Genomic DNA, 57187 nt, shown 5'->3' with positions numbered 1-57187 from the left:
CAAGTGTTCGCGCGTTTGCAATGCAGATGCGGGGAAGAAGGATGATCGTGCGGCCAAATTGCTCGGTCGGGGCGATCTTAAAGGCGGAAAGTCAGCGAGAATCCGCTAGAAAAACTACAAACTTAAGACTAATCGGCGGGCGGGGTCTACGGCGTCAGGCCGTCTCGCATTGCTATTTGTGGTTGTCCCGCACCGCCATTAGTTACGCATTACAGACGAACGCCGAAAGCGGTACCGCGTGACTTGCGTTGACGCTCGGATTCACGGAAACGCGCTTGATACGAGTAGTCGCTGTCCATCGGCAGGTGCGGCGATTCGAACAGCGAGGCGAATTTTTGCAGCAAGGCGAAGAGGTAGCTCATGTCAAACTCCGGTTGGTGATAAGAGGGTTTTCCCTTAGGACCGATTATAGGGTTTGCACTTAGCCATTCCTAGTGCAATGCAACATTTACAGCCGAACAATTTGGTAGTTTTTCTACATTCTTCCGTGTAACTGTTCCTCGCGAAAACGGGGACAGCTCGGAGGCGGCCTTCCAGCAAGCACGCAGAGAGTGGCGGAAAAAATTACGCGACAGTCCGTCTTGAGACCGAATGTCGCGTCAAAGTAACAGTTTTTGGCGGGAATCAGCGCGTGTGACGTTGCGAGTGGACCGTAGGCGCCATCGTTCTATTCGTAGGGCCGTTAATGGCGGCGGTTTCGGAATGCGCATCGAAGAGAGAAGCAAGTGTCGCCTGCTGATTGAGCATGAGTTGCTCCATGCGCTCCTGCTGCAACGTGGTGTCGCGACCCATACGCATCAGCACGACCGTTTGCACGACGCCGGTCGCCACCGTCAGCAGCGTGACGCACACGATGATCGTCAGCAGCGTCTTCATGCGGCGGGCGTGCGCGGCAGTCGATCCGCGCTGCTCCGAGATCACGGCGCGTAACGCGTCGATGGTGTCGGTGAACGCCGTCACGCGTGCGCGATCCAGCACCGGGTCGAAGGACGCGTCCTCGTGCGCAATGCGTGCATCAACGAGCGCGGCGCTCAATGAGCCTGCGACGATATCCGCGGAATGCGAGTCGATCGATGCGGCAAGTTCGCCTGGCGCATGAGTTGGCGGCGCGGCGTCGGTTTCATCGCCTTCGGCCACGACGAGAAGCTCGTCCTGAACCGATGCCGGATGCGGCGCGGCTTCCGAACGCGGCGCCGTCCGCTTGTTCACGGCCAATGCGCCATTCGATTGCACCGCCGCCAAAAACACGTCCGGCAGTTCGAAGCCTTCGAACGTGCCCTGGCGAATGTCGGTGTTCAGCGCCTGAAGGTTGGCGCGCTCGGCGTCTTCGGCGAAGAGATCGAGCGTCTCGCCCGCGCAGCGCTGCGTTGCGCTCAACTGGGCAAGACGCTGCGCCGAACGCACGGCGCGCGCGAGTTTCTTTTCGGTGTCGGCGCTGTCGGCCGAAGACGCCTCGGCGGTACGGCCACGGCGCGGTCGCGTGAGAGGAGCGACGGCGTCGGCGGGTGTATCGAAGGTATTGCGGTGACGCTTAACAGCAGGATCTGGCATAGGTCGAAAGGCGGTGACCGGGACAACCGGCGCGAAACGCGCACATGCGGTTCGGCAATGATTTTCGAGAGGCGGCATTGTCGCACGGCGCGGCGGCTTATCCCACATCGTGTTCGTGCATCTCTTGCGTCGCGCGGGCGATGCCGTCAGCTTCCATCCTCTTCGTGGAATTCCCGCACCACGCTCAGATGCTTGAGCCGCTCGCAAATCGACCGATATTCCTGCGTCGAAAGCCGTGAAAGCACGACCTGCACTTCATCGAGTTCCGGCGATTCGTCGCTTTGCTGCACGACGAACTGCTTCACGCGCACGCTGCCTGGCCCGAGCGCTTCGTGCAGGCCGTGAAAGGACAGCGAGCCGCGATCGACCAGCATCGTCAATTGCCGCTGCTGCTTGACGCTGATGAAGCGCCGCTCCAGCGGTTTGAGTCCCGCCAGAATGACGAGGATGATGGCCGTCGCCGCGATCGATGCCGTGTACAGCCCGCCGCCTACCGCCAGCCCGATGGCGGCGACCGACCACAAGCTCGCGGCGGTGGTCAGCCCGCGCACGATCTCGCCGCGCAGCAGAATGGATCCCGCGCCGAGAAAGCCGATGCCGGACACGACCTGCGCCGCGATCCGCGATGGATCGAGCACGACGTGGTCCGCCTTGAGCGCCTCTTCGAAACCGTAGGCAGACACGATCATGATGAGCGCAGAGCCAACGCACACCAGCATGTGCGTGCGCAAGCCCGCCGCCCATGAAAGCCGTTCGCGCTCGAAACCGATCACGCTGCCGAGCGCCGCGGCCATGATGAGTCGTGAAACGAGTTCTACGTTGCCCAACATCTTTGACCTCCTGTCGTCGTGGCCGGTCTCCTGCCGGAGCGCTTTTGCTATGCTTATCCGGCTGTGCCGAGCCGTTTTCAAAGGGCTCATCTCTTCCGAACCATCAGGCTGGAACTTGTCTTATGCAGCAACAGCACTCAAACGGCACTTCATTGCGCGAACACTACACGAGCATCGTGCTGCCCATTTGGCGCGGTCCCGGCTTCAACACAGCGCTTCACCTGCCATTCGAAGCCGTTACGCCCGACGATCACGCGCCGTTGCCACCCAAGCGTTATCGCGCGATGGCATGCGCCCGTCAGTTGTTCGCTTTCACGGATGCAGGCGATCTCGCGCACGCGTCGGTGCTGTTCGAATCGTTGCGACACTATTTTCAGGACAAGCAAAACGGCGGATGGTTCTATAGCGTCGATGCAAACGGCGCGCCCCACGAGCGCCAGAAGGACCTTTATACGCACGCGTTCGTGGTTTATGCGTGCGCGCATTTCGCGCAAAAGAGCGGATCGGCGGACGCATTCGCCTTGCTCGATGAAACCGCGCGGCTTATCGAAACGAAGTTCGCGGGTAGCGATGGCGGCTTGCTGAACGCCGCGTACAGCGAAGACTTCGGCGCGATGCTCGAAGGTCCGCTGCAAAATCCGCTCATGCATTTGAGCGAAGCGTGGCTCGCCGCGCGCGATGCCACGGGCAACATCGCTTTCGACGAGCGGCTCGCCGTGCTGGCGCAATCGGTCGCGCGCACGTTCGTGCACGAGGCGACCGGCAGTATCGCCGAATTGCCGATTGGCGCGCCGGGCAATCGCCTAGAGCCGGGACATCAATTCGAGTGGTATTTCCTGGCAATCGGCAGCGGCCATCCCGCATTCGAGGCGGCGGGACTGAACGCGCGGCTCGAACAGGCGTTCGACTTCGCGCGGAAACATGGCGTCGACAAGTCGACTGGCGGCGTGAGCGCCGCGCTGGACGAAGCGGGACGCGTGATCGATGGCACGCAGCGCATCTGGGCGCAAACCGAATATCTACGCGCGCTGGCAACGCGCGGCGAAGCCGTCGGCGAACAGATCGAACGCTTCGGCGCGCGGTTCCTACATGCGCGCGGGTGGATCGAGTGCCGCTCGGCTGACGGCGCGATCACAAGGTCGGAGATGCCTTCGACCACGCCGTATCATTTGGCGACGGCATACGCGGCGTTGCCGGATTGAGCGGTTGGATCGCCTTCGCATCACGGCATTGCTTACGGCTGCAATCGATAGCCGCCCTGCGCATTCGACGAGCGAAAGCGTCAGGGCCGTGAAAATTCAGGCGCCCGACAGACGCCGAAGTCATCCACTCGTCAAGCCACCTGAAACACCGAAACCGCATCCTTCAACTGCCGCGTCTGTTCATGGAGCGACTGCGCGGCAGCCGCGGCCTGCTCCACGAGCGCGGCGTTCTGCTGTGTCATCTCGTCCATTTGCGTCACGGCCTGGTTCACCTGCTCGATTCCCACGCTCTGCTCCAGCGACGACGCGCTGATTTCCGCCATCATCTGCGTGACGCGTGAAATCGAGGTCGATACCTCGCGCATCGCCGTGCCCGCGCGTTCGACCAGCGTCGAGCCGTCGCTGACCTGCGCGACCGATTCGCCGATCAGTTCCTTGATTTCCTTCGCCGATTGCGCCGAGCGTTGCGCGAGGCCGCGCACTTCGCCCGCGACGACTGCAAACCCGCGCCCTTGCTCACCGGCGCGCGCCGCTTCGACGGCCGCGTTCAGCGCGAGGATGTTGGTCTGAAACGCGATGCCGTCGATGACCGAGATGATTTCCGCGATCTTGTCCGAGCTTTTCGCGATGCCGCGCATCTTCTCCACGACGTCATCCACCACGCCGGAACCGCGCGAAGTCGCTTCGAGCGCCACGCCCGCCAGCGTGTTGGCCTCGCGCGCGTGCTCGGCGTTCTGACGCACCGTCGCCGTCAATTCTTCCATGCTCGACGCCGTTTCCTCGAGCGATGCCGCCTGATTCTCCGTGCGCGCGGACAGATCGGCGTTGCCGCTCGCGATTTCATCGGCGCCCAAGTTGATCGAATCGGACGTCTCGCGCACCGTCTTTACCGTCGTGGCGACGCTTGCCTGCATCATCGCGAGTCCCGCGAAGAGCCTGCCGATTTCATTGCTGCCGCGTTCCGCGATACGTTCGTCGAGGCGGCCTTGCGCAATGCGCTCGAAATGGCGTCCCGCTTCTTCCAGCGGCGCGATCACGCCACGGCGCAGCGCAAAATGCACCGCCGCGACACCCGCGACCAGCGCCACGAAGATGGCGATGCCGACCGCGCGGAACCAGGCGTAGCGCGTATCGATCGATTCGAGATACGCACTGCTCGCCGCATTGCCGAAGTTGACGAAGTTCTGCTGTTCGGCGAGATAGCGATCCTGAAAGCCCTGTGTCGGCTGATCGAGGAACGCCTGAATGTTGCCCGCATCCAGATACTGGACGAGCTCGCCGAGCGCCTTCGAATACTCTGCGTATTTGGCCTGAAGCGCGGCCATGCGCTCCTTGTTCTCATCGCCGGTCTTCGGCGCGTCGAGGAAGGCCGCGAACGACTTGTCCGCCTGCGCGATCTGCTCACGCGCGTGCTGCACGATCTCGACCGGCTCCGTGCCGCCGCGCACCATGCGCGTGCCGGCGCGAGACAGGTTGATGCGCGCATCCATCAGATGCTGCGTGGTCTTATTGACCGCGTTGACTTGCTTGAGCGCGATATCGGACAGGTTGCCCACATCGTCATGCGTGCGCGAAAGCGACCAGAAGCCAAGCCCTTCGGTGACCAGTTGGAATAGGCAAAACACCACCAGCACGGCGAGCAAACCGGATGAAACCTTGATCTTTGCAAACATTTCTCAAGAACCCGAACTAACGAATGAGCCGTATGACTACGGCGGAAGTCCGGGTTTACGGCAATGAAGCGCGCCAGCTTGAATTGTTTTGCGTCGATGCCGCTTTGCGCGAGCGGGATGATCGGCGCGCTTGCCGAAACGGCGGGCGCGCGCATGCTGCGTTCGCACGATTTTTGTCGAACGTCCTTGCAGTGCGAAGAAACCCTACCTATTGTCTTTGCAGGACGGCGCCGAACCCACCCCAAGGAGTGTCCGAATGGCCGAATTAGTCGATATCGCGCGCGGTGCGCTGAATGCGCAACCGTTTAGCGCCTTGCTCGGAACGAAACTGATGCAGGTCGATGCAGCGAGTCTCACGCTGTGTCTGCAGATCCGCGATGAGCTGAGGCAACAACACGGTTTCGTGCACGGCGGGGTGGTGAGTTATCTCGTGGACAACGCGCTGACGTTCGCAGGCGCGCTGAGGCTCGGTCCGAAGGTCGTCACCGGCGAATACAAGATCAACTATCTGCGCCCGGCGGTTTCCGGCACGCTAATGGCGCGGGCGCGCGTGGTGCATGCCGGCATGACGCAGGCAACCTGCCAGTGCGATGTCTTCGTCACCGACGGCAACGCCGAAACGCTCGTCGCGGTGGCGCAAGGCACGATCACGCGCATCAGCGAAAGCGCGGCCGAAGCGCTCTATAACGCCTGAATTCAACCTTCCGTCCTGAAGACGAAAAACCTCGCCGCAGCGAGGTTTTTTGCTTTCACGGCGCGAAGCTATTACGCGTCGACCGTCTTCTGCTGCTGCTCGCCGAGACCTTCGATACCAAGGCGAATGGTCTGCCCAGACTTCAGGTACACCGCGCTGGGCTTCACGCCCATGCCGACGCCCGGCGGCGTGCCGGTCGAGATGACATCGCCGGGCTGCAGGCTCATCGTCTTCGACAGATATGCGACCAGTTGCGCGACGGTGAAGACCATGGTCTTCGTGTTGCCGTTCTGGTAACGATGACCGTCCACTTCGAGCCAGAGATCGAGCTTCTGCGGATCGGCGACTTCGTCTTTCGTCACGAGCCACGGGCCGAGCGGCCCGAACGTGTCGAAGCCCTTGCCCTTGTCCCATTGCGTGCCGTGTTCGAGCTGCCATTCGCGCTCGGAGACGTCGTTGATCACGCAGTAACCGGCCACGTAGTCGAGCGCGTTGGCTTCATCGACATACTTGGCTTCCTTGCCGATCACCACGCCGAGTTCGACTTCCCAGTCGGTCTTCTTCGAATTGCGCGGAATTTCCACGTCGTCGTTCGGGCCGCAAATGGCACTCGTCCACTTGCCGAAAATGACCGGCTCGGTCGGCACGGGCAGATTCGATTCGGCAGCGTGATCCGCGTAGTTGAGGCCAATACACACGAACTTGCCCACACGTCCGACACACGGCCCGATACGCGGATTGCCATCCACCACCGGCAGCGACGCCGGGTCGGTCGCGCGCAGCTTGGCCAGGCCCGCATCGGTCAGCGTAGCGCCGGAGATGTCGTCCACGACCTTCGACAGATCGCGAATCTTGCCTTCGGCATCCAGCAAACCCGGTTTTTCCTGACCCTTGGGGCCGTAACGAAGCAGCTTCATCTGAATAGATCCTCGTGTTTCGAAATTCAAAGGTTGAAAACGCAGCGGCCGGTCCTAGTTGGACCAGCCGCCATCGATGACGTGAGCCTGACCCGTCGTGAACGACGACTCGTCCGAGGCGAGATACAGCGCGAGCGCCGCGATTTCTTCCGTACGGCCGACGCGGCCCATTGGTTGACGCGAAACGAAAGCCGCCTGAATCTGGTCGATCGTCGCGCCCTGCGCCTTGGCTTGCTCGGCGATGCGGTCCTTCAGCGACGGCGACTCCACCGTGCCCGGACAAATTGCGTTGCAGCGGATGCCGCGCGTGACGAAATCCGCCGCGACGGATTTCGTGAGCCCGATGACCGCCGCCTTCGACGCACCATACACGAAGCGATTCGGCACGCCCTTCACGCTCGACGCCGCCGACGACATATTGACGATCGAGCCGCCGCCCTTTTCCAGCATCTTCGGCAGGAACGCGCGGATCGTCCGATACATGGCCTTCGCGTTCAGATTGAAGGCGAGGTCCCAGTCCGCTTCGCTCGCTTCGAGAATCGAACCGGGATGCACATAGCCCGCGCAGTTGAAGAGCACGTCGATGGCGCCGACTTCCTTCGCGAGCGCCTCGATGGCTTGGGGGTCGAGCACGTCGAGCTTGTGAGCTTCGACCGGCTTGCCTTCGAGCCCTTCGATACGAATGTCGGTTGCGATCACGCGCGCGCCTTCCGCCGCGAAAAGCTCGGCCGTCGCGAGCCCGATTCCTTGTCCCGCCGCGGTGATCAGCGCCGTCTTGCCTGCCAGTCTTTGTACCATCTACTGCTCCAGTGGAAGTTGATTTTAAGACATGCCGGGTATATCAGCGGCTTCAGAGGCGATAGAACGCACGGGCGTTTCCGCCGAAAATCGCGTCTTCCTCGGCTTTTTCGAGATGCGAGACCAAGCGCCTCGCGGCGGCGTGCCAATCAGTGTAGCAACCGTTTAAGTTCAGTACCGGCCAATCGCTGCCCCACATGAGGCGCTCGTGTCCGAATTGGTCGATGAGATGCGCGACGTAAGGCGCGAGCGTGTCGGCGGTCCAGCTAGGCGACGCTTCTGTCGCGAGCCCCGATAGCTTGCAATAGAGGCGCTGCGGCAAGGCAGCGAGTTGCGCGATGCCATCGGCCCACGGTTGCCAGCCCGCTTCGCCATCGCGGATGGGCGGCTTCGCGCCGTGATCCACGACGATACGCAACGCCGGATAACGCCCCGCGAACTCGACGAGCGATGGCACGTGGCGCGCGAAGATGAGCGCGTCGAAAGCAAGATCGAGCTCGATCAGACGCTGGATGGCTTCCGGGCGCGGCGCGTGGTCTATCCACGTATCGTCGGGCAGGTCTTGCAGCATCGGCCGCACGGCTTTGAATTTTTTGTCGCGCGCGAATTCGTCGATGATTTCTACCGCGTCGACGGAATCGAGCGGAACCCAGCCGACGACACCCGCAATGGATTCGTCATCGCGCGCTAGATCGAGCAGATAACGCGTTTCATCGACGGTCGCCGCCGCTTGCACGACGACCGTTTGCTTGACATTCGTGATCTTGCGGAGCGGCGCCAGATCATCGGAACCGAAGACGCGATAGAGCGGCTTGAGATCGGGCGTGAGCCAACCGTAATCGCCACGCGCCGGGTCCCAATAATGTTGATGAGCGTCGATGTTCATTGCGGTGTCGGCGCCTTCTCATGCAGCAAGCCAGCCGCACGCAAAGCGTCCCACAACGCCGAAGGAACCGGTGTAGCGAATGACGCCGCATTCTCACGCACTTCCTCGGGCTTGCGCGCGCCCATCAACACCGTGGCGACGACTTTATGCGCATAAGGAAACTGCAGGGCGGCTGTCGACAGCGCGACGCCATACTCGCGACAGATGCGTTCCAGCCTCGCCACACGATCGACGATCTCTTTGGGCGCATCGCCGTAGTTGAACTTGAGATCGCCTTGCGCGTCGGCATCGAGACCGCGCGCGAGAATGCCCGAATTGAACGCGCCGCCAAGCAGGATGCTCACACCGCGCTGTTCGCACTCGGGCAAGAGATCGTCGAGCGTGTTCTGTTCGAGCAGCGTGTAGCGGCCAGCGAGCAACGCGCAGTCGATGTCGTATTCGGCCATTGCCTCGCGCACCGCCGCGCCTTCGTTCACGCCGAGGCCGACTGCTTTCACGCCGCGCGACTGCTTGAGTTCATCGAGCGCACGAAAGCCGCCTTCATCGGTGAGCTGACGCCAATAATGCGTGTTTTTTTCGCCGTGCGTGACACGGCCGATGTCGTGTATCAGTACGATATCGATGTCGATCATGCCGAGCCGCTGCTGGCTGTCTTCGAACGAGCGCAGGATGCCGTCGTAGGTGTAGTCGTAGATGGCCTGGAACGGTAGCGGCGCGGCCCAGCCTTCGCTGCCGTCGTCGGGCGCGGTGCGCGGCACGAAGCGGCGGCCCACTTTGGTCGAGAGCACGTAGTCACTTCGCGCGTGGCGTCGCAGGGCATCGCCGAGACGGTGTTCTGCCTTCGTGTGTCCGTAATGCGGTGCGGTATCGAAGAAACGGATGCCCGCTTGCCACGCCGCATCGACTGTAGCGCGCGCCTCGTCTTCCGTCAGTTCGTGATAAAGCCCGCCTAGCGGCGCCGTGCCGAGCGAAAGTGCCGTCACCTCCAGATCCGTCCGCCCGATCTTGCGTCGGCGCGTGACGGCCTCCTGCGTGTCTCCGTTCATTGTGCAACCCTCAGTCGATTGTTCAGTTCGAAACGACTTCTGCGGTGCCGCGAGACGCAACACTAACGCGTTGCGCGCCGCCAGGTAAACACGCGGGGCCGACGGGCTCGAAGGTTTTGTAAGTCAGGATGAATTCCTGATGCCCCAGCGACTCCGATTTCGACGCAGCGCCCGCCGCCACCGCCACGGTGACATCGAACACTTCGCGCCCTACTTCGTCGAGCGTCGCCCGGCCTTCCAGGATGCGGCCGGCATCCACGTCCATGTCGCCGGACAGGTTGCGATACGTCGCCGGATTTGCGCAGACCTTGATGACGGGCGATATCGCCGAGCCGACCACCGAGCCGCGCCCCGTCGTAAAGAGGATTACGTGTGAGCCGCACGCGATGAGTTCGCCGATTTCCGCGTTGTCGCTGATGTTCGGAAAGCCGAAGCGCGGCTCGCCGTCGGGCACGACATCGAGCAGATAAAGGCCGCCGGTCGGCGGGACATCGCCCGGCTTGATGATGCCGACGATAGGCGACGCGCCGCTCTTCGCATACGCGCCGAGCGACTTCTCTTCCTGCGTCGTGAGCCCGCCGTCCGCGTTGCCGACCGCGAAGGAACCGTGGCCCATCGTCGTGTAATAGCGCGCGGCTTTTTCCACGCACGCGACGATTTCATCGCCGAGTTCGGGACGCGCCGCGCGTGTCTTCATATGAAATTCGCAGCCGACGAGTTCGCCGGTTTCCTCGAAGATGCACGCCGCGCCTTCGTCGATGAAGGTGTCGAAGGCGCGGCCCACGGCCGGATTCGCCGTGATGCCGCTCGTGCCGTCCGAGCCGCCGCAGATCGTGCCGATGACGAGTTCATCGAGCGCCATCGGCACTTTCTCTTGCGCGGCGAGCGTCGCGCGCGCTTCGCGTACCCAGTCGAGACCGTGCTGAATCGTGCTGCGCGTGCCGCCGTTTTCCTGGATCGTCACGACGGCGGCGGGGCGGCCGCTCGCGCGCACGACATCGGCGAGATAGTGCTTGTTCATGCTTTCGCAGCCAAGCGACACGAACAGCACCGCGCCCACGTTCGGATGCGTGCAGATGCGCTCCAGCATCTTTTCGGCGTAGCTATTCGGATAGCAGCCGGGGAAGCCGATCAGGTGCACGGGCGGCGCTTCGTTTTGCGCGGCGTCGAATGCGTCGAACGATGGGCGGAAGTGCGTGACGATCTCGCGGGCAACGTGATGCGCGCACTCGACCATGTACGCCACCGCGACGATGTTGCGGATGCCCTTGCGGCCATCGGCTCTTGGGAAGCCCAGCAATGTTGATGTGTTCATGGCTCTCAATGCTGCACGTAGGCATGGCCGGCGTCGTGCGTGTAGGTGGGGATGTAGTCGCTCTCCAGATTGTGAGTGTGGAGATGCGCGCCGCGGGGAACGTCTGTGCTCACGTGGCCGATGATCGCGCCGTAGCGCAGGACTTTGTCGTCCTTCTTCAACGCGCGGCGGGCTATTTTGTGAGCCAGTTCTATCGTCGTTTCCAGCTTGACTGGCTCGCCTTCTATCTGAAGCGTTTCGCCTGCGATTAGGCGGGCTGCTGCTATCAGACAGTTGTCTTCTTTGCTCAAGAGGATCAGGCGGGGGTCGGTGGTTTCTGTCTCTGTGTCGGGCATCTCGTTCCTTCTGAAATCCGTGTCGTCGTGGACATTGAGCCGTATGCTCGCGGCATCTTCAGCAGCCGCCTGCTGACGTTCGTCGTCCGGGCGCTGGACGCGTCAGCCGATTTCGCGAGACGCGTGCGGCTGCGCTCCCGCTTCAGTTCTGCGCATCTCCACCCGCCAGTCTCGCCACCATCAGCGAACCCAGGATGATCGCGCCGTAAATCGCCTGAATCCAGAACGATGGCACCTGCGCCAAGGTCAGCAAGTTCTGCACGACGCCCAGCAGCAACACGCCCGATAACGCGCCGAGCATCGTGCCCTTGCCGCCATCCAACGAAATGCCGCCGATCACTGCCGCCGCGAACACCGTGAAGATCATTCCATTGCCCTGGTTCGCGTTGATCGCGCCGACGTAGCCTGTGACGATCAAACCGCCAATCGATGCCAGTACGCTGCCGAGCACGAACACGCCCCACGTGATGCGCTCCACGCGAATGCCTGCCGCGCGCGCCGCTTCGGGATTGCCGCCGATCGCGTAAAGCGCGCGGCCGAGGCGGTGGTAACGCAGCATGAACGCGGCAACGGCGAACGCGGCCGCCGCGAGCCATACCGAGATCGGCAGACCGAGCACGAGTGTCGTGGCCAGCGTGAAGAACGAAGGCGGCATGTCGAACAACGTGCCGCCCTTGGTCGCGCCGACGAGCATGCCGCGCAGCACGATCAGCATTGCGAGCGTGACGATGAACGCGTTCAGCCGCAGCCGCACGACCAGAAAGCCGTTGAAGAAGCCGATCAGCGCACCGACCACGACGATCGCCGCAAGTCCCGCTGCCGCCGGCCACTCGAAACCGAAGCCCGCCGATACCGCCGGCATCACGAGCATCGCGCCGACAGCGGGAGCAATGCCGACCGTCGATTCGAGCGATAAATCGAATTTGCCTGTCAGAACGATCAGCGATTCGGCCAGCACGACAAGCGCAAGCGCCGCCGATGCCCCAAGGATGCTGATGAGATTCGCCTGCGTGAGAAAGCTCGGGCTGACGAACGCGCCGATGGCAAGCAAGAGCGCCAGCGCGGGCAGCAATGCGAGGTCGCGAAAACGCGCCAGTTCGATGCGCGGGCGCGCCACGGCCATGCTCGCGCCGTTCATCGCCGGGTTGGGTACGTCATGCTTCATGGAGATTCACCCCTTCGACGGATGCGATGAGTTCATGGTCCTGCCATCCGGCAGGGAATTCGGCGACGATGGCGCCGCGAAACATCACCAGGACGCGGTCGCACGTGCGCAAGTCGTCCAGCTCGCCCGATACGACGAGCACCGCCTTTCCTTCCTCGCGCACGCGTTCGACGACGCCGAGCAGCGCTTCCTTCGACTTCACATCGACGCCAGCGGTGGGATCGATCAGAACGAGCACGTCCGGATCAGTGGCGAGCGCGCGCGCCATCACCACTTTTTGCTGATTGCCGCCCGACAAGCCCGACACGATATGTTCCGGGCCCTGCGTCTTGATGCCGAGCGCGGCAATCATGCGGCGTCCGAAGGCGTTCTTTTTCGCGGGCGTCGCAATACCGAAGCGGCCGAGCAATCGCGCGATCGTCATGGACGCGTTTTCCGCGACGGATTGCGACAGCACCAAGCCTTCGCGATGCCGGTCTTTCGGCACGCAGCCGACACCATGCGCCAGCGCGGCCGGCACGTCGCCCGGCGGCAGCACGCGGCCATCGACGCTGATCGTGCCCGCGCGTTGCGCCTTCAATCCGGCGATGGCTTCGGCGACGCTCGTCCGGCCGCTCGTCGTCGCGCCGGTCAGGCCGATCACTTCGCCCTTGCGAACGCTCAACGTGACGTTCTCGTAGTCGTCGCCGCGTAACGCTTCGACACGCAGCGCTTGCGGCGCACCAGCGGGCAGGGGCGCGCGCGCGGCGGCATCCGCGACGGCAAGGCCTCCCTGCTCGCCCGTCATCGCTTCGATGAGCCGGTCGCGCGGCAATGCCGAAACCGGCGCGCTGACGATATGCCGAGCGTCGCGCAGAACTGTCACTGCCTGACAGATTTCGTACACCTCTTGCAAGTGATGCGAAATGAACAGGAAAGTGACGCCTTCGCGCTGTAACTCTTCAATACGCTTGAAGAGACGCTTGATCTCCTCGCCGTCCAACTGTGCAGTCGGTTCATCGAGAATGATGAAGCGCGCACCGTACGACAACGCCCGCGCAATCTCCACCAACTGCCGCGCTTCCACTGTCAGATCGCCCGCGCGTGCGTCTTCGCGCACGTCGATCTTCCAGTGGTCGAGCAGCGCGCGGGCATCACGGCGCATGGCGCGCCAGTCGATCACGCCGCCCTTCTGATGCTGCCGATTGATGTACAGATTCTCGGCCACCGACAACTCGCGGATGATCGTCGAATGCTGATAGACGCAGGCGACGCGCTCGCGCCATGCATCGCGGTCGGCGAGCGGCGGCGCGGGCGCGTCGTTGAAGCGGATCTCGCCAGCGTCCGGCTTCTTCAGGCCGGTGATCATCGACACGAGCGTCGATTTGCCCGCGCCGTTGCGTCCGACTAGCGCATGCGACTCGCCGGGCAGCACGCGCATGCTCACATCTGCGAGTGCGGGCGTCCAGCCATAGCGCTTCGTCAGGCCAACTGTCTCAACGACGGGCGCGCTCATTTGACGGTGTTGCCCCAAAGTGTTTTGTCATCGACATTGGCTTTCGTCACGAGCGGCGCGGGCAATTGATCTTCGAGAATGCCTGGACCGCGCTGAACGATCGTGCTGCCGTGATCCGTCGGGCCCGGTTTGAAGGTTTGTCCCGCCAGAGCCGCCTTGATATAGAAGAGGCCATACTTTGCGTAGAGATCGGCGGGTTGCGAGATGGTCGCGTCGATATCGCCACGGCGGATCGCATCATATTCCTGCGGAATGCCGTCATTGCTCACGATCACGATGTGCTTCGGATCGCCCGCCTTCACCAGCAACTGCTTGCGGCGCAAGGTCTGCAACGTCGGCGACAGATAGACGCCGCCCGCCTGCATATAGATCGCCTTCACGTCGAGGTTCGCGGTGAGCAGGCTGTCGAGCGCGGTCGCGGCGGCCTCGCCCTTCCATGCGGCGGGAATCTCGAGCAGGCTCAGCGACGGGAATTTCTTCAGGCACTCGCGAAACGCTTCCGAACGATCGCGGCCATTGACCGATGCCAGATCGCCCATGATCTGCACGACCTTGCCCGACTTCACGTGCTCGCCAATGTACTCGCACGACTTCGAACCATACGCGCGGTTGTCGGCGCGCACGACCATCGCGACCTTGCCTTGCGTCGGCGCGACATCGACGGCGACGACCGGCACGTTCTTCGCCGCCGAGGCGTCGAGCGCGCGGCTGATTGCGGCCGAATCCAGCGGGCCGACCACGATGCCCTTCGCGCCCAGGTTCAGCAGGTTGTTCATGTCGGTGATCTGCTGCGCGGGATCGCCGTTCGAGTTGACGGGCGCAAGGATGTCTATGCCCATGTCCTTCGCGTACTTCGGCAGATAGTTGTTGTACGACTGCCAGAACGGCGAAGTCAGAAGCGGGAGACCGAGGCCGACCTTGCCGGCCTCGGCGGCTTGCGCGAGGCCAACTGCACCGGTGGTCGAAAGTACGGCGAGCGCCACGCCGGCTTTTACGGCCAGGCGGCGAAAGGAAGTTGAGGACGTCATGCTTGTCTCCTGATCTTGTGTTTTTTGCGACTACGGCCGTGTGGGTGACTACGGGAAACTGTCGATACGAATATTTATCAGTGAACGTATTATTCATATACGGACAATCAGAAGTCAGTTGGTGCTTTCCCTAGCGCGGGCAACGCTATTGCTGACGAAAGGCTTAAACTCGGCGCCAATTCATGAATCGACGCATACCTAACATGGACGTTGAAGTAACCGACACCGATGGCGACGCGGATCGCTATCGCGCGCCCGCGCTTGACAAGGGACTGGACATTCTCGAATTACTCTCGGAACAGAAATCGGGACTGACGCGCGCCGAGATCACGAAGATGCTCGGGCGCAATGCAAGCGAGATGTATCGGATGCTGGAACGGCTGGTCGCGCGACAATACGTCGTGCGCTCGCCCGAGGGCGACCGCTATTCGCTGAGCCTGAAGTTGTACGCGCTTGCGCACCGGCATCCGCCGATGAACCGGCTAATTGCCGAGGCTCTGCCCGTGATGCAACGTTTCGCCGATGCCGCCGAGCAGTCGGTTCACCTGGTCGTCTACGATCGCGGCAACCTGCTGGTGATCGCGCAAGTGGACGGTCCCGGCACGTGGGGAATTTCGGTCCGGTTGGGGTCACGCGTCGGCCTTATCGACACCGGCTCCGGTCGCGTGGTGCTCGCGTTTCAAACCGAGGAGCAGCGCGAGCACATGCTGGCGGAACATACAAAGGTGAAAGGCGAAGTGGCGCTCGATCGCGCAGTACTCGATGCCGACTACGAAAAGATCGGCGAGCTCGGCTATTCACAAAAGGACAGCCAGCAGACCTTCGGCGTCACCGATGTGACTTTTCCGTTGCTTGGGCCATCGGGCCAAGCCATCGCGGCGCTGACCTGCCCTTTCATGCGGCGTATCGACGAATACGTCGCGCCTTCCATCGAAGAAGTAACGGCGCTTTTGCGCGGCGCCGCGAGCGAGCTTTCGATGACGCGGGACTGAATCAAGGCTGATACACGCGTTAGAATGGCGGCCCTCCTAAAAAGCGGCAGCCGGTTCACGCGCACGCCGCGCTCTATCTTCACGGTTCATGGCAAAACTCCTTTCCGATTCAGAATTCCAGCGTTTTTCCGAACTTCAACAGAAACAGGCGAGCTTTACGATCACGCCTGACGAGGCCGACGAATTGCGCGATATCGTCGCGCGCGCACAGAAGAAGCGCGACGATCGCGCCGCTGCAATGCAAGCGCTCGAAGCGCATATCGCGCAGTTCGACATCACGCCGGACGAGCTTTTTTCCGCCGAGCAGATCGCGGAAGCGGCGCGCAATTTCGGCCTTATTCCGGCCGCGAAGAAGGAACGCACACTGCCGCCGCAACTGACGCATAACGGCAAGCCTTATCAATGGACTTCGCGTGCGCTGCCGGAAGAGATTCGTGTACCGCTCTTCGAAGCATTCTCGGCGGGACATTCCGTGAAGTCGTTCATCGCGACGCCGAAAGACTCGGCGCGCTCGGCGCTGACGATCGCGAGACTCGAAAAGGAAACGGGAAGTTCGTATCCCGATGCTTTGCTCGAAGAGTTGGCGATAACGAGAGCGCAGATCGACGAGGCGTCCGGGCGACTGGCCGGCTAATCGCGAACGGCCGGCTAGGTCGGTTTTTCACCGAGTCGCATCCGAAAACCAACGACGCTCGGATCTTCGGTTCTGATCAATTCGAAACCGGCTTTGCGCGCGAGCGCGATCATCCCCGTGTTCTCGCGCAAAGCCTCGCCCACCAGCCAGCGTGTTCCACGCTCTCGCGCATAGTCGATGATTCGCGTGAGCAGCAGCGAGCCCAAGCCCTTCCCTTTCATGTCCGAGCGCGCGGCGACGGCAAACTCCGCAGTCTCGTTGTCCGGATCGGAAATGGCGCGTGCGACGCCCAGCGTTTCCGTGGCGCCCTCCGCAATGCTCCGTGTCACGATCAACGCCATTTCGCGGTCGTAGTCGATTTGGGTCATCCGCGCGAGTTGCGAATGATCGAAACTGCGCACGGCACCGAAAAAGCGCAAGCGCAAATCTTCGGCCGTGTTCGCCGATACGAACGCGCGATGCGCATCTTCATCCTCGGGACGAATGGGCCGCACGGTAATACGCATGCCGCGCCAGTCGAGCGTCTCATCCATGCATCGCGGATACGGCACGATCGCTAGCTGCTTGCGATACGCGCCTAAGGTCAATTGCGGCTCGTGCACCGCAACCGAATCGCGCGTGACACGCAACGTCAGCCGCAGTGCGACGATCTCCTCTATATAACAAACCATTTGCGACAGCGCGGTCAGCGCGTTCAACAGCATGTCGGTGGGCAATTCGCGCGAGCGCGGCGAACGCATGACGAGATCGCGCGCAAGGACAGGGTTGAGCGGAGGCAACGCAAATTCATGAAGCGCATCGGCAAGTCCGAGCGCGCCTTCGGCCTTGAATTCGAACACCGGTCCAAAGACGCGATGGTTGAGCAGGCGCGTCTGTATCTCGACTGCATCGGCGGAAAAGGAATCGGGCGGTCCCGGCTTCACCGTGATGCCGAAGCGGGCGAGGATGCGCGCCGCACGTTCACCATTCAATTCCGCAATGCCGTTTTCCAATGCGATTCGAATTTCGTTTTGCGCGATATCGATTTCTTCTGGAATTTCCGTTGGAAGTCCGTCGGGTGTTTGCATCAACAATTCGCGTCCCTGACGAAAATCGACGAGGCGTGCAAAGCCACGCGCGAGACGCTGCGGGGTGGTGTGAACCGGGATGCCATTTGCGTGGAGTGCGTCGCGGGTGGCGGCATCCACGCAACCGAAGAAACACGCGAGCAATCCGCGATGAGCATGGCGGCGCGCGGCGATCAATGTGCGAGCGACGTCCGCGACGGGCGCGCTATGCGTCGGCGCGTGTACGACGAAGATGGTGCCGGTGTCGCGATGCGGAGCCAGCGTTTCCACCGCAATGCCGAAATCGGCGGGCGACGCATCGTCGCCGAGCAAGAGGGGATTACCGGATTCGGCTCGGGGTAACGCGAGCGAGACGGCGTCGCGTGCGGCGAGTGGCCATTGCGCCAGATCATCGCCGGCTTTGCTGAACGCATCTCTTGCCAAAGTGGCGACGCCGCGATCGCTGGTGATGACGGTTGCCACGTCGCCGGCTGCGACGCTTCCCACGCCCAGGGTTTCGATTTCGTCGAGCAGATCGTCGAGCGAATCCACGCGTACAAGTCCGGCACGGCGGAAGGCTGCACCGTATAGGCGATCGAATGGGTCGTCGTGTCCGGTTCGTAGAACGAGTACCGGCTTATTCCTCGCGGCGGCGCGCGCGGCGGAGATAAATTTGCGTGCGGCGCGGACGGTTTCGATCGCAAGAAGAATCGCTTTGGTCGATGCGTCGGTAGCGAGGAAGTCGAGGATATCGCCGGAATCGACGTCAGCTTCATCGCCCAACGCGACGATGCGTGAGAAGCCGAGGCCCCGCGCGCGGGCCCAGCCGAGCACGCCATTGGTTAGCGCATTCGAGCCGGATACCCAAGCGACGCCGCCCGATTTGACACTGCACGCTGGCGCCCCGAGGCATGCGCCGACGGCGGGAGACACTACGCCGAGACTTGCCGGTCCTACCACGCGCAGCAGGAAGGGACGCGCGGCGGCAAGGGTGCGGGCAGTCCATTCGTGGGACTCTGCATTGGAGATGAATTCGGCTCTCGCGGGGTGTCGTCTCGCTGCCTCTCCAATAACGACGACAGCTTTGGTCCCACGGTCTACGAGTTGTTCAACTAGTTGAGGCCAGGTTTTAGGGGGCGTGCATAGCACCGCAACGCTCGGCGCTTCGGGGAGGTGAGCTATGTCGGCGAAGCTCGGATGTTCGCCTATGGTTTGGTGCTTTGGATTTACTGGCCAGATTGGGCCTTTGAATCCAGCGCTGTTGGCGCGGGCCCATACCATTTCGCCGATGCTGCCCGGCCGCGTTGATGCGCCGATCACAGCAATTGACTTCGGCGCGAACAGGATGTCCAGGTTGCGAACGGTCATTACGGAGCTCCGGACTCGGTCGGCGATTGGCGGTTGAGGCAGGGTTAGGATAGGCGATTTTGGGGGTGGGGGGTGGGGGGTGCGGTGTCGTTGCGGGCTGTGCGCTTCGGGCTGTGGGCTTCGGGCTGTGGGCTTCGGGCTGTGGGCTTCGGGCTTCGGGCTTCGGGCTTCGGGCTTCGGGCTTCGGGCTTCGGGCTTCGGGCTTCGGGCTTCGGGCTTCGGGGCTTCGGGGCTTCGGGGCTTCGGGGCTTCGGGGCTTCGGGGCTTCGAGGTTGCCGTGACTTTATGCGCATAAAGCTGGTCCGGGAGCGCGGCACCGCTTAACAATTTCCAAGACACCTAAAGCCGTGACGGGGAGATATTGGTCTTACGCCTCAGCTTATTGCTGTAGAGCATGATGTGCGATTTGAAACTGCATCCATCAGGCCCACGTCCGCGCTTTCACAAAATCAACTAAAGCTCACCCCTATGCCTAATGGCTAACGACACATTTAATGTCGAATTAAAGTTGAAATTACTAAACCTCAATGTAAAATTCAACCGCCTGCAAAAACTGGAGCATTAAAGTGGCGGCGGAAATCATAGCGATCACGCAGCAGAAGGGCGGCGTTGGCAAGAGCACGATTGCAATGCATCTCGGCGCAGCTTTTCACGAAAAGAAGAAGCGCGTGCTCGTCGTCGATGCAGACGGTCAAAACACGTTAATCCACTGGTCGAGCGCTGCGTCAGACGAAGCGAGCGGCATCCCCTTTCCTGTCGTGAATCTTTCGGAAGCGGGCGGACAAATCCATCGTGAAATCAGGAAGTTCGTGAATGACTACGACATCATCGTGGTGGATTGCCCTCCGTCAATTACAGAGAAGGTGTCAGGCGTCGTTCTGCTAGCCGCGAGCGTGGCAGTGATTCCGACTTCATCATCGCCAGCCGATTATTGGTCGAGCGTTGGCCTCGTCAAATTGGTTCAGCAAGCGCAGGTGATGAACGAAGATCTGCGCGCGGTGTTTCTGCTGAACAAGACGGAAGAGAAGCGGATGCTCACGCGCGAGCTGAAGGTCGCTCTTGAAGAACTGGGCTTTCCGCTACTAAAAACCCAGATCCCAACCCGAGAGTGCTACAAGCAGGCCATGGCGCTAGGACAAACCGTTTTGCAAATGTCCGACCGCGGCTCGCGCCTCGCTGCTGCCGAGATTCGCGCGTGCGCCGATGAAATCCTCGGCATGCTCTCCTGACTTTATGCGCATAAAGGACCCTGAATGAAACCGTCCCAACTGGCAAAAGGCTTCAAGGCCCGCCCCGACACGACAAGCAGCGAGAAGCGAACCGCTCTAGATCGCCTGAACGCCATCGATGGAATCGTCGATATACAAAGCGTCGGACAGGCCGCGAATGGACGCGCGAGCACTTTCGCATCCGACGAGCAGCCCGACGCAGAGGTCAGCACCGAATCCGAGCAGTTTCGCGCCTGGCGACGTGCGAATCGCTACACGCCCGGGCAGGTCATCGAGTTGTCGCTAAAGGCGATCAAAGCGAGCCCGTTTAATCCGCGCCATTTCTACCTCAAGGCATCGATCGCCGAATTAGCCGTCAACCTTGCGAGGCAGGGACAGCAGCAGGCCATCCACGTCATCCCCGACTACGATAACGCTGGGACCTTCTTCGTAAGCGACGGTGGCCGTCGCGTCCGTGCGCTCAAGGAAGCCAACAAGGAAACCGTCAAAGCGATCGTCGTCGACCTGCCTATTGGAATTCAAAGCTACAAGCTTGGCTACGATCTAAACGTTCAGCGGGATTCGCAAACCGTCTTCGATAATGCCGTCGTCTGGCGACGCTTTCTGGACGAGCAACATTTCCAGAGCCAACGAGAATTGGCCGACCATCTTGGGCTAGACGAATCTACTATCGCAGTCGCGCTATCGGTTGCGAAGCTTCCTGAAAACGTCATGCAGGAAATGGTCGCTCGGCCTGATCGATTCGGGTCGAACATGGCCTATCAAATCACGCGCTACCACTCGGCGCGTGGCAGCGATGCCACGCTGCGCCTCATCAACAAGATCACGTCGGATGATCTGAGCACTCGACAAGTCGCGGATATCGTGAAGGGACGCGCAAGCGGACAAGAAGTGCCCAAGCCGCCCGGCCGTCAACGCTATGCCCAACGAATGGAGATTAAACTGGACGGCGTCGCGGTCGGCGATCTCAAGTCATATGGCGAGGATCGCCTTGAGTTGCGGTTGCGCGGCTTGTCACGGGATCGACGAGATGAACTGCTGCGTCAGATCGAAACCATGCTTCAGTTCAACGAAGAGAAGAAATAACAGCGTCCGCCCTCTGCCAGACGCGTTCAATTAGCGCGTGTCTGGCTAAGTGTGAAGGCGAGCAAATCCCCATCGGTCGGCTCGCCCCACGTCTTCCTAGCCAGCCAGTCGAAAAATGACGTTTCCGCCAGCTTCGAATCGAGGCCGCGCTTACGCCAATCGTCGCGCATATGCGTACCGAGTTCCGGCAACACGTCGTCTTCAAAACTCTGCCGCGCCAGCTCCCGTTCCCGCTCACCTTGCTCGTCGTAGAGCGCACGCGCTTCCTTCCTTCTATATGCCGAAAACTCGCCAAGCAGGCGTGCCTTGAGATCATCGGCGCCGGATGCCGATCCCGCTGTCGACCGCGGCGCGCCGTTGGCCGTTGCCGGCGGTAGCGCTTCGAGCGGCGGCGCGTAGCCCTTCTTGAGCGCGTCCTTGAACAGCGCTGCCGCGCTTCTGATAGGCGGAAGCGTCGTGCTGCGCAACCGTTGCTCGGTCATCTGCAACGCCGCCCGGATGCGATTTTCCTCGCTGTCGGCGTACAGCGTCTGCGCCTCTTTCAACGGAATGCCGATCTTTACCATCCTGTCGACCAGCGTGCTATCGAAGACGTTCGGATGTTCGTCGAGCGCCAGCATCGGCTGCTTGCGCTCCGTGACGCGGAACTGAATCTCGGCGACGCGCCGACCCTCTCGATGTTCCACCAGTTCAACGAAAATGTTGGTGACGGCGTTGACTTCCGCGATTGCGGGACGAAGATAGTCGCGCTTGAAATACTTGTACTCTCGCTTGGCCTCGTCTCCAGCCTCGGTATCTGGCGTGCCGGATAGAATCGGCCGCCACCACTCCCACGTTTCGCGCATCGTCAGATGGCTGGGATTGGTCAGATAACGCACGCATATTTCATAAAGCGCAAGACCCGCGCTGCTGCGCAACTGGCTTTGGAACTGCAGGCTCAGACGCGCATACTGCACCGGATCGAGCAGCTTCTTTTTGATTTTTGGAGCGAAGGAAAATTCGACCCAAACGCGGCGCGTCGTCGGGTCCTCGAGAATTTCCGCGTCGGCGATGAGCGTCGAGATGCCCCACTTGCGGCCGGGCTTTTGGCTCGACGTGCCCGTGCTCCACTCGACCTGCACCGACACCATGCGACGCAGATGCTCCTTGACCAGCGCTGTATCGTTTGAATCGAATGCGGAATTCGCGACAATGTCGGACAGCAACGCGCGGTAGGTGTCGCCAGATTCGTCCGCCTGCTGCGCCACGGCGAGCAGAACGTTGAAGAGCTTGCGAGTAAGCAGCGTGATCTTGCCGCTCTTCGGTTGAATCGCGATGGCTTCGACCGCCTTGCGTAACTCAGCCGAGCTCGGGCTGACAACATCGGTTTTCTTTGCGCGTTTGGTTGCCATGCGTCGGACAGTAACGGGATTGCCAGCAGCATACCGAGTGCGGTGATCAACGTCTACGGGGTGGCCTTCACCGTTTGGGGTGAACTACGAGAACAAACGGAAGCTCACTGCGGTGCGGTCCCGAAAACTCTCACCACTCACCTTTGAGCGTCAGGCGCCATCCCTAGAAGCCACGCGGGTAAACGGGAGCGGCGAGCGCCAGGGGGCATCACGGCATCGCGGCACAGGTCCCGAAAAATCTCACCGAAAAAAATTTTCCCCAAAAATGGCGTGTCGCGCACGCACGACGCGTTCATTTGGGATGACGATCGTCGCCAAAAGCAACAGAAAAAGGGCATATGTGGATCTCCTTAACTCGACGAACTTCAAAACGCTCCTGTAATACCTCACCTTAAGCGGAATATAGGACAAACGTGAGCAAAGCCGTCTCTAGACGCCGTCTTGGTTCATGCGTGTTGGCATCCCGAAAGGGCTCACCTTGAAGGAAAATTCGGGGCGCGTTCGGTCCTGCAAAGGCTCACTTGAAGCTCCTGAGAAAGCTCACCTTTGCGGTCTATGTCTGCTGGGGACTCGCCCTATAAGGCTCCGAAGACGGCTGGAAAGGCTTACGTGACGAATGCCCGATCCTGAATATTCTCACCCTAGAAGATATTCCTTGAGCGCTGCCTTATCGTGTCAAGGTCCCGAATACTCTCACCCTAACGCCGGCATAAACCATGCGCTTGCGCTAACTCATTGTTTAAAGAAGGTATTCTGAAGATGAGGTGTTTCAACCGAGTTCAGCGATGTCACGCTATTTCGGAGTAGGACAAAGGAAGTGTCTTCCGTCGAGCAAGCCAATGCGGGAATGAGGCTGGATTTGCCACGAATAGGCCCCCGTAAAAGCTCACCTCTCCTATTTTGGCCCGCTTCAAGGGAAGCATTGCACAAAACGTAGCGGTCTCTCTGGCCTCACATCTCCCCGTAAAACCTCACCTCCAAGGCTGCGGAGGTCCGATTTCGCTCGTTTTATGGCTGTTGGTCCTGCAAAGTCTCACCGGACAAACACTTTGGCGCCTGAAATAGCTCACCTATCGGTAAAATCGACCCGTTTTATCCGGTGACGGACACAAATCGGCCAATCCCGATAAGCCTCACCTCGGTTGATCGAGGATTTCGACCACAATCCAACCATGGCGGGAGAACTGAGGCACTAAGCCCCCGGAAAATCTCACCTACATCAAAAACGGGCTCCCTGAATCCGCTCACCAAGCCTCCCGCGAGTCCTCACGTACGGCCCTGAAGGACATCACCAGAGTGTCCCGAACAGCTTCACCTTCTATCCTGAAACATCTCACCCGACGGCCTGGAAAGCCTTATGCACTAAGGCTTTGCCAAGGCGTTAACAGGGTCAACAAGGTTTCAAAGGTGTTTACTTTTATTACTCTCAAACGAGCCCCGCGAGCATCTGGCTCTAAACAAAACGATCCGTCCCGGCTCTGTACGACGTGAAACCTCGCAAAAACCAGTCGCAGCAGAAATTAGTCAAGGATATCAACATGATAGATGGAAAAGCTAAGGATGTTTCACGCTCTGATGTCCAAAGCACTAAGATTTGCAGTACTCAGTCGGTGTCACCGCACATCGGCAACTCTTGACGCGAGCAGATCTGCTGCCGTATAACGCTCAAAACGTAAAACGTACCGTTCGATACAAATGCGCTGGAAATTGATATGAAAATGGCGACTCGCGAGTCCTTGCGCGAAGAAATAGAACAGATGAGGGCGTCAGGCGCACGCAGGCAGGACTTGTCCATGCACGTGTGTAAGCGCCTGTTTTTTGATCTTGGCGTTCGTCCGTCAGTTACGACGGTCCGAGAGTTCACGCAGACGGGTAGCGCTGGCGACATTCCCAAAGACATTGAAGCGTTCTGGTCCACCGTGCGCTCGTCGATGCGCGTACGAATCGATGCCGGCGGGCTGCCTGCAGCCTTACAGGAGCGCGCTGGCGAGCTGCTCACAGAACTATTCGTACATGCGCAAGAAGAAGCCCGCTCGAAGCTGAATGCCGAGCGCACGCAAGTCGATGCCACTGTCAGCGCGGCTCAAATGCAAGCGCGCGAGGCCGAAATCCGGAGGGAAGCGATCGAGCTAGCGCATCAGCAAGCAAAAGCGCATCTCGACACGGCGATGGCGCAAATCGCAAATCTTGAAGCCGACTTGAGAGTGGCCCGCGAGCAGCAGATCGATGCGCAGACAGGCCTGCGTGAAGTCATCGCGCGATTGGAAAAGGAAAACTCGTCCTTTTCTGATCGTCTTTCGCAAGAGCAAGCACATGGCGCGCGGCTGCGCGAACGAATCGATGCGCTTCAGGACGAATCGCGTCGAAATAGCGAGCACTACGCGCAGCAGATCAAGGATGCAGTCAAGGAAGCGGAGCGCCGGGTCAAGCCCATGCTCGTCGAACTGGATGCGTTACGCGGCATGGCGGCGACGTATCAGGCCGGCACGCGAGAGGCAGGTCAGAAAGAATTCGAATTCATTCAACAACTTAGCGCCGCGAGGGGCCGCGCGGATCGGCTGGAATCGCAGGTCCGCACACAGTCGGACGAGATCGATGCCCTGGTTCGCGAGCGAGACGCGCATCGCGTCAGAGCGGGCATGAGTGCCGAGATTGGCAAACTGCTGGCGTCGATGGCCCAGGACGGCCGACTGAACCCCGAAGAGTTGGCGGCGCTCGGCACCCAGGTCGATGCGTATTTCGTGACCCCCACCGCGTGCCCGGCCTGCGAAATCGGCGAGCCAGAACTGCAGCGTCACGAAGACGAGTTCGAGCTCTCTTGTCCGAATTGCGAGCGCACTTCGGGCGCAGCCGCGTCGAAGCTGGCCGCAATCGAAGGTTTCATCGAAGCCCCGCGATTGAAGGCTGATAGCCCGCACGCGGGTATCGAAGGTCAAAGGTGAGAGTTTTCGGGATCGATGAACCGATCTTCCATCCCGTCTTGCCCGCAAGCCTCGGCCATATCGCGCTCCCGTATTTGCTCACCCATCCAGTCCTGCCACGCCCGATGCAGGCGATGAACCGAGATCATCTGCTGGAATCCGAGCCATTGTCCAACGCGTTCAGGGTCCGTGCCGTTCTCGAAAAGTTCGGCCGCATAGGTATTGCGCAGCGTTTGCGGGCTCGCGCGCGCGGCGCGTGATTCGGCGATTCCCGCCGCTGCGACCACCGCATCGATGGCGCGCAGCATGGTCGCTTTGTGCATCGGCCGACCGGCGGGCGCGGCCGGGAAGAGCAGCGCGCCCGAGAGTCCGGCGACCTTTCGTTCGTCGATCCACCGATCCAGCACATCGACGGCAAAAGGCGCGAGCCGGGCCTGCCGGATCAGCATGGGATTCGAGGCGTCGACGGTGACATACGGCGCGCCGCGCGCATAGCAATCGATAGTGAGTTGCGCCGCCTCACCGGTCTTCACCCCTGCGCCTAGAAACACCGCGACGAGCGCTCGATCGCGAAGCTCGCGCCACCGCTGCACACTCGACAAGGCGCCAAGCGGCGCATCGAGTCGCGCGATCAGCAAGCCGCGTTCGTCATGCGTGAGAAAGCCGGTCGGCTCGTTGTCGCGTGCCTTGCGCCACGCCGCCTCGCCGTCCTGCGCGATGAATCGAGCCGGATTCGTCGACGCCGATTCGATCTCGCGCACGTGATCCAGCACGCGTTCGATCAAGCGTAGATAGCGCATGCGCTGTGGCCGCCGAATCTCGAGTTGAGAGACGAACTGCTCGATGACCGGTCGCTGCACCGTATGAAGCGTTGTGCGCCTGGCCGCGAGCCATTCAAGAAAGTTGCCCCATTGCGCCCGATAGACATCAGCCGACGATGCCCGGAACTGCTGTTGCGCGAGCCACGCATCGAAAGCAGCATGCGGGTCCGCTTGCCAGTCAGCGCGCTGTTGGTCGAAGAGATCGGTAGTGTTCGGCATGGTGTTCAAAGTGCGCTTCTAAGCGTCATGTTGCGTTGCGAACAGCGTCGGACTTCGGACTGATTCCGTCAAGGGCACTCTTCAGGATAAGTGTAGTGAAGTGTCTTGTAGCGGTGTTTGCAATCGTCGACTACTGTTTTCGATGTGACGTACTTCGAATAATAACGAGAGGTGATCCATGGGCGAAGGCTTCGCATCAGACTCGGGGCAATCGACGTCGACGTGGCAGGAACGCCGGGCTAGCGGACGTGCCGCGCGTCAGCGAACACCACGAGGCACGCAAGAGGCTGTCGGCGACATCGATCGCGATCCCATCGAGTTGCTGCTAATAAGCAGCATGGGTCGCGTCCCTGCGCTGATTCCGCTGCGATACGGCCGCATGTTGGCATCGCCCTTTGCTTTTTTTCGTGGCAGCGCGATTGTTCAGGCGCACGATCTGGCTAGTACACCTTCGAGTGGCTTGACCGTTCAAATCTGCGGTGACTGCCACCTGTCAAACTTCGGCGGGTTCGCGACGCCCGAGCGTGCGCTCGTATTCGATCTGAACGATTTCGACGAAACCGCACAAGGTCCATGGGAATGGGACGTCAAGCGACTCGTCGCGAGCGTGGCGGTCGCGGGCAGGCATCTGGGCCACGGCCGTGCGGGCTCTGAAGCACTCTGCTTCGAAGCGGCCCAGAGCTATCAGCAGCACATGCGCGAGTATGCCGAGATGGGCGTGCTGGATCTTTGGTACGAACGAATTACGTTCGACAGGATGTACGACGACGTGCAAAATGAAGACGTGAAACGTCGGATCAAGCGCGGTAGCGAACGCGCGAGCCGGCGCACGCATGAAAAGCTGCTGCCGAAGCTCGCCGATCGATCGGGCGATGCCTGGCGAATTCGCGACGCGCCGCCCGCGATCTTTCATATTCGCGGCGCAAGCACGCTCGTCGACGAAGACGACGAGTGGATGAAGCTCGAAGGCGATTCGCACACGATCCTGACTCCGCTCATACGCGATTACGTTTCGACGCTGACATCCGAGCGCGCCGCGCTTTTGTCGCAATTCGCACTTCAGGACATCGCTTTCAAAGTGGTTGGAGTGGGAAGTGTCGGAACGCGATGCTTCGTGTTGTTGCTTACCGATCATCTTGGTAAGGCGCTCTTCCTGCAGTTGAAAGAGGCATCGACGTCCGTGGTGGCGCGCTACGTCGGCGCGACGAAACATACGCACGACGGGCATCGCATCGTTCACGGGCAACGCCTGATGCAGGCGGCGAGCGATCCTTTTCTAGGCTGGGCGTCGGGCCCGGTTGGACGCCCGCTTTATGTTCGCCAACTGCGCGACATGAAAATATCCGCCGACCTCGAAACATTCAGCGGCGAGGCCTTTCGCGGATACGCGTCGCTATGCGGCTGGGCGCTCGCGCGCGCGCATGCCAAGGCAAGCGGCTGCGCGCTTGAGATATCCGGCTATCTGGGTTCGGGTGATCGCATGGCGGAAGTGCTCGTCCGATACGCGAGCTCCTATGCAGATCAAGTCGAAAAAGATTACGACGCGTTCCGCTTGGCCTGCCGCAGCGGCAGACTTATGGCGCGCACGGATGCGGACATGGCGGCGGACTTTGCCGCCTGATGACTAGCGATGTGCGGCGTGCATCGTTCCCATGTCAGTGTGCGGCGATGGCCAGTTGCGGTCGGCCTTGTCGTGCAGCGCATTCGTAGGCGTCGACGGCGAATGCGAATACTGCCGGCAAAGCGTCGGAAGAGGCGATATCGACCACGTCGTCGGTTTCGGGGAAATGGAAGTCGTCGGGGCGGGCAAAAAGTTCGCGCAACGCAGCCTCGTGCCGGCCAGCGAAGCCCAGGTCCGCCACGGCTTCCGCTTCGATGGCGTGCAGCAAACGCCAGGTCAGCGGCACGCCCAGATCGATGTATCGGCCCGCAATCTGCCGCGTAATGCGTTCCAGATCTTGTACCGCACGTGCAAACTGCTTCCTGCTGAGATGCTCGCCGTTCGACTCCATGATTCGCCCCTTCCGACTGGTCTTTGTACTGTATAAATATACAGTACTTGCCGCCATGAAAGTAGGGTCTCGCCAGTCGCCTTGCGTGTATGTGCGGTTTCGCTTATCGGCGGTTCAGTCCTGCGTGGGAGTGCGCGGCGAGTAACGTAAGGCGGCCGCGCGACGCAGACGGATGCTACGTCTTCCCAGGACACGCCAAAAATTTATGCGCATAAAGAAGTGCCATGCCACCGCCGCTGTGAGCGGAGGGAAGAGGCGGAGCATCTGCTTGCGGAAAACCGCAGACTCGCGAGTCGGGCCATTACCCATGTATAACCACGAGCAAAGCCTTTGCTTCGCCTCGCCCGACATTCCTAATGACATGACCGTCGTCGGCAGCGTAACGTGCGGTTTCCCCCGCCTTCAGTCGCTTCGCAGCACCTGATGCTTCGATTTCGATCGCGCCATTTAACACGGTCAAATGCTCCCGCGTGCCTGGCTCATGCGCGTCCGAGATGAGCGCCGCACCCGCGTGCAACGTGAGCTCGTACCATTCGAATTTTCCAGCCAGCTCAATCGGTCCCCACACGCGAAGCTGATAGCCGCCGTTATCACCATTCAATGTAGGAATCTCATGCGGACCTGCAACGCGTATTACGTCACCGGCCTTTTGCTGCGCGAATAGCTGATCGAGGCTAATGCCCAGTGCGTTCGTTAGCCGCCACGCCACGGCAATAGTTGGATTGGCCTTGTCCCGCTCGATCTCCGATAGCATCGATTTCGAAACGCCAGCGGCCCTGGATAAGTCATCGAGTGTCAATTTCCTTTCATTGCGTAGACGCTGAATCTGCTCGCCAACGCGTGGTGGCGCAGTTCCGCTGGCTGAGGAATCACCGGCCTTGCCGCTTGTGACAGAACTTGTCATGAACGCTGCATTCCTTTAGAGTGTTCGATATATTGGAAATTTGTTCGAAATACCGAACCTGTCCAATGCAATGAATGAACTATAACAGGGCTAAAGGTGTGGCCGAGCTTGGCTGGTCTGCATCTACTCTCGAACAGCCGGATACTTGAAAGATGCCGATGAAAGACCGATACCTCTCCCATTTGCAAACTACGCTTAACGAGATTCGCGCCGCCGGGTTTTACAAAAGCGAGCGGGTCATCGCTAGCCCGCAGTCCTCGGAGATCCGCCTTGCCAACGGGAGCACCGTCCTCAATTTTTGCGCGAACAATTATCTCGGTCTTGCGAACGACGCTCGCTTGGTCGATGCCGCAAAAGCCGGACTTGAAGCAGATGGCTTTGGCATGGCATCCGTTCGCTTTATTTGCGGAACACAAACGGTACACAAAGCGCTGGAACAACAAGTCGCGAAGTTCCTCCACTCCGACGACGCCATTCTTTACTCAAGCTGTTTTGACGCGAACGGCGGGCTCTTCGAGACGTTGCTGACCGAGGATGATGCAATCATCAGCGATGAGTTGAACCACGCGAGCATCATCGATGGCGTGCGTCTTTCCAAGGCAAAGCGCTTGCGCTACAAGAACAACGATCTTGCAGACCTCGAAGCGCGCTTGAAGGAAGCCGATGCAGCCGGCGCCCGCTTCAAATTGATCGCAACTGACGGCGTGTTCTCGATGGACGGCATCTTCGCCAATCTTGCTGGCATCTGCGATCTGGCTGAGCGCTATGGCGCGCTGGTGATGGTCGACGACTCGCATGCCGTTGGATTCATCGGGGAGAACGGACGCGGGACGCCCGAGTATTGCGGCGTGCTCGATCGAATCGACATCATCACGGGTACGCTCGGCAAGGCGCTCGGTGGTGCGTCAGGCGGATATGTGGCTGCGCATCAGGAGATTATTGACTTGTTGCGGCAGCGCAGCCGGCCGTATCTGTTCTCGAACACGCTTGCGCCGAGCATTGCGGCTGCGTCGCTGAAAGTGCTTGAGTTGCTGGATAGCGATGAAGGCGCCGCGCTCCGGCGACGCGTTCGCGAAAACGGCGCGCGGTTTCGGCAAGCGATGACCGCTTTAGGTTTCGATCTAGTGCCCGGCGAGCATCCGATCATTCCCGTCATGCTTGGCGATGCCCAACTTGCTTCGAAGATGGCCGACGCGCTTCTCGACGAAGGCGTTTATGTGATCGGATTTTCATACCCTGTCGTGCCAAAGGGCCGCGCGCGCATCCGCACGCAGATGAGCGCCGCCCACACCGCCGAACACATCGACCGCGCAGTCGATGCATTCGCGCGCGTGGGCCGCTCGCTTGGTGTGATCCGTTAGGACCCACGCTTCGCAGGGTCCTTTATGCGCATAAAGTCAGGACACGTCACGCGACCTTTAGATGCACGGCGCGGTCACAAGCAGCGCCGCGACACAACCGCCCGGAACACCAACAATGAAAGCACTCGCCAAACTCGAACGCGCCCCCGGTCTTACCTTGACTCACGTCAAGCGGCCGGAAGTCGGACATAACGATGTCCTCATCCGCATCCGTAAGACTGCAATCTGCGGTACGGATATCCACATCTGGAAGTGGGATGACTGGGCGCAGAGGACGATACCGGTGCCGATGCACGTCGGCCATGAATATGTCGGTGAGATCGTCGAGATGGGACAGGAAGTCCGCGGCTTTGCCCTCGGCGATCGCGTTTCCGGCGAAGGTCACATCACATGCGGATTCTGCCGCAATTGCCGCGCAGGTCGACGTCACTTGTGTCGCAACACCGTTGGCGTCGGCGTGAATCGCGAAGGCGCGTTTGCCGAATACCTCGTGATCCCTGCCTTCAACGCGTTTAAAATTCCGCCCGATATATCCGACGACCTCGCCGCGATCTTCGACCCCTTCGGCAATGCGACGCACACTGCCCTTTCGTTCAACCTTGTCGGCGAAGACGTGCTGATTACCGGCGCCGGACCCATCGGTGTAATGGCGGCCGCCATTGCGCAGCACGTCGGAGCGCGTAATGTCGTCATTACGGACGTCAACGAATATCGTCTCGAACTTGCCCGCAAGATGGGTGCAACGCGAGCGGTCAACGTTTCCAACGAAAATTTGCGCGATGTCATGCAAGAACTCGGCATGACCGAGGGGTTTGACGTCGGCCTGGAAATGTCCGGCGTACCGAGCGCTTTCACCGCCATGCTGGAAGCGATGAACCACGGCGGCAAAGTCGCTCTGCTCGGCATTCCACCCGCGCAAACTGCGATCGACTGGAATCAGGTTATCTTCAAAGGTCTTGAGCTCAAAGGCATTTACGGGCGCGAAATGTTCGAGACTTGGTACAAGATGGTCGCGATGCTGCAAAGTGGTCTGGATCTTTCGCCGATCCTCACGCACACATTCCCCGTCGACGACTACCAGCGCGCGTTTGACACCATGCTTTCGGGGAACAGCGGCAAGGTCGTGCTCGACTGGACCGCGGCGTAAGTGTCAACGCTTCACTGCTTCTCTTTTGCGAACTCGGCCTGAATGGCGACGTGAACATCGTCGCCGACTGCCGGATACCACGTCGTCAGTCCGAACTGCGCGCGGCTGAAATGACCGTCGGCCGAGAAGCCTAACGTTTCCAGCTTGGTCAGTGGATCGACCGAATGCCCGTTGAACGTGACATCGAGAGTGACGGGTCGTGTCGTTCCGCGAATCGTGAGATTGCCTGCCAATGTGCCCTTGTCGTTGCCCGTACGCGTGAAGCCGGTGCTGACGAATTCGATGTTCGGATAATGCGCGACATCGAACATGTCGGGGCCCTTCACCATCCGGTCGAGCAACGGCACATTCGTATTGACGCTCGCGGCGTCGATAGTCACATGTACCGTGCTCCCCGTCATGCCATCCGCGCTCCAGTCGAGCTGTCCGGCCGTCTTGTCGAAACGCATGACAAAGCGCGAATAATGAAGATGATCGACGTCGAAGCTCACATTCCAGTGATGCGCATCCAACTGATACATCCCGGGCGGCACGCTCGATTCATTCGCGGACACACTGTGCGTGACGACCGCAAGCGGCGTGCATCCACTCGTTGCGATCAACGCGAATAGCGCGACGCTTTGCAAGATTTTCCAAACTTTCATCGATCTGTATCTCCTCGACGCGAAAAACGAGTTTCCTCCGAAAAAGGAAAGTGCGCATTCGTCACGTGCGTGTCAGTTCATCACACGAAAATGGCACGATCAGGTAGAGTTCGCGACGACCTTCATCTCGAAAATAAGACGCCTAAATCATGCGCTCATGGCCACTCTGTTTCCGATTCGCTCGCGCCGCGTGTGCGGCGGTGCTCGCTGCCATCACGGTATCTTGGACGCCGTCGGCGCACGCCGCGCTGTGCTCTGACGGCGTTTGGATCGATGCGATGATCGGTTCGCATCACGTTCATCCCGATAAGCACTTCGAGCAGTTCAATCCCGGCATTGGCGTGGAATGCTGGGTCTCGCCGCAATGGGCAGTAACCGGCGGCTATTTCCGCAACTCGCTCTCGAAGCCTTCGTTTTACGGCGGCGGCGTCTGGGCGCCCGAGTTCCTTCACTGGGGCTTCGTGCGGCTCGCAGCCATGGGTGGCTTGATCTCCGGTTATGACTACGGCCGCTGGGGTATTGGCCACAATCACACGCTTGGCCCCGTCGCCGCGCCGCTCATCATGGTGGACTATAAGCGCGTGGGCGCGAACATCATCCTCATTCCGCCCATTCCTTCGAGCGACTTGCCGTTCACGCTCGGCTTTCAGATCAAGGTCAAGTTTTGACCGTCAAACTCGATTTTATACGGTATCCGAACTAATCAACGGCACGCTGGATTAAAGACTCGTTTCGTCGATGCCGGGTTCTTCTCCAGTTTCTCCGCCGGTCGTCGCGGACGCTTCACCAGTTCACCGCCGCAGTTCGGACACGTGCCCTTTAGCACTTGCTCGGTACAATCGCTGCAAAATGTGCATTCGAACGAGCAGATGAATGCCTCCGATGAAGCGGGCGACAAGTCCTTGTCGCAACATTCGCAACCGGGCCTTAATTCAAGCATTTTTTGCTCCTTTCTCCTCAGTGCTGCATTCATGGTCTCGAACCTGAGATCGTACCAATCCCCGCGCGTGCAGTGGACATTTACGCCAAATCCCGCTCATGCAGGCACAATACGTTGCGATGCCATCGCACATCGCCACCCGCTTCCCGACGCCTCCATGCCATCCGACATTCCCAGCCGCACCAGTACCGTCGCGCGCGTATCGAATTCGCCGCGCTATCTCTTGTTTCTCGTATGCCTGTTCGCTTCGGCAGGGCAGCTCGCAATCGACATCTATGTTCCCGCGCTGCCCGCGATGGCGCGCTTCTTCGATACCTCGCCGCAAGCGATCCAGTCGAGCGTATCCAGTTACATGGCCGCTTATGCGCTAGGCCAACTCGTTTTTGGTCCGATAGCGGACGCATACGGCCGCAAGCCGGTGCTGGCCTTCGGACTCGTCGTCTATACGGTCGGCTGTCTGCTGTCACTCGTCGCGCCGAGCCTCGAAACATTCCTGTTGGCGCGCTGTCTGCAGGGCTTCGGCATTGCGGCCACCAATCTGCTCGCCAAGGCGATCATCACCGATTCATTCAAAGGCCAGGCGCTGCTGCACGCATTCACCTACATGTCGATTGCTTGGGGACTCGCGCCGATCATTGCGCCCGTGATCGGTGCGCACTTGCAGGAGTGGTTCGGCTGGAAGGCCTGTCTCGTGTTTCTGCTCGTGTATTCGATCGTCATGTGGGTGCTCGTGTGGCGTTATCGCGAGACATTACCCAAGCCTGTTCGACTCGAATTGCGTACGCTCGTCGCGAACACGGGCAAGGTCTTGTCGAGCCCGGTTTTTCAGAGCTGCTTTCTTGCGCAAGGACTGTGCTACAGCATTCTGCTCGTGTTCAACATCGTCGGGCCTTTCATGGTGCAGAACACGTTGCATAAGCCGCCGACTTACTTCGGTTACCTCGCGCTTGGCATCGGCTTGATGTACTTTCTCGGCGGCCTGTCCAACCGTATTCATAGCCTGCGTCTGCCGACAGCAGAACAACGGCTCAAGTATGGCTCGCGGATCATGGCGGGCGCATCCATCGTGATGCTATTGCTTTCGTTGACGATAGGTCTGCACGTGTGGACGCTTGCGCTACCGGTCCTCGTAATGGGCTTCTGCGCAGGCGCCATGTATCCGACATTGATGGCCAAGGGCAACTCGCTGTTTCCCCACATTGCTGGATTGACGAGCGCGATACTCGGTTGCGCATTGCTGCTCGTATCGGCGGTGATGATGGGACTCGCGGGCTTCGTATCGGTCCATATCCTCGCGCCCCTTGCAGCGTTCTTCGTGTTGCTTGGACTTACCGTCGTGTGGATGGTGACGAAGCTGCTCGCGCATCTCGAACAGATGAACGCCTGAAGCGACTTGTCCATGCCGCGCGCATCGGCGACACTTGATGCATTCCCTTGACTGCCAAGCTTCGCATATGAAGCATGGTCATATCCATCGAAGATAAACGCATGACACATCGTCCCGCTCCAACCGATATCGACATTCATCCGCTGCTTGCAGGGCGCTGGAGTCCGCGCGCGTATGCAGAGCAGCCCGTAGCGCATGAACAGGTAGTCGCGGTTCTGGAAGCCGCACGCTGGGCGCCGTCCGCTTATAACGTTCAACCGTGGCGTTTCATGGTGTTCGAGAAGGGGCAAGATGCAGCGGCGTTCGAGCGCGCATTCGCCACGCTCGTGCCGTTCAATCAGTCGTGGAACGCGCATGCGCAGGTGCTCATCGCCGTTCTTGCGGACACGCTCACGGCCAAAGGCACCATCAATCCGAGCGCGAGTTACGACGCGGGCGCCGCGGGTCTTGCCGTATTGTTGCAGGCGCATGCACTCGGCCTCGCCGCGCATGCGATGGGCGGCTTCGATGCAGCGAAATTGCGCGATACCTTCGCCATTCCCGAGCGCTATCAGGCTTTGAGCATGATCTCCATCGCGCATCATGGCGAGGCAGAGGCGTTGCCCGAAGCGCTTGCCGAACGTGAGCAGGCGCCACGTGCACGCCTTGCGCTGGACGAGATCGCCAAGTTCGGTGGATGGCCCGAATCGGCTTAGTGATAGTGATAGTGATCGCGAACAAGCCGTAGCGCCCATGAAAAAAAGCCTTCGCCACTCATGGCGAAGGCTTTTTCGTTAAAGCGAGGTCGTTTAACTCTGCGCGACGGCCACGCGTCGTTCGACATCGTGATAAGCGTCGCTATCGTGTGCGGCGAATGCGAGCGCAAAGCTCGATGCTTGACGGCCCACGGTGCGCAGCTGCTCGACGACCTTCGGGTCGGAGCATGTATCGGCGCTTTCGAAACGCGTTTCAAGCGTGTTGACGGTCGCACCGAAGGGCGTCGGCCAGCCGCGCAACGCGTGCACGATCGAACGCAGCGACGTCAGCACGGTGCCCGCCGCCTGCCATCCGTAGGCGGTCACGATGCTGCCGACTGCGCGCCCATCCAGATAAGGGCGTTCGTCCTCACGCAGCTCTTCCAGCGTATCCAGCGCGTTCTTGACCAGCCCCGAGATGCCGCCGTGATAGCCCGGCGTAGCGATGATCACTGCGTCGGCGATACGCACCGCCTCGATGAGTTCGTGCTGCTCGTCGGTCAGATTGCGATGCTCAGGCGCGTAGTGCGGCAGGCTATGCAGGAACGCGCCGCCGAACAACTGCACGCGCGCGCCGGATTCCTGTGCGCCGCGCAGCGAAAAAGCCAGCGCACGCTCGGTCGACGATGCCGGCCGCGTCGTTCCGCCGATACCGACGACCAGCGGCTGACGCGATGAGGTGTTTCGAGTCAAGGTGAACGCTCCATGAAAGGTAAAGCAGCGCGCGCGTTCGTTTTACGGCGAGCCGACAGACTAAACATGATAGCCAGCGAACGTGCGTATCGGAACGCATGATTTGCGCTAAGGATATTCAGTAAGCATGTGCAAGTGCCGTGCCGCGCACCTTATCTCGCACGGAGATAACCGTATGGCGTTTTCTTGGTTCGCGCGTGACGAGACGGCTTGTACATTTCATCGTCTTGGCGCGACGAATCCACGGCAAAAATCCCCGCATGACGATCAAAGGCTCAAGCAATCGCAGCATGGCCGCGCTCGCGCTGATCGCATCGATCGCGCTTCCCTTCGAATGCGCGCATGCTGAAGGCGAAGTGAAAGTCGCCGATCAATACGGCATCGGCTCGCTGCTGCTGAAGGTCGTGAAGGACCAGAAGCTCATCGAGAAGGAAGGCGAGCGCGCCGGAATCAAGATCGACGTGGAATGGCACACGCTCTCCGGCGGCGCGGCCGTGAACGAAGCGCTGCTTTCGCGTGCGGCGGATATCGCCACGCTCGGCATCGGACCGCTCATGACGATCTGGGACCGCACGCAAGGTCACCAGAATTTCCGTGCAATCGCGGCGCAAAGCTCGGTTCCGGTCGTGCTCGTTTCGAACGACCCCCGCATTCGCAGCATCAAGGATATCGGTGAGAAGGACCGCATCGCGGTGGTTTCCGTCGCGGTCTCGCAGCAGGGCAGGCTGTTGCAGATGGCATCGGCCAAGGCATACGGCGACGCGAACTACGCGCAACTCGACCGCTTCGAAGTGAACATGCCGCATGCCGATGCAACCACCGCGATGCTCTCGGGCAACTCGGTCATCAACCTGCATTTCTCGAACGCGCCGTATCAGTATCAGGAGCTCGACGATCCGAAGATCCACAAGGTCATCAGCTCGACCGACATTCTCGGCGGTCCATCGACGGGCAGCGTGGTCGTGACATCGGAGAAATGGCGCAAGGACAATCCGAAGACCTATGCAGCCGTACGCGCCGCACTTGTCGATGCCGCAAAGCTCGTTACGAGCGACAAGCAACAGGCCGCAGCCATCTATCTTCGTCAGGACGAGTCGAAACTCACGCCCGCTTTCGTCGCACGCATTCTCGGCGACAAAGACGTGAGCTTCACGACGACGCCGCAAAACACGCTGCAATTAGGCGCTTTTCTTTATCGCGTAGGCGTGATTCATCATGAACCGAAGTCCTGGCGCGACTACTTTTTCGTGGACGATGCAAACGCGCAAGGCAGTTGACGCGAGCATCCGCGCCGGCATCAACATCAATCAGGAGACAGGCATATGAACGCAGCCGTCATCGAACACGCAGCGCGTGTCGAAGTGAAACCGTTGTCCGCGCATATCGGTGCGGAGATCAGCGGTGTCGATCTTACGCGGCCCTTGTCGAAGGACGAGGTCAAGGCTATTCGCGACGCGCTTCTGAAGTGGCGCGTGGTGTTCTTTCGCGAGCAATTCCTGAGTCATGAACAGCATGTCGCGTTTTCCGCGCAGTTCGGCGAATTGACGGTGGGCCACCCTGTCTTCGGTCACGTGGACGGGCATCCCGAGATTTATTCGATCTCCAAGTTCCGCAAGGCCACGCGCTTCGAAGGGCAGTCGGTATTGCGTCCGTGGACCGGTTGGCATACGGACGTCACCGCTGCCGTGAATCCGCCGTATGCATCCATCTTGCGCGGCGTGACCATTCCGCCGTATGGCGGCGATACGCAATGGACCAACCTCGTGGCCGCGTACCAAAAGCTCTCGGCGCCGCTGCGCGCATTCGTCGATGGCCTGCGTGGCGTGCATCGCTTCGCGCCGCCGCAAGGCGCCGCCGGCACCGATGCTTTCGCGAAAGCGGTCGACCAGCACACGCTCGTGAGCGAGCATCCGCTCGTGCGTGTGCACCCTGAAACCGGCGAACGCGCGCTGTATGTAAGCCCGAGCTTTCTCAAGCACATCGCGGGTCTTGCGCCGCGCGAGAGTCAGGCGTTGCTCGAACTGCTTTGGGAACACGTGACGCGGCCGGAATTCACCGTGCGCTTCAAGTGGGAGCCGGGCAGCATCGCGTTCTGGGATAACCGCACGACCGCGCATCTCGCGCCGACCGATATCTTCGATCTGGATTTCGATCGACAGCTATATCGCACGACGCTTGTCGGCGATATTCCAGTGGGACCGGACGGTCAATCATCGGTGGCAATCGAAGGTTCGCCGGTGGGTGCCGCGGCCGCTGTCGCACTCAACTGATCGACGACGCCATGGCAAAACGAAGCGGACAACTGCGCCTGGGCGCGTTTCTTTATCCGACGGGACATCACATCGCCGCGTGGCGTCATCCGCATGCCGTCGCGGATGCCGGCGTCAACTTCAAGCATTACGCAGCGCTCGCGCAGGCAGCGGAAGCGGCGAGCTTCGATCTCGTCTTTCTCGCCGATGGCTCCGGCACGCGCGGCGACGATGCCGCGTTCCTGAGCCGCACCGCGCACAGCTATGTCGCGCAGTTCGAGCCGCTTACGCTGTTGTCCGCGCTTGCGGCCGTGACGGAGCGCATCGGGTTGGTCGGTACGGCATCGACATCGTTCAACGAGCCTTATCACATCGCGCGCAAGTTCGCGTCGCTGGATCACATCAGCGGCGGCCGCGCGGGCTGGAACCTCGTCACATCGTCGAGCGAGCATGAAGCGCGCAACTTCAATCTCGATCAGCATCTCGCGCATGCACACCGTTACGAACGCGCGGAGGAATTCGCCGAAGTGGTGACGGGCCTGTGGGATAGCTGGGACGACGACGCCTTCGTGCGCGACAAAACATCGGGCCGGTATTTCGATCCCGACAAGCGGCACGTGCTCGACCATCGCGGTGAGTTTTTCAAGGTGCATGGTCCGCTGAACGTTTCGCGTGCGCCGCAGGGTCATCCAGTCGTGGTGCAGGCGGGATCGTCTGAAGCGGGCAGGGCGCTTGCCGCGCGCACCGCCGAAGTGATCTTCACCGCGCAGCAGACGCTCGAAGATGCCGTTGCGTTCTATGCCGATGTAAAGGGACGCATGGCGCAATATGGACGTGATCCCGAATCGCTCAAGATCATGCCGGGCGTCATGCCCATAGTCGGACGCACGGAAGAAGAAGCACGCGAAAAGTTCGACGCACTGCAGGCATTGATCGATCCCGTGGTCGGCCTAGCGATGGTCTCGACGCTCACGGGCGGCTTCGATCTCTCGGGCTATCCGCTGGACGGACCCATTCCCGATTTGCCGGAAACGAATGCCAGCAAGAGCCGCCAGGGCTTGATGATCGACCTGGCGCGCCGCGAGAATCTGACCATACGTCAGCTCTATTTGCGCATTGCGGGCGCGCGCGGTCATTGGCAAATTGTCGGCACGCCGGTGCAGGTTGCGGATGCGCTGGAAGAGCGCTTTGTCAATTACGGGGCGGATGGTTTCAACGTCATGGCCGCGTTGCTGCCCGATTCGCTGAATGATTTCATTGAACTGGTGCTGCCTGAATTGCGCCGGCGCGGGCTCTTCCGATACGGCTATGAAGGGCGCACGTTGCGCGATCATCTTGGTCTCGAAAGACCGCGTTCTCGCTATGCCGTGACGCAAGAGGAAACCAGCACGGATCTCGTCTGAATGTGAGCCAGCGGCGCGCAAAACGATATTGCGCGATCCTTGGATAGCATCTGGCAAACCGTTGGTTTGCGTGGGGCAAACACGAACGTAGTATCGGGTGTTCTCTTTCTCACTCGAAGAATGCCCATGAATGCCCCTCGCTTTTCCTCGGCGACACTCGAGCTCGATCCGGGCACGCCGCTCGAACAGCCCGCGCCACGCGCATCCGGCGCACAGACGCTGGTCGAACTGCCCACACGCGAACGTGCCCGTACCACGACACTGAACTGGAAGCTCATCCGCTCGCGCAGTTTGCGCGTGGGCGTGCCCATTGCGATTGTCGTGCTGTGGCAACTCGTGTCGTCGCTGCAACTCATCGCGCCCGAAACGCTGCCGCCGCCGACCGTCATTCTTGCTGCATTGAAGGAACTCGTCGCCGATGGCGAATTGCAGAGCGCTATCGGCGTATCGCTTGCGCGTGCGGCGACCGGCCTTGCCATTGGCGGCGGGATCGGCCTGATTGCGGGCTTGTTCGCGGGACTGTGGCGCGTAGGCGAAGAAGTCGTCGATGCGCCCTTGCAGATGCTGCGCACGATTCCATTCATCGCGCTCATTCCGCTCTTCATCACGTGGTTCGGTATCGGCGAGGGCGCGAAGATCGCGGTCATTCTCGCCGCGACCATCTTCCCGATGTACCTCAACACCTACGCGGGCGTGCGCGGTGTCGATCCCAAGCTGCTCGAAGCGGCCACCGTGTTCGGGCTATCGAGCCGGCAAGTAGCGTTGCGCATCATTCTGCCGACCGCGCTGCCTTCCATACTCGTCGGCTTGCGCTATGCGTCCGCCGTGGCGCTGCTTGCGCTCGTCGTCGCGGAGCAGATCAACGCGCAGAACGGCATTGGCTACATCCTCGTCAATGCGAACCAGAACCAGCGCGCGGACATCATCATCGCGGGCATTCTGGTTTATGCGGCGCTCGGCATTCTCACCGATCTCATCATGCGCGGTCTCGAACATGTCGCGCTTCCGTGGAGGCCGCGCTTTGAACTCGCCTGATATCGATGCCTTGAAGAACGTACGCGATCATCGTGAAATCGCACTCGAATTGCAAGGCGTGAGCCGTCGCTTCGGCGGACGTGCAGTACTCAAGGACGTATCGCTGAACATAAGGCGCGGCCAATTCGTATCGATGCTCGGCGCATCGGGCGCCGGCAAGACCACTTTACTGCGTATTCTCGCGGGCCTCGACAAGGCCGATGAAGGACGCGTGCGCGTGGCGAATGCGCGCTCCGTCGTGTTTCAGGAACCGCGTCTCGTGCCGGCGCGGCGCGTGTGGGAGAACGTCGTCATCGGCCATGACAGGTTGGGCGCCGCAAAAAACGACGCACTCGCCGCGCTCGACGAAGTGGGTCTTGCAAGTCACGCGGAAGGCTGGCCAAAGACGCTTTCGGGCGGCGAAGCGCAACGCGTCGCATTGGCCCGAGCGCTCGTGCGCGAGCCGCGTCTCTTGCTTCTCGATGAACCCTTCGCCGCACTCGATGCATTGACCCGCATCCGCATGTACGACCTCGTCGCACGCTTGTGGCGCGCGCATACGCCGGCGGTCGTGCTGGTGACGCATGACATCGACGAAGCCATTCTCTTGTCGGACCGCATTGTCGTGTTGTCGCAAGGCGAGATAAGCGCGGACTTCACCGTGGACTTTCCGCGGCCGCGTTCGCGTGCGGACGCCAACGCCATAGCACTCAGAACAAAACTGCTGGAAGCGCTCGGCGTGACGACAGAAGAACCACAACGAGCCGCGACAGCAAGCGCGGCCTGACATTCCTTTCCTTAACCGACCACTCACTTCATGCGCATCAAGAAAAGCTTAACCGCACTCTTCATTACGGGCTACCTCGCTTTATCGACTTCGGCGTTTGCGGAAGAGCCGCTCACCATTCAGATCGGCACGCAGGATGCCGCGTGGCCATTGATCGTCGAGGCATCGCACGTGCTGGATGGCGCGCCGTACAAGGTCAAGTGGGCCGTGCTCACGGGACCCGCCGCGCAACTGTCCGCGCTCTATTCGCAAGTGCTCGACGTGGGTCTGATGGGCGATACCTCGCTCATCATCGAACAGGGGAATGCGCGTCAGACATGGACGCCGGAGACCGCGCCCTTGCAGATCATCGCGGGATGGCGCAACCCGGATAACGCGTATCCGCCTATCGTCACCGTGGTTCGCAAGGAAGCCAACGTGAAGACGCTCGCGGACCTGCGCGGCAAGACCTGGGGCTACAACTTCGGCGGCTTCAATTATCTGCAATACGTGCTGTCGTATGTGAAGGCCGATCTCAAGCCGAAGGACTTCCAAGCGGTCAAGTTCGGCGATGGCAACGTGTCGGCTTCCGCTTTCAACGCGGGACAGGTGTCGGTTTATTCGGGCGGCTTTGGTCCGGTGAAGGAAGCGGTCGACAAGGGCGATGCACGCGTGATCGTCAAGAGCGACGAACTGGATATTCCAGCGCTCTCGGTGTTCGCGGCCCGCACCGATGTCTTGCGCGATCCCGCGAAGAGCAAGGCCATCGGTGACTTCCTGGGACGTCTCAAGAGCTCGTGGACGTGGTGGGCGCAGAACGTGCCGGCCGTCGAGAAGATCTATGCGGAGAAAATGAAGCAGTCGCCGGCACGAGCGAAGTTCTCGGCGGAAAATGGACGCTCCGTGTTTTATCCGCTCGACAAGACGCTCGTCGCGCGCGAGCAGAAGATTGCGGACACGCTCTACAAGTCCGGCGATATCAAGAACAACATCAAGGTGGATATCGAGTTCAATCCGGTATTCGATTCGCAAGCAGTCGCCGCGCGTTGATGCCTGAAGCGGGCGTGCGCAGAACACGCCCGCTTGTTCATTCCTTCACCGCCGTATAAGGATGCGCGTAGCTGAAGGGATCGCACAGCAAGTCGTTCAGCGCATACTGCCCCACCGCGTGATACTTCCAGCGCACGCTGTCATGCAACGTATGCGTGCGCGCATTGCGCCAGTGGCGGTCGAGGTTATGCTCTTCCCGTGTCGATTGCGTGCCTGCAAGCTCGAAGAGTTTGTTCGATGCATCGAGCGCGAGGTGTGTCGTGAGAATCTTGGCTTCCGCCGTCGCGACGATGGCCGCGCTCACTTTGTCACGCGCTGAACCGGGCACACGCGCCGCTTCGATCAACACCGCTGCGCGCTCGGTCAACGCGCGCGCAGCGTGCAGGTCCACGGTCAGCTTGCCGATATCGCGCAACGTGAACGGATCGTCCGTGGCATGTGCGGCGCCACTTCCTCGTGCCGGATGCGCAAGCGTGCGCAAGAAGCGCTTCGTCTCATCGAGCGCGGCACGGCCGATACCCAAGTCGATCGCCGCATGAATCAGCTGCGAAACCGCGTTGCCCGTATCGATCTCGCCGCCTGGCTCGCGACGCACCACTTGCACCGCGTCCACTTCGACATTGTCGATATGCACCCGACCGCTTGCAGTCGTGCGTTGCCCGAAGCCCGACCAGTCGTCGATCACTTCGACGCCGCGCGCATGACGCGGCACGTAGACGAACACGGGCGAGCCATCGTCATCGCGCGCGGCGACGGGTATCCAGTGCGCGAAGAGCGCGCCTGTGGAATACACCTTTTTGCCCGATACGACGAGCCCGCGCGTCGTGCGCCGCACGCGTGTTTCATGCGAGCCCGGCAAGCGATCGCCGGGTTCGGCCGTCGCATTGCCGAGTCGCTCGCCTGCAAGCGCGCGTTCGAAGAAAAACGCCTGCTGCGAAGGCGTGCCGTCGTGCCGCAGGCGTTCCAGATTGGCGAAGTGATTCTGCGGAATCTGGCCGAGCGATGGATCGCCTGCCGAGATATGTTCGAAGACCTGCGCGATGGTCCATACGGAAACATCCGCGCCGCCGAATGCCTTGGGAACCGAGATGCCCCACAGTCCCGATGCGCTGAACGCTTCGAGTTCTTTACGCGGCAAGCGCCGCTCGCGATCTCGCTCCGACGCTTCCTGCGCGAACGCATGTTCGAGACGTTGTGCCGTTTCCAGCGCTTCTGCATCGGTACGAATGCGATGCGCTTCTTGCGCGAGAGTCGGTTGATCCAGAGTAGAAGACATGAAACTCCCTTAGAGGCTCGGACGATAAAAGATCAGGCGGCCTCGCGCCTCTTTGCATACTGGCTGTCGGGACGCGGCAAACCATAATGTTCGCGCAAGGTCGTGCCTTCGTAATCGGTGCGGAAAATGCCTTTGCGCTGCAAGAGCGGCACGACGTGATCGACGAACGCCGCAAGGCCGCTCGGAAACACATCCGCGTTGAGATTGAAGCCATCCGCGCCACGCTCCTCGAACCACTGCGCGATGTCGTTGGCAATCTGCTCGGGCGTACCGACAATGATTCGATGCGCGCCCGGATTGCGATCGAGCAACTCGCGTACGGTCAGGTTTTCGGCCTTGGCAAGCGCAACCGTCGAGTCGATGAAGCCGCGCGGCAAGTCCGAGCGCACGACCTTTTCGATGCGCTCATAAGGCAGCGGCTTGTCGATATGCAGATCGTCCGGCGAGAGCCCGAGCGCGCCTGCCAGGCGCGCGACTTCCCGGTCGGTGTCGAGCAGCGCATCGAGTTCGGCTTTATGCGCGCGCGCTTCCTGTTCGGTTCCGCCGACCACCGGATACAGGCCCGGCAACAGCAGAAAGTGATCGGGGTTGCGCCCATGCCGCGCCACGCGTTCCTTCATCTCCTTGTAGAACGCCTGCGCGCTCGGCAAGGTGGTTTGCGCGGTGAAGACCGCATCGGCGAAACGGGCGGCAAGCGCGCGTCCGCCTTCGGACGATCCCGCCTGCACGAGCACGGGCCTTCCTTGCGGACTGCGCGGCACATTGAGCGGGCCGCGCACCGAAAAGTACTGACCGCGATGCTCGATGGCATGCACGCGCGACGGGTCCGCATAACGTCCCGTGGCCTGATCGGCGACGAGCGCGTCGTCTTCCCAGCTATCCCAGAGCTTCGTCACCACATCCACGAATTCTTGCGCGCGTGCATAGCGCTCTTCCGTGGAAAGCGGCGTGTTGAAGCTGAAATTCGCGGCGGCTGCTGCGTCGTAGGTCGTCACGGCATTGAACGCGACGCGCCCGCCGCTCAGGTGATCGACCGATGCGAAGCGCCGCGCCAGATTGAACGGATCGTTGAACGTGGTCGATGCCGTGCCGATGAGACCGACATGCTCGGTCGCGCCCGCGAGCGCGGTGAGGAGCACCGTGGGTTCGAACGATTGCTGCGGACCTTCGGCGTGATTGCGCAGGGCGAGCGCATCCGAGAGAAACACGGCGTCGAGCTTGCCGCGCTCTGCTGTCGTTGCAATCTCCCTAAAGAACTTGAAGTCGATGATCGCACGCGGGTTGTCCAATGTGCGCCATCCTGCGGGATGCCGCCCGACGCCCGTGATGTTGGTGTTCAGATGCAATTGGCGATGTTTGGTCATGACGTCGTCCGAGGTAAGGAGTTCGCTGCGGGCACGGGCAGTCGCAAGCCCGCATCGACGAGAAGCGGCAACACGGCCTCGCCGAAATACGCGAGGTCCGGTTCGAAGTCGAAGAAGGTGAGTTGCACGCCATCGCAACCGGCGCGCTTCAATGCAAGCAACTGATCGACGATCTGCTCGGGCGAGCCGATCAGATGCAGATTGCCGCCGAGAATGCGCTGCTCGCGCTTGTGATTCGCCCACGCCTTCGCGTCGCTGCGGCCGTGCTGGCCGACGAAGCCATCGAGCGCGCCTTCATCGGCGTGAGCGACGATGGCATCGCGATACTCGCGCGCCTCGCGTTCGGTCGGCCGGCATACGATGGTCGGATTGATGAGCGTGCGCACGTTGCGTTTCACCCGCGCAGCCTCTTCGCGAATGGTCGCGGTATGCGCAGGCAGAGCGCCGATGGCGTCGTTGAAATCCGCGCCTGCGGGGCTCGTGATGAAGATCAGGTCCGAGTGACGCACCGCGTACGCAATCCCCGCGGGCGACCCGGTCGCATTCACGAGCACCGGCCGATGAAAGCGCGGTCGCGGACTCACGAACGCGTCCTGCAACTGCCAGTGCGGCGAATCGATGTTCTGATTCGCATCGCTGCGCCACAACGAATCGAGCACGGCGACGAATTCGGCCGCGCGTTCATAGCGCGTGTCGTGCTCGATCATCGGCTGGCCGAACATCGCCCATTCGCTTTTGACGTGACCCGTCACCAGGTTGATGCCCCAGCGTCCGCCCGAGATATGGTCGAGCGTCGCGCCGAACTTGGCGAGATGCAGCGGATGCCACGGACCATAGAGCGCATGCACCGTCGAGATCAGCAAAATGCGCTCGGTGACGGCGGCAAGCGCGCTCGTCGCGATGAACGCATCGAGCGATTGCTCACGATACTTGAGCGCGCCGCCATGCCCGTCCTTGCCAAGCCATTGCGCGAGGCCGAAGACCAGATCGAAGCCGAGCGCTTCCGCTGTCTTCGTGAGCCGCGCGTTGTAGTCGAAGCGCCAGTCGGTCGAGCGCGGCAAGGTCGAGATGGACCAGCCGCCGTTCTGAATCGGCAAGAAGAGGCCGAGCATCAACGGTTGCTGAAACGCGCCGTGAAGCGCGCTGCCGGGAATGTCGGCGGGACTCGTCGAACCGTCGAAGACAGGGCGTATCGTCGGTGAAGTCATGATGCCAGGCGTTCGCGGCTGCGCTTGTCCGTGGCCGTCTTGAAGTCCAGCACATCGATCGATGCAATGGCGTCGCGCTCCACCTGTTCGACCAGTTGCAGCTCCCACGCGAGGTACGCATTCATTTGCTCGGCCACGCGTTCCTTCTCGACGTGATACGGGCTATACCACGCGTCGTCGTCGCCAGTCAGGTTGTGCGCGTCGCCGGTTTCGAGCGGCAAGCCAATCGCGCTCCAGCGCGCCGTGCCGCCCACGAGCGCGGCGATCTCCGGCCAGCGCGGCGCGAGTTCGGCGGCGACGAGTCCGGCGAGCAAGCCATCTTCCGAAGTCAGCACGACGGGCGCATCGCGCTTGAAAACGCCCGAGCGCAGGTGGTCTTCCACTGCGCTTGCCGCCACGAAACGTGCGCCCGGCACATGGCCTTTGCGATACGCAATGCTCGCGTCGATATCGATCACTTGCGCGCGACCGGCATCGAGCGCGCGTTGCAGATGATCCGGCTCGATCCAGCGCGTGCGCGCGCCATGCGGACGCACGCGCAACGGCTCGGGACCGGCTTCGAGCGCGTCGTGGGTGAGGGCGGCGCTGGCGGCATCGTCGAGCACGCGGACATCGAGATAGCCGAGTTGCTTGAGCCACGACGCGGTCATGCGGGCGCGCACGCCATCGTCGTCGCGCAGTACCACGCGTGCATGCAGCGTGGCGATGTACTCGTCGGTCGCCTGCACGAGTTGCCCGCCCGGCGCCGAACGCCAGCCTGCCGGATGCCCCGCCGCGTATTCGAGCGGATCGCGCACATCGAAGCGATACAGCGTGCGCTCGCCGCTTTCGCGTTCGAGCGCCGCGAGCGTTTCGCCGTTGATCACGGGCACGTTCGCCTTGCGCGCGGCGGCCGCCGCGAGTTCGCGCGCGGTCGCGAGCGTCGCGCCTTCGGGACGCGGTGCGGTGCGAATCTCGCCGTGTTCGAGTTCGAGGCCCGAGAGCAGCCAAGCCATCGAGCCGCCCGTGAGTGCGGCGACCGGATTCGGCACGCCCGCATTGATGAGCGATTGCGCGCCGAGAATACTGCGCGTGCGCCCGGCGCAATTGACGACGATCAGCGTATCCGGCGAAGGCGCCGCCGCGAGCGCGCGATACACCAACTCCGCGCCCGCGCAGTCGATGCCGCCGGGAATATTGAAGTTGTTGAATTCGCCGAAGGGGCGCGAGTCGAGCACGACCAGATCGTCGCCCGCATCCTGACGCGCCTTAAGCGTTTCGGCGTCGATGTTGGGCGTATGCAGCCGATGCTCGATCAATTCGCCGAACGCCTTGCCCGGCACGTTGGTGCCGCTGAAAATTTCGAAGCCGGCGCGCGCCCAGCCTTCCACGCCGCCATCCAGAATCGACACGTCCGTGTAGCCCCAGCGCGCCAGCAATGCGGCGGCGCGTTGCGCATAGCCGTCCTCGGCGCCTTCGGCATCGACGAGAACGACGGGCGTGCCGCGCCGTGGAGTGAGCCGATCGATCACGAGACCCAGGCGTCCGACCGGCGCGACCGACGAATAGAACAGGCGTTTTCTCGACGACACGCCTTCTTCGCGCACGTCGAGCACCGCGAGTTCATTGTGTTGAGCGATCAGGGTGCGCAATTGCGCGGGAGAAACGAAACGTGACATGAAGAAGGTCCTTGGATGGGTTTCGGTTGACGTGGCGAATCGGGCGCTATGCGTTACGAGTTACGCGTAGGGCGGCCCGCCGCCATCGACATAGAGACGCGAACCGGTGACGAAACGGGCATCGTCCGAAAGCAGATACGCGACCGCGGCCGCGACGTCTTCGGGCGTGCCGGGGCCTTCGAGCGCGGTCAGGCGCGTGGGCTCGTTCTGACTTTGCGCGCCGGCGAGCGCATCGAAGCGCGGCGAGCGGATCGGACCGGGCGCGACGGCATTCACGCGCACGCCTTGCGGACCGTAGCGGCGGCCGAGACCTTGCACGAGCAGATCGATAGCCGCGTTTACGCTCGAACCGGGGAAATGATTCGGCGGCGGCGCAATGCCGCCGCGTCCCGAGATCGCCACGATCGCGCCGCGCCCTTGCTTGATGAAGAGCGGCAAGGCGGCGCGAATCGGGCGCACCGAGCCGAGCAGCTTGGCATCGATCACGCTTTGCCAGTCGTCGTCGGTGAGTTCGAGGAAGTCGCCGAAAGTGGAGACGTTGGTGCTGGTGACGAGGCCATCGAGGCGCCCAAAGCGCTCTTCGATCTGCGCAAACGCCGCCTTCACGCTTTTGTCATCGGTCACGTCGACCTTGAGCGGGACCACGTTCGGCGACGCTGCGAACAATCGCTCATCGACGCTGCGTGACGATGCGACGACCGTCGCGCCCGCATCGGCGAGCGTGCGCGCGGTGGCCGCGCCCAGCGCGCCGGAAGCGCCCGTCACCCAGACAACCTGGTCCTTGAATGTGCTGCTCATGGCTTACTCCGATGAATGGTTGGAAAGTACGCGGCGCGCGCGCCCACACAGCCGGTTGTCGAGGCGACCGGCCGAAGATTCGCGGAAAACGTCAGGGAACGAGGCGGGCAGGCGCCGGGGCAACGCGTTCATGCGCGCCGCCCCGGTGTGTTGGTGGCGATGGCGGAAAGGAGCATGGACGAAGTGTTTCGAGAGCGGAGTCGCCCATCTTCGCCTTGCTTGCGGTCATCGCAAACCGATCATTTCAACGATGCTTCTTACCTGATTTCGTATTTGGTTAGATGGTCAGGTTCAAAGCGAAATGCCTTCGTGTTCGAGGGCGAGCTTGACAGCGGGCCGCTCGCGCATGCGCTCGTAGAACGCTTTGAGCTTTGCCGGCACTTCGATGCTCATCTTGTTGGCCCATGTCAGCATCGTGAAAAGGTAAGCATCCGCGACGCTTGCGGATTCCCCGAAGAGATAGTCGCCCTTCATCATCTTGTCGATGAGCGTAAAACGCTGGCCGATCTTCTCGCGCGCCGCCGACGCTTCCGCATCCGATGTCGGGCGGAACACGCGGCCGAACTGCTTGTGGATTTCGGTCGAGATGAAGGCGAGCGTTTCGAGCAGACGCGTGCCGCCTTCATCGTCGGATGGTGCGAGCGCGGGCTTCTGACGCGCGACCCACGAGAGAATCGCGATGTTTTCGGTCAGACGGCGGCCATCGTCCAATTCGACTACCGGCACGTAGCTTTTCGGGTTGATCTCGTCGAATGGACGGCCGTCTTCAGTCAGCTTGGTCTTCAGATCGACCTTCACGCGTTCGAAATCGAGCCCTGCCTCGTGCATGGCAATGTGATCCGCGAGACTGCATGCGCCGGGTGCGTAATAAAGTTTCATCGTGTGCCCCTCCTTGGTTTCGTTGATTTGGCGTCTTGAAGGCGAGCAAGGGTTATGCCGCGCGAAAACGTCGAGCCGTGGCTCAAGTTTCACGATTTGGCTGCCGATATACCGGTGTCCTTCTCCCTCGCGCGCGCAGACCGCGTCGCCCGGTCATGTTCCCCACACCCGACACCGAAACCCTACGTCTTTGCAGCGTGCTTTCGAGCAGCGCGTTCGGACTCGTCTTTGCGCTCGTGCGCTTCGAACCGCGCGCGGAACGCTACTTCGCGCACTGGTCGGCGAGCGCGTTTCTCTATGCGGCGGTTCTGGTCGGCTTCGAGTTCTGGGAAGACCGTTTATTCCTCGATGGCCTGCTGCTGGGCGGGTTGGCGGCGAGCAACATGCTGCTGATCACGGGCATGCGCGCGTTCGACGGCAAGCCGCCTTTTCGCTGGTGGATGCTCGCGCCTATTGCGGGCTCCGTGCTGGTCCACGTGCTTCCCACGTCGATGTTCGGCGCACGGCCGGCCGTGTTCGCCTGGACGCGCGCGGGCGATACCATCGGCATCGCGATATCGGCGCTGATCGCGGGCGCCATGCTCGTGTTGGACGCGCGCCGCCTAAAGAGCCGGGGCGGGCGCATCGCCGGTCTTGCGATGCTCGGTTATCTGCCGGGTTACGCGATCACGCTCGCGGCATTGGCGTGGGGCGACTCGCGCGTGAATTTTCTCGCGGTCATTCCAATGCTTTCGGATCAACTGCTTCTGGCCGTGCTCAATCTTGGCCTGCTCGCGATTCCGGCGGAACGCGCGCAGCAGCGTCTGCGCGACGCCGCGTTGCGCGACCCGCTGACGAGCGTATGGAATCGCGCGGGCTTTGAGCAACACGCGCGGCCGTTGATCGCACCGGGCGCGACCATCCTCGCCATCGACCTCGATCACTTCAAGCAGATCAACGACCGTCACGGCCATCTTGCGGGCGATAACGTGCTGATGGAACTGGCACGGCTGGCGGGCGCGGAAGTCGGCTCGCTCGGCGGCGAGTTCGGGCGGCTGGGCGGCGACGAGTTCATCGCGATCCTGCCGGAATGGCGCGCGCCTTATGCACAGGCGTGCGCCAACCAGATTCATCGCGCGTGCCGCTCGTTCACGGAAGGCATGCCGGAATGGACGATGAGCATCGGTGTCGCGCAGGTGAGCGAAGGCGAGCAAGGCTTTCAGGATGCGTTGCAACGCGCGGACAAGGCGCTGTATCGCGCGAAGGTCGCCGGACGCGACAAGCTGACCGCTATTGGCGACGCGTGCTGGTAGCGCGCTCAGTCGTCCGCCAGAAAGGTCGGATGACGCGTGCGAATCTGATCGATCTGATGCAGCGTGCCGGACAGATGCTTGCGCAACGCGGCGTCGGCGGCTTCGGCGTCGCCATTCGCGATGGCATCGACGATTTCGGTGTGATCGCGCACCACGGCAAGCGTCTTGCCCTCGACAGGCAAATGCAGCCGCCGCAACCGGTCGATATGGCCGCTCAACCGGCGCACCAGATCCCACAACTGCGGCACGCCGGCGGCTTCGTACATCTGCCGGTGAAACGCCTGGTCTTGTAGCGAGAACTGCTCGTAGTTTTTGAGGTCGCGCAGCTCCATCTGCTTCTCGATGGTCGTGCGCAGCCGCTCCACCAACTCGGCATTGCGCGCGTTCGCCAGCGTGCGCACCACTTCCAGCTCGATCGAGCGGCGCAGGAAATGCGCTTGCAGCGCCGAAGTCACGCTGATGCGGCTAACCACGGTGGCGTGCTGCGGGAAGATATCGACGAGACCTTCCTCGCCCAGCTTCATCAACGCGTCACGCACGGGCGTTTGGGAGAGGCCATAACGCGCGGCGAGATCGGCGCGCGACAGCACCGTGCCCGGCGCGAGTTCGAGCGAAAGAATGCGCGCGCGCAACTGCTCGAACACTTGCGGCGCGGCGTGGCGCGACCGGTCGAGGCCTTGTCGGGTTGCCGCAGCCGGGGCGTCGATGAGTTTCATGGTGGACTGTTTGATTGCGATATTCGCGATTTTAAGGCCTGCAAGAGCGATATCCGGCCGCATGGCGCGGCAGCGACGATGGGTACTTTCCCCACTGACGCACTAATATATTAGTGTTTATGATGCGGACATCGATTCCATTTTCGGACATTCCCATGAGCCGCAGCGTCACCATCACGCAAGTCCGCATCACACCGATCGCCTTTCGCGACGGCCCGCTCCTGAACGCGGCCGGTATTCACGAGCCGTGGGCGTTGCGCGCCATCGTCGAACTGGAAACGAGCGACGGGCGCGTCGGTATCTCCGAAACTTATGGCGATGAGCCGATGCTGCGCGTGCTGGAACAAGCGAAGGAACTGGCCATCGGCCTCTCGCCGTTTGAGTTGAACCGCATGGAGGAGCGCGTGCGTGCGAGCATCAAGCCAAGCCCGGGCGCGGTGGAATTCGAACTCGCACCCGGCTCGCACACGGCCAAGAACGCGTCGAAAGTGATCAGCACGCTGGAAGTCGCGATGCTCGATCTGCAAGGGCAAATGGTCGGCGCGCCTGTCGTCGATCTGCTCGGCGGCAAGGTGCGCGACGCGGTGCCGTACAGCGCCTATCTCTTCTTCAAGTATGCGGAACACATCGACAAGCCGTATGCGCCGGATGCCTGGGGCGAAGGCATCAGCCCGCAACAGATCGTGGCGCAGGCGCGCCGCATGATCGATCTGTACGGCTTTCAGAGTATCAAGCTGAAGGGCGGCGTATTCGAGCCGAAGCATGAAATTGCCTGCATGCGCGCGCTGTCCGAGGCTTTTCCCGGCACGCCGCTGCGGCTCGATCCGAACGCCAACTGGACGCTCGAAACGAGCATCGAGGCCGCGCCCGAACTCGACGAACTGCTCGAATACTACGAAGACCCGTGTCCGGGTCTGGCAGGCATGGCGGAACTCGCCAAGCACACGCGGTTGCCGCTTGCGACCAACATGGTCATCACGACTTTCGACGACTTCCGGCGCGGCTGCGAAATGGGCTCGGTGAAGGTGCTGCTGTCGGATCATCACTACTGGGGCGGCCTGCGCGCGACGCAGACGCTTGCACGCATGTGCGCCCTGTGGGAGCTTGGCATGTCGATGCACTCGAACTCGCACCTGGGCATCAGCCTGATGGCGATGACGCATGTCGCCGCGAGTATCCCCAATCTCACTTACGCATGCGACACGCATTATCCGTGGCAGGAAGAGGAAGTCATCAAGGGCGGCCGGGTGAAGTTCGATAACGGCGCGGTGCGCGTGCCGACGACGCCGGGCCTCGGTGTCGAACTGGACCGCGACAGGCTCGCGGAACTGCATGAGCAATATCTCTCGTGCGGCGTGCGCAATCGTGACGACCTCAAGCAGATGCGCAAATATCAGCCGGAATTCACCGGCAAGAATCCGCGCTTCTGAGCGGCACGCACGATCAACGAGGAGACAAGCCCATGAGCAGTTCGACGCCAGATCGCGCGGATGAACCGACGAATCCACTGACGAGCGCCGTCAGCAAGATCAAGTGGCACATCCTGCCGCTCTTCGTCGTGATGTTCATCGTCAATTACATCGACCGCGTGAACATCGGTTTCGTGCGTCAGCATCTGAGCGCTGATCTCGGGATCGGCGCTGCGGCTTATGGACTGGGCGCGGGCTTGTTCTTCGTGAGCTATGCCGTGTTCGAAGTGCCGTCGAACATGCTGTTGCAGCGCTTCGGCGCGAAGGCGTGGCTCACGCGCATCATGATTACTTGGGGACTGGCGGCGGTCGGCATGGCTTTCGTGCGCGGCGAGACTTCGTTCTACATCATGCGCCTGGTCCTCGGCGCGGCTGAAGCGGGCTTCTTTCCCGGCGTGGTGTTCTACTTCACGCGCTGGCTGCCGAGCAATCAGCGTGGCCGTGCCATGGCGATTTTCTTGAGCGGCTCCGCGTTGGCTTCGGTGCTATCCGGGCCGATCTCCGGCGCGCTCATGCTGGTAGACGGCATGGGTCTGCATGGCTGGCAGTGGATGTTCCTGATCGAAGGTTCCGCTTCCGTGGTGCTCGCGGCCTTCGTGTGGTTCTGGCTCGATTCGAAGCCGCGCGATGCAAAGTGGCTCACGCGTGCGGAGCAGGACGCGATCATCGACGAGATCGAGCGCGAACAAGTGGAACGTGACGCGTCGCATACCGTCAAGCCATCCACGTGGAGCCTGTTGCGCGATCCGCAGATTCTCATCTTCTGCCTGATCTACTTCTCCGTGTCGCTGACGATCTACGGCGCGACGTTCTGGCTGCCGAGCATCATCCGCAAGATGGGGCACTTCAACGACTTCCAGGTCGGGCTCTTCAATTCGATTCCGTGGATCATCTCCATTGCAGCGATGTACGTCTTCGCCATGCTCGCGGCGCGCTTCAAATTTCAGCAGGCGTGGGTGGCGGTGGTGTTGATCATCGCCGCGCTCGGCATGTATGCGGCGGGGCAGGGCAGCGCGGTGTTTTCGTTCGTGGCGATCTGTTTTGCGGCGATGGGTTTCAAGGCCGCGTCGTCGCTGTTCTGGCCGATTCCGCAAGGCTATCTCGACGCGCGCATCGCGGCGCCGGTCATCGCGCTCATCAATTCGCTCGGCAATCTCGGCGGCTTCGTGGCGCCCGCGACCTTCGGCTTTCTCGAGCAGAAGACGGGATCGATCGAAGGCGGCCTCACGGGGCTCGCCGCGATGTCGGTCGTGGCCGCGGTGCTCGTCTTCTTCGCGGCCATGAAGCCGCGCGATGGACGCGGCGTGATGATTGCAAAGGCGGGGCGTTCGCACTGATTGTGGCGTCAGGCGTCAAGCGTCAGGCGATGCGCGCCGCACGTCGTTTCGATTCATCGCGCGGCCTGGCAATGTTGGAATGCTTGGCCAGCGCATCGACTACGTTCGGCCATCGCTTGGCGCGTCTCTTCCGTACCCAAACCGATATGCCGATTTCGCAGGCATGTTCTAGTGCGCCGCCGAACTCATCGGCCGGCTCGCGAGCAGCTTTGTCGAGCTTGCTTCCGCTGCTCGTCCGTTGCATATGCGTCTTGCGCGCGCTTGGCATGCCTCGCGTCACGCCGAGCCTTATCCGCAGGGCGATTCCCGCGCGGATCTTTTATGCGCTTTCGAGGCATCCGATGTGGTGCGTGCCTTGATCGATTGAGCCGAGCGTCTGACAGGTAGGAAGCCCGCGATCGACGTCGCGCTGGCTGCGCTCGTTGAGCATTGAGAGTTACCGGAGGGTGCGGCGTTCGCGTTGTTCTCCATCGCGCGAAGCGGGGGATGGATGGCGCATTCGATGGGGCAGATCGAGGAGGGAAGTTTGTTGCGGCCGCGGGCGGATTGCATCGGGCCCGCGGTTGTCGATTGACGTTTGAATCTGTTTGAATGCTGCAAAGGCAGCATCGGGTGCTTCTAGCGCTTTGTGTTGGCTTTGCTTTTGATTCGCGTCGACCGGATTGCGGTCCGATCGACGCGTTTGCGAAGGGTGGGTTAGCGGCCGCCTGCTCCACCACCGCCACCGCCACCGCCGCCGCCGCCACCACCACCGTGACCACCGCCGCCGTTGCCGTGGCCACCGCTGCTGCCCGCGCCGCCGCCATTGCCGTGACCGCCGCTGCTGCCATTGCCGTGGCCGCCGGTGCTACCTGCGCCGCCGCCATTGCCATGACCGCCATCGCCGTGGCCGCCGCCATCGCCGTGACCACCGGCGCTGCCGCCGTTGCCATGACCGCCGTCGCCGTGGCCACCGCCATCGCCATGACCACCAGCGCTGCTGCCGTTGCCACCGCCGTTGCCATGACCGCCGTCGCCGTGGCCGCCGCCATCGCCGTGACCACCAGCGCTGCTGCCGTTGCCACCGCCGTTGCCATGACCGCCGTCGCCGTGGCCACCGCCATCGCCATGACCACCAGCGCTGCTGCCGTTGCCACCGCCGTTGCCATGACCGCCGTCGCCGTGGCCGCCGCCATCGCCGTGACCACCAGCGCTGCTGCCGTTGCCACCGCCGTTGCCATGACCGCCGTCGCCGTGGCCACCGCCATCGCCATGACCACCAGCGCTGCTGCCGTTGCCACCGCCGTTGCCATGACCGCCGTCGCCGTGGCCGCCAGCGCTGCTGCCGTTGCCACCGCCATTGCCATGACCGCCGTCGCCGTGGCCACCACCATCGCCGCCGCCATTGCCATGACCGCCGGTGCTGCCGTTGCCGCCGCCGTTGCCATGACCGCCGTCGCCGTGGCCACCACCATCGCCGCCGCCATTGCCATGACCGCCGGTGCTGCCGTTGCCACCGCCGTTACCGTGGCCGCCATCACCGTGGCCACCACCATCGCCGCCGCCATTGCCATGACCGCCGGTGCTGCCGTTGCCGCCGCCGTTGCCATGACCGCCGTCGCCGTGGCCACCACCATCGCCGCCGCCATTGCCATGACCGCCGGTGCTGCCGTTGCCACCGCCGTTACCGTGGCCGCCATCACCGTGGCCACCACCATCGCCGCCGCCATTGCCATGACCGCCGGTGCTGCCGTTGCCGCCGCCGTTGCCATGACCGCCGTCGCCGTGACCGCCATCACCGTGACCGCCGCTGCTGCCGTTGCCACCGCCGTTACCGTGGCCGCCGTCGCCGTGGCCACCATCGCCATGTCCGCCGTCGCCATGACCGCCATCACCGTGACCGCCGCTGCTGCCGTTGCCGCCACCGTTACCGTGACCACCGTCGCCGTGACCGCCGTCGCCGTGACCGCCGTCGCCGTGACCGCCGTCGCCGTGACCACCGTCGCCATGACCACCGTCGCCGTGACCGCCATCGCCGTGACCGCCATCGCCGTGACCGCCGTCGCCATGGCCGCCGTCACCGTGACCACCGCTGCTGCCGTTGCCGCCACCGTTACCGTGACCGCCGTCGCCATGGCCGCCGTCACCGTGACCACCGCTGCTGCCGTTGCCGCCACCGTTACCGTGACCGCCGTCGCCATGGCCGCCGTCACCGTGACCACCGCTGCTGCCGTTGCCGCCACCGTTACCGTGACCGCCGTCGCC

Annotated in this window: 52 protein-coding genes; 23 read left to right on the top strand and 29 right to left on the bottom strand. The window is 61.5% G+C overall.

Translation table 11 applies throughout. The features are described 5' to 3' along the window. Window positions 1–209: 209 nt before the first annotated feature. From NCT04_RS15385 to NCT04_RS15375, 3 genes are all read right to left on the bottom strand, one after another. Window positions 210–362 carry a hypothetical protein gene (locus tag NCT04_RS15385; protein ID WP_250466395.1) on the bottom strand — a complete coding sequence of 51 codons (153 nt, stop codon included), beginning with the start codon at window positions 360–362 and terminating at the stop codon, window positions 210–212. Window positions 363–624: 262 nt separating this feature from the next. Then, window positions 625–1551: a hypothetical protein gene (locus tag NCT04_RS15380; protein WP_250466393.1), complete on the bottom strand. Its 927-nt coding sequence runs from the start codon at window positions 1549–1551 to the stop codon at window positions 625–627. Between the two features lie 146 nt (window positions 1552–1697). After that, window positions 1698–2381 carry an MgtC/SapB family protein gene (locus NCT04_RS15375; protein ID WP_244829012.1) on the bottom strand — a complete coding sequence of 228 codons (684 nt, stop codon included), beginning with the start codon at window positions 2379–2381 and terminating at the stop codon, window positions 1698–1700. Window positions 2382–2503: 122 nt separating this feature from the next. Here NCT04_RS15375 and NCT04_RS15370 point away from each other — a divergent pair, with 122 nt between their 5' ends. Then, window positions 2504–3583 (top strand): AGE family epimerase/isomerase, encoded by a 1080-nt coding sequence (locus NCT04_RS15370; RefSeq protein WP_250466391.1) that lies wholly within the window; start codon window positions 2504–2506, stop codon window positions 3581–3583. Window positions 3584–3714: 131 nt separating this feature from the next. Here NCT04_RS15370 and NCT04_RS15365 read toward each other — a convergent pair whose 3' ends face one another. Then, complete coding sequence (locus NCT04_RS15365; RefSeq protein ID WP_250466390.1) at window positions 3715–5256, bottom strand: methyl-accepting chemotaxis protein; 1542 nt, start codon at window positions 5254–5256, stop codon at window positions 3715–3717. A 256-nt stretch (window positions 5257–5512) separates the two neighbouring features. On the opposite strand from NCT04_RS15365, the gene NCT04_RS15360 reads away from it, so the two are divergent. Further along, window positions 5513–5950: a PaaI family thioesterase gene (locus tag NCT04_RS15360; protein WP_250466388.1), complete on the top strand. Its 438-nt coding sequence runs from the start codon at window positions 5513–5515 to the stop codon at window positions 5948–5950. Window positions 5951–6021: 71 nt separating this feature from the next. Here the strand turns inward: NCT04_RS15360 and NCT04_RS15355 are convergent, their stop codons facing one another. The 9 genes from NCT04_RS15355 to NCT04_RS15315 form a co-directional block, all read right to left on the bottom strand. Continuing rightward, window positions 6022–6867: an ureidoglycolate lyase gene (locus NCT04_RS15355; protein ID WP_244829008.1), complete on the bottom strand. Its 846-nt coding sequence runs from the start codon at window positions 6865–6867 to the stop codon at window positions 6022–6024. A 54-nt stretch (window positions 6868–6921) separates the two neighbouring features. Further along, the gene (locus NCT04_RS15350; protein WP_244829007.1) at window positions 6922–7665 is read right to left on the bottom strand and encodes an SDR family oxidoreductase; all 744 of its coding nucleotides are present in this window, start codon (window positions 7663–7665) and stop codon (window positions 6922–6924) included. Between the two features lie 52 nt (window positions 7666–7717). After that, the gene (locus NCT04_RS15345) at window positions 7718–8551 is read right to left on the bottom strand and encodes an amidohydrolase family protein (protein ID WP_250466387.1); all 834 of its coding nucleotides are present in this window, start codon (window positions 8549–8551) and stop codon (window positions 7718–7720) included. Beyond that, window positions 8548–9597, bottom strand: a complete 1050-nt coding sequence (locus NCT04_RS15340; RefSeq protein WP_250466386.1) for an aldo/keto reductase — start codon at window positions 9595–9597, stop codon at window positions 8548–8550. Before NCT04_RS15340 ends, NCT04_RS15345 begins: the two co-directional genes overlap by 4 nt. A gap of 22 nt (window positions 9598–9619) precedes the next feature. Beyond that, a complete protein-coding gene (locus NCT04_RS15335) occupies window positions 9620–10912 on the bottom strand; it encodes a UxaA family hydrolase (RefSeq protein WP_250466384.1) in 1293 nt (430 codons plus the stop codon). Between the two features lie 5 nt (window positions 10913–10917). After that, window positions 10918–11247, bottom strand: coding sequence for a UxaA family hydrolase (locus NCT04_RS15330; protein ID WP_250466382.1), 330 nt, complete (start codon window positions 11245–11247; stop codon window positions 10918–10920). Between the two features lie 142 nt (window positions 11248–11389). Further along, window positions 11390–12412, bottom strand: coding sequence for an ABC transporter permease (locus NCT04_RS15325; RefSeq protein ID WP_250466380.1), 1023 nt, complete (start codon window positions 12410–12412; stop codon window positions 11390–11392). Continuing rightward, window positions 12402–13907: a sugar ABC transporter ATP-binding protein gene (locus NCT04_RS15320; RefSeq protein ID WP_250466379.1), complete on the bottom strand. Its 1506-nt coding sequence runs from the start codon at window positions 13905–13907 to the stop codon at window positions 12402–12404. The genes NCT04_RS15325 and NCT04_RS15320 overlap by 11 nt, the downstream gene beginning before the upstream one ends. Further along, window positions 13904–14935 carry a sugar ABC transporter substrate-binding protein gene (locus NCT04_RS15315; protein ID WP_250466377.1) on the bottom strand — a complete coding sequence of 344 codons (1032 nt, stop codon included), beginning with the start codon at window positions 14933–14935 and terminating at the stop codon, window positions 13904–13906. Before NCT04_RS15315 ends, NCT04_RS15320 begins: the two co-directional genes overlap by 4 nt. Window positions 14936–15138: 203 nt before the next feature. On the opposite strand from NCT04_RS15315, the gene NCT04_RS15310 reads away from it, so the two are divergent. Beyond that, window positions 15139–15927, top strand: a complete 789-nt coding sequence (locus NCT04_RS15310) for an IclR family transcriptional regulator (protein ID WP_250466376.1) — start codon at window positions 15139–15141, stop codon at window positions 15925–15927. 88 nt (window positions 15928–16015) lie between these two features. Further along, a complete protein-coding gene (locus NCT04_RS15305) occupies window positions 16016–16561 on the top strand; it encodes a hypothetical protein (protein WP_250466373.1) in 546 nt (181 codons plus the stop codon). 14 nt (window positions 16562–16575) lie between these two features. Here NCT04_RS15305 and NCT04_RS15300 read toward each other — a convergent pair whose 3' ends face one another. Continuing rightward, entirely contained in the window at window positions 16576–18975 is a 2400-nt protein-coding gene (locus tag NCT04_RS15300) for a bifunctional acetate--CoA ligase family protein/GNAT family N-acetyltransferase (RefSeq protein WP_250466372.1), read from the bottom strand. Between the two features lie 566 nt (window positions 18976–19541). Between NCT04_RS15300 and parA the strand changes: the two genes are divergently transcribed. Both parA and NCT04_RS15290 read left to right on the top strand, forming a co-directional pair. After that, window positions 19542–20204, top strand: coding sequence for a ParA family partition ATPase (parA, locus tag NCT04_RS15295; protein WP_250466370.1), 663 nt, complete (start codon window positions 19542–19544; stop codon window positions 20202–20204). 24 nt (window positions 20205–20228) lie between these two features. Then, window positions 20229–21290, top strand: coding sequence for a ParB/RepB/Spo0J family partition protein (locus tag NCT04_RS15290; protein ID WP_250466368.1), 1062 nt, complete (start codon window positions 20229–20231; stop codon window positions 21288–21290). Window positions 21291–21316: 26 nt separating this feature from the next. On the opposite strand, the gene NCT04_RS15285 is transcribed toward NCT04_RS15290, so the two are convergent. Continuing rightward, a complete protein-coding gene (locus NCT04_RS15285; protein ID WP_244828994.1) occupies window positions 21317–22681 on the bottom strand; it encodes a replication initiation protein in 1365 nt (454 codons plus the stop codon). Between the two features lie 1793 nt (window positions 22682–24474). On the opposite strand from NCT04_RS15285, the gene NCT04_RS15280 reads away from it, so the two are divergent. Next, the gene (locus tag NCT04_RS15280; RefSeq protein ID WP_502800668.1) at window positions 24475–25623 is read left to right on the top strand and encodes a DNA-binding protein; all 1149 of its coding nucleotides are present in this window, start codon (window positions 24475–24477) and stop codon (window positions 25621–25623) included. Here NCT04_RS15280 and NCT04_RS15275 read toward each other — a convergent pair. After that, entirely contained in the window at window positions 25614–26642 is a 1029-nt protein-coding gene (locus tag NCT04_RS15275) for a tyrosine-type recombinase/integrase (protein WP_250466365.1), read from the bottom strand. The genes NCT04_RS15280 and NCT04_RS15275 overlap by 10 nt on opposite strands. A 178-nt stretch (window positions 26643–26820) precedes the next feature. On the opposite strand from NCT04_RS15275, the gene NCT04_RS15270 reads away from it, so the two are divergent. Further along, window positions 26821–28263 (top strand): DUF2252 domain-containing protein, encoded by a 1443-nt coding sequence (locus tag NCT04_RS15270; protein ID WP_250466363.1) that lies wholly within the window; start codon window positions 26821–26823, stop codon window positions 28261–28263. Window positions 28264–28297: 34 nt separating this feature from the next. Here the strand turns inward: NCT04_RS15270 and NCT04_RS15265 are convergent, their stop codons facing one another. Then, on the bottom strand, window positions 28298–28654 hold the full coding sequence (locus tag NCT04_RS15265) for a DUF2471 family protein (RefSeq protein WP_250466362.1): 357 nt from the start codon (window positions 28652–28654) through the stop codon (window positions 28298–28300). Between the two features lie 301 nt (window positions 28655–28955). After that, window positions 28956–29558 (bottom strand): helix-turn-helix domain-containing protein, encoded by a 603-nt coding sequence (locus NCT04_RS15260; RefSeq protein ID WP_250466360.1) that lies wholly within the window; start codon window positions 29556–29558, stop codon window positions 28956–28958. A 158-nt stretch (window positions 29559–29716) separates the two neighbouring features. Here NCT04_RS15260 and NCT04_RS15255 point away from each other — a divergent pair, with 158 nt between their 5' ends. After that, window positions 29717–30919: a glycine C-acetyltransferase gene (locus tag NCT04_RS15255; protein ID WP_250466358.1), complete on the top strand. Its 1203-nt coding sequence runs from the start codon at window positions 29717–29719 to the stop codon at window positions 30917–30919. Between the two features lie 115 nt (window positions 30920–31034). Further along, window positions 31035–32066 (top strand): L-threonine 3-dehydrogenase, encoded by a 1032-nt coding sequence (gene tdh / locus NCT04_RS15250; RefSeq protein ID WP_250466356.1) that lies wholly within the window; start codon window positions 31035–31037, stop codon window positions 32064–32066. A gap of 11 nt (window positions 32067–32077) precedes the next feature. On the opposite strand, the gene NCT04_RS15245 is transcribed toward tdh, so the two are convergent. Then, complete coding sequence (locus tag NCT04_RS15245; protein ID WP_250466354.1) at window positions 32078–32710, bottom strand: YceI family protein; 633 nt, start codon at window positions 32708–32710, stop codon at window positions 32078–32080. A 149-nt stretch (window positions 32711–32859) separates the two neighbouring features. Here NCT04_RS15245 and NCT04_RS15240 point away from each other — a divergent pair, with 149 nt between their 5' ends. Next, a complete protein-coding gene (locus tag NCT04_RS15240) occupies window positions 32860–33378 on the top strand; it encodes a hypothetical protein (protein WP_244828985.1) in 519 nt (172 codons plus the stop codon). Window positions 33379–33413: 35 nt separating this feature from the next. Here NCT04_RS15240 and NCT04_RS15235 read toward each other — a convergent pair whose 3' ends face one another. Continuing rightward, window positions 33414–33650: a DUF1272 domain-containing protein gene (locus NCT04_RS15235; RefSeq protein ID WP_244829738.1), complete on the bottom strand. Its 237-nt coding sequence runs from the start codon at window positions 33648–33650 to the stop codon at window positions 33414–33416. A 157-nt stretch (window positions 33651–33807) separates the two neighbouring features. Here NCT04_RS15235 and NCT04_RS15230 point away from each other — a divergent pair, with 157 nt between their 5' ends. Together NCT04_RS15230 and NCT04_RS15225 are read left to right on the top strand one after the other, a co-directional pair. Beyond that, window positions 33808–35037, top strand: coding sequence for a multidrug effflux MFS transporter (locus tag NCT04_RS15230; protein ID WP_250466352.1), 1230 nt, complete (start codon window positions 33808–33810; stop codon window positions 35035–35037). 101 nt (window positions 35038–35138) lie between these two features. After that, entirely contained in the window at window positions 35139–35732 is a 594-nt protein-coding gene (locus NCT04_RS15225; RefSeq protein ID WP_250466351.1) for a nitroreductase family protein, read from the top strand. A 93-nt stretch (window positions 35733–35825) separates the two neighbouring features. Here NCT04_RS15225 and NCT04_RS15220 read toward each other — a convergent pair whose 3' ends face one another. Beyond that, complete coding sequence (locus NCT04_RS15220; RefSeq protein WP_250466349.1) at window positions 35826–36464, bottom strand: NADPH-dependent FMN reductase; 639 nt, start codon at window positions 36462–36464, stop codon at window positions 35826–35828. Between the two features lie 260 nt (window positions 36465–36724). Here NCT04_RS15220 and NCT04_RS15215 point away from each other — a divergent pair, with 260 nt between their 5' ends. From NCT04_RS15215 to NCT04_RS15190, 6 genes are all read left to right on the top strand, one after another. Continuing rightward, on the top strand, window positions 36725–37741 hold the full coding sequence (locus NCT04_RS15215; RefSeq protein ID WP_250466347.1) for an ABC transporter substrate-binding protein: 1017 nt from the start codon (window positions 36725–36727) through the stop codon (window positions 37739–37741). A gap of 45 nt (window positions 37742–37786) precedes the next feature. Further along, on the top strand, window positions 37787–38734 hold the full coding sequence (locus tag NCT04_RS15210) for a TauD/TfdA dioxygenase family protein (protein WP_250466345.1): 948 nt from the start codon (window positions 37787–37789) through the stop codon (window positions 38732–38734). Between the two features lie 11 nt (window positions 38735–38745). Continuing rightward, window positions 38746–40116, top strand: coding sequence for an LLM class flavin-dependent oxidoreductase (locus tag NCT04_RS15205; protein WP_250466344.1), 1371 nt, complete (start codon window positions 38746–38748; stop codon window positions 40114–40116). Between the two features lie 126 nt (window positions 40117–40242). Further along, the gene (locus tag NCT04_RS15200; RefSeq protein ID WP_250466342.1) at window positions 40243–41151 is read left to right on the top strand and encodes an ABC transporter permease; all 909 of its coding nucleotides are present in this window, start codon (window positions 40243–40245) and stop codon (window positions 41149–41151) included. Continuing rightward, on the top strand, window positions 41138–41917 hold the full coding sequence (locus NCT04_RS15195; RefSeq protein ID WP_250466340.1) for an ABC transporter ATP-binding protein: 780 nt from the start codon (window positions 41138–41140) through the stop codon (window positions 41915–41917). Before NCT04_RS15200 ends, NCT04_RS15195 begins: the two co-directional genes overlap by 14 nt. 30 nt (window positions 41918–41947) lie before the next feature. Beyond that, window positions 41948–42946 carry an ABC transporter substrate-binding protein gene (locus tag NCT04_RS15190; RefSeq protein ID WP_250466338.1) on the top strand — a complete coding sequence of 333 codons (999 nt, stop codon included), beginning with the start codon at window positions 41948–41950 and terminating at the stop codon, window positions 42944–42946. Between the two features lie 37 nt (window positions 42947–42983). On the opposite strand, the gene NCT04_RS15185 is transcribed toward NCT04_RS15190, so the two are convergent. From NCT04_RS15185 to NCT04_RS15160, 6 genes are all read right to left on the bottom strand, one after another. Continuing rightward, window positions 42984–44222, bottom strand: coding sequence for an SfnB family sulfur acquisition oxidoreductase (locus tag NCT04_RS15185; protein ID WP_250466336.1), 1239 nt, complete (start codon window positions 44220–44222; stop codon window positions 42984–42986). Between the two features lie 32 nt (window positions 44223–44254). Further along, complete coding sequence (locus NCT04_RS15180) at window positions 44255–45586, bottom strand: LLM class flavin-dependent oxidoreductase (RefSeq protein WP_250466334.1); 1332 nt, start codon at window positions 45584–45586, stop codon at window positions 44255–44257. Next, a complete protein-coding gene (locus NCT04_RS15175) occupies window positions 45583–46794 on the bottom strand; it encodes an LLM class flavin-dependent oxidoreductase (protein WP_250466332.1) in 1212 nt (403 codons plus the stop codon). Before NCT04_RS15175 ends, NCT04_RS15180 begins: the two co-directional genes overlap by 4 nt. Beyond that, on the bottom strand, window positions 46791–48452 hold the full coding sequence (locus NCT04_RS15170) for a rhodanese-like domain-containing protein (RefSeq protein ID WP_250466331.1): 1662 nt from the start codon (window positions 48450–48452) through the stop codon (window positions 46791–46793). The genes NCT04_RS15175 and NCT04_RS15170 overlap by 4 nt, the downstream gene beginning before the upstream one ends. A 60-nt stretch (window positions 48453–48512) precedes the next feature. After that, window positions 48513–49250: an SDR family NAD(P)-dependent oxidoreductase gene (locus NCT04_RS15165; RefSeq protein ID WP_250466329.1), complete on the bottom strand. Its 738-nt coding sequence runs from the start codon at window positions 49248–49250 to the stop codon at window positions 48513–48515. 291 nt (window positions 49251–49541) lie between these two features. Further along, on the bottom strand, window positions 49542–50129 hold the full coding sequence (locus NCT04_RS15160) for a glutathione binding-like protein (RefSeq protein ID WP_244828970.1): 588 nt from the start codon (window positions 50127–50129) through the stop codon (window positions 49542–49544). A gap of 155 nt (window positions 50130–50284) precedes the next feature. Here NCT04_RS15160 and NCT04_RS15155 point away from each other — a divergent pair, with 155 nt between their 5' ends. Continuing rightward, entirely contained in the window at window positions 50285–51421 is a 1137-nt protein-coding gene (locus tag NCT04_RS15155; RefSeq protein WP_250466327.1) for a GGDEF domain-containing protein, read from the top strand. Between the two features lie 5 nt (window positions 51422–51426). Here the strand turns inward: NCT04_RS15155 and NCT04_RS15150 are convergent, their stop codons facing one another. Continuing rightward, window positions 51427–52137 carry a GntR family transcriptional regulator gene (locus tag NCT04_RS15150; RefSeq protein WP_250466325.1) on the bottom strand — a complete coding sequence of 237 codons (711 nt, stop codon included), beginning with the start codon at window positions 52135–52137 and terminating at the stop codon, window positions 51427–51429. Between the two features lie 155 nt (window positions 52138–52292). On the opposite strand from NCT04_RS15150, the gene NCT04_RS15145 reads away from it, so the two are divergent. Both NCT04_RS15145 and NCT04_RS15140 read left to right on the top strand, forming a co-directional pair. Continuing rightward, window positions 52293–53567, top strand: coding sequence for a glucarate dehydratase family protein (locus tag NCT04_RS15145; protein WP_244828967.1), 1275 nt, complete (start codon window positions 52293–52295; stop codon window positions 53565–53567). A 32-nt stretch (window positions 53568–53599) separates the two neighbouring features. Continuing rightward, window positions 53600–54943, top strand: a complete 1344-nt coding sequence (locus tag NCT04_RS15140; RefSeq protein WP_250466324.1) for an MFS transporter — start codon at window positions 53600–53602, stop codon at window positions 54941–54943. Window positions 54944–54965: 22 nt separating this feature from the next. Here NCT04_RS15140 and NCT04_RS15135 read toward each other — a convergent pair whose 3' ends face one another. Continuing rightward, window positions 54966–55211 (bottom strand): hypothetical protein, encoded by a 246-nt coding sequence (locus tag NCT04_RS15135; RefSeq protein ID WP_250466322.1) that lies wholly within the window; start codon window positions 55209–55211, stop codon window positions 54966–54968. Between the two features lie 323 nt (window positions 55212–55534). Here NCT04_RS15135 and NCT04_RS34435 point away from each other — a divergent pair. Next, the coding region (locus NCT04_RS34435) for a hypothetical protein (RefSeq protein ID WP_284509363.1) at window positions 55535–57187 on the top strand (1653 nt) is incomplete at its 3' end.

It is taken from the genome of Caballeronia sp. GAFFF2, from assembly GCF_023631485.1.
GTDB lineage: Bacteria > Pseudomonadota > Gammaproteobacteria > Burkholderiales > Burkholderiaceae > Caballeronia.
Note: the sequence above shows the minus strand (reverse complement) of the source record. Positions and strands in the feature narration are given on the sequence as shown.

Excerpts from the sequence above, each read along its gene's own strand:
- NCT04_RS15385 (WP_250466395.1), bottom strand. The coding sequence starts at position 362 with ATGAGCTACCTCTTCGCCTTGCTGCAAAAATTCGCCTCGCTGTTCGAA.
- NCT04_RS15380 (WP_250466393.1), bottom strand. The coding sequence starts at position 1,551 with ATGCCAGATCCTGCTGTTAAGCGTCACCGCAATACCTTCGATACACCC.
- NCT04_RS15375 (WP_244829012.1), bottom strand. The coding sequence starts at position 2,381 with ATGTTGGGCAACGTAGAACTCGTTTCACGACTCATCATGGCCGCGGCG.
- NCT04_RS15370 (WP_250466391.1), top strand. The coding sequence starts at position 2,504 with ATGCAGCAACAGCACTCAAACGGCACTTCATTGCGCGAACACTACACG.
- NCT04_RS15365 (WP_250466390.1), bottom strand. The coding sequence starts at position 5,256 with ATGTTTGCAAAGATCAAGGTTTCATCCGGTTTGCTCGCCGTGCTGGTG.
- NCT04_RS15360 (WP_250466388.1), top strand. The coding sequence starts at position 5,513 with ATGGCCGAATTAGTCGATATCGCGCGCGGTGCGCTGAATGCGCAACCG.
- NCT04_RS15355 (WP_244829008.1), bottom strand. The coding sequence starts at position 6,867 with ATGAAGCTGCTTCGTTACGGCCCCAAGGGTCAGGAAAAACCGGGTTTG.
- NCT04_RS15350 (WP_244829007.1), bottom strand. The coding sequence starts at position 7,665 with ATGGTACAAAGACTGGCAGGCAAGACGGCGCTGATCACCGCGGCGGGA.
- NCT04_RS15345 (WP_250466387.1), bottom strand. The coding sequence starts at position 8,551 with ATGAACATCGACGCTCATCAACATTATTGGGACCCGGCGCGTGGCGAT.
- NCT04_RS15340 (WP_250466386.1), bottom strand. The coding sequence starts at position 9,597 with ATGAACGGAGACACGCAGGAGGCCGTCACGCGCCGACGCAAGATCGGG.
- NCT04_RS15335 (WP_250466384.1), bottom strand. The coding sequence starts at position 10,912 with ATGAACACATCAACATTGCTGGGCTTCCCAAGAGCCGATGGCCGCAAG.
- NCT04_RS15330 (WP_250466382.1), bottom strand. The coding sequence starts at position 11,247 with ATGCCCGACACAGAGACAGAAACCACCGACCCCCGCCTGATCCTCTTG.
- NCT04_RS15325 (WP_250466380.1), bottom strand. The coding sequence starts at position 12,412 with ATGAAGCATGACGTACCCAACCCGGCGATGAACGGCGCGAGCATGGCC.
- NCT04_RS15320 (WP_250466379.1), bottom strand. The coding sequence starts at position 13,907 with ATGAGCGCGCCCGTCGTTGAGACAGTTGGCCTGACGAAGCGCTATGGC.
- NCT04_RS15315 (WP_250466377.1), bottom strand. The coding sequence starts at position 14,935 with ATGACGTCCTCAACTTCCTTTCGCCGCCTGGCCGTAAAAGCCGGCGTG.
- NCT04_RS15310 (WP_250466376.1), top strand. The coding sequence starts at position 15,139 with ATGGACGTTGAAGTAACCGACACCGATGGCGACGCGGATCGCTATCGC.
- NCT04_RS15305 (WP_250466373.1), top strand. The coding sequence starts at position 16,016 with ATGGCAAAACTCCTTTCCGATTCAGAATTCCAGCGTTTTTCCGAACTT.
- NCT04_RS15300 (WP_250466372.1), bottom strand. The coding sequence starts at position 18,975 with ATGACCGTTCGCAACCTGGACATCCTGTTCGCGCCGAAGTCAATTGCT.
- NCT04_RS15290 (WP_250466368.1), top strand. The coding sequence starts at position 20,229 with ATGAAACCGTCCCAACTGGCAAAAGGCTTCAAGGCCCGCCCCGACACG.
- NCT04_RS15285 (WP_244828994.1), bottom strand. The coding sequence starts at position 22,681 with ATGGCAACCAAACGCGCAAAGAAAACCGATGTTGTCAGCCCGAGCTCG.
- NCT04_RS15280 (WP_502800668.1), top strand. The coding sequence starts at position 24,475 with ATGCACGTGTGTAAGCGCCTGTTTTTTGATCTTGGCGTTCGTCCGTCA.
- NCT04_RS15275 (WP_250466365.1), bottom strand. The coding sequence starts at position 26,642 with ATGCCGAACACTACCGATCTCTTCGACCAACAGCGCGCTGACTGGCAA.
- NCT04_RS15270 (WP_250466363.1), top strand. The coding sequence starts at position 26,821 with ATGGGCGAAGGCTTCGCATCAGACTCGGGGCAATCGACGTCGACGTGG.
- NCT04_RS15265 (WP_250466362.1), bottom strand. The coding sequence starts at position 28,654 with ATGGAGTCGAACGGCGAGCATCTCAGCAGGAAGCAGTTTGCACGTGCG.
- NCT04_RS15260 (WP_250466360.1), bottom strand. The coding sequence starts at position 29,558 with ATGACAAGTTCTGTCACAAGCGGCAAGGCCGGTGATTCCTCAGCCAGC.
- NCT04_RS15255 (WP_250466358.1), top strand. The coding sequence starts at position 29,717 with ATGAAAGACCGATACCTCTCCCATTTGCAAACTACGCTTAACGAGATT.
- tdh (WP_250466356.1), top strand. The coding sequence starts at position 31,035 with ATGAAAGCACTCGCCAAACTCGAACGCGCCCCCGGTCTTACCTTGACT.
- NCT04_RS15245 (WP_250466354.1), bottom strand. The coding sequence starts at position 32,710 with ATGAAAGTTTGGAAAATCTTGCAAAGCGTCGCGCTATTCGCGTTGATC.
- NCT04_RS15240 (WP_244828985.1), top strand. The coding sequence starts at position 32,860 with ATGCGCTCATGGCCACTCTGTTTCCGATTCGCTCGCGCCGCGTGTGCG.
- NCT04_RS15235 (WP_244829738.1), bottom strand. The coding sequence starts at position 33,650 with ATGCTTGAATTAAGGCCCGGTTGCGAATGTTGCGACAAGGACTTGTCG.
- NCT04_RS15230 (WP_250466352.1), top strand. The coding sequence starts at position 33,808 with ATGCCATCCGACATTCCCAGCCGCACCAGTACCGTCGCGCGCGTATCG.
- NCT04_RS15225 (WP_250466351.1), top strand. The coding sequence starts at position 35,139 with ATGACACATCGTCCCGCTCCAACCGATATCGACATTCATCCGCTGCTT.
- NCT04_RS15215 (WP_250466347.1), top strand. The coding sequence starts at position 36,725 with ATGACGATCAAAGGCTCAAGCAATCGCAGCATGGCCGCGCTCGCGCTG.
- NCT04_RS15210 (WP_250466345.1), top strand. The coding sequence starts at position 37,787 with ATGAACGCAGCCGTCATCGAACACGCAGCGCGTGTCGAAGTGAAACCG.
- NCT04_RS15205 (WP_250466344.1), top strand. The coding sequence starts at position 38,746 with ATGGCAAAACGAAGCGGACAACTGCGCCTGGGCGCGTTTCTTTATCCG.
- NCT04_RS15200 (WP_250466342.1), top strand. The coding sequence starts at position 40,243 with ATGAATGCCCCTCGCTTTTCCTCGGCGACACTCGAGCTCGATCCGGGC.
- NCT04_RS15190 (WP_250466338.1), top strand. The coding sequence starts at position 41,948 with ATGCGCATCAAGAAAAGCTTAACCGCACTCTTCATTACGGGCTACCTC.
- NCT04_RS15185 (WP_250466336.1), bottom strand. The coding sequence starts at position 44,222 with ATGTCTTCTACTCTGGATCAACCGACTCTCGCGCAAGAAGCGCATCGC.
- NCT04_RS15180 (WP_250466334.1), bottom strand. The coding sequence starts at position 45,586 with ATGACCAAACATCGCCAATTGCATCTGAACACCAACATCACGGGCGTC.
- NCT04_RS15175 (WP_250466332.1), bottom strand. The coding sequence starts at position 46,794 with ATGACTTCACCGACGATACGCCCTGTCTTCGACGGTTCGACGAGTCCC.
- NCT04_RS15170 (WP_250466331.1), bottom strand. The coding sequence starts at position 48,452 with ATGTCACGTTTCGTTTCTCCCGCGCAATTGCGCACCCTGATCGCTCAA.
- NCT04_RS15165 (WP_250466329.1), bottom strand. The coding sequence starts at position 49,250 with ATGAGCAGCACATTCAAGGACCAGGTTGTCTGGGTGACGGGCGCTTCC.
- NCT04_RS15160 (WP_244828970.1), bottom strand. The coding sequence starts at position 50,129 with ATGAAACTTTATTACGCACCCGGCGCATGCAGTCTCGCGGATCACATT.
- NCT04_RS15155 (WP_250466327.1), top strand. The coding sequence starts at position 50,285 with ATGTTCCCCACACCCGACACCGAAACCCTACGTCTTTGCAGCGTGCTT.
- NCT04_RS15150 (WP_250466325.1), bottom strand. The coding sequence starts at position 52,137 with ATGAAACTCATCGACGCCCCGGCTGCGGCAACCCGACAAGGCCTCGAC.
- NCT04_RS15145 (WP_244828967.1), top strand. The coding sequence starts at position 52,293 with ATGAGCCGCAGCGTCACCATCACGCAAGTCCGCATCACACCGATCGCC.
- NCT04_RS15140 (WP_250466324.1), top strand. The coding sequence starts at position 53,600 with ATGAGCAGTTCGACGCCAGATCGCGCGGATGAACCGACGAATCCACTG.
- NCT04_RS15135 (WP_250466322.1), bottom strand. The coding sequence starts at position 55,211 with ATGCCAAGCGCGCGCAAGACGCATATGCAACGGACGAGCAGCGGAAGC.